Genomic DNA, 55,982 nt, shown 5'->3' with positions numbered 1-55,982 from the left:
CTCGCACGACCATGTGATCGTCCACGATCAGAATCCGCAGCGCGGAACCGGGACTCTCGCTCATCGGGTGCCCACCGCAACGCGGTCCCCGGCCCGCAGAGCCGCGTGTACGCGGGTACCTCGTCCGGGCTCGCTGTCGATGCTGAGGGTGCCTCCGAACGGGGCCAGCCGGTCACGCGCCGCGGCCAGTCCGAATCCGCGACCGCTGCCGGTCAGCAGTGGGGCCGTCGTGTCGAATCCCACTCCGTCGTCCATGACCTCGACGGCGGCCGTCGCCCTGTCCCCGTAGGTGAGGGTGACGCGTACGTTCCGGGCTCGCGCGTGTTCGCAGGCGTTGGCCAGGGCTCCCTGAGTGACCCGCAGCAGGGCCACGGCCTGATCTGTGCGCAGCGAGCAGGGCTCGTGCTCCGTACGGAAAGTGATCCTGGGCGCCCCGGCGGAGCCGGTCCGGGCGCACAGGTCGCGCAGTGCCGCCTCCAGGCCGTCCCGCGCGAGCAGGGGTGGGGTGAGGTCGTCGATGATGCCGCGGGTCTGCGCGAGATGCTCGCCGAGAGCTCCGGTCACCGCCCGCACCTGCCGCCGGGCGGCGTCCGGTCGGCGGTCCCAGTCCCGTTCGGCGGCCTGGAGCAGCATGCGGCTGCCCGAGAGTTCCTGGGCGAGGGTGTCGTGCAGGTCCCGTGCGATGCGGGCGCGCTCGGCGAGTCGCCCGGCTTCTTGCTGTTGCCGGGCCAACTCGCCCCTCGTGGCGGCGAGTTCGCGGGTAAGTCGCTGCTGGGCGCGGTAGAGGAACACGGTCGCCCACAGAGCGGCGACCGGTGGTGCCAGCACATCGGGATCGAATCCGCCGGCGGGCCGCAGCAGGGACGCAACCAGCAGCGCCGTGAGGACACCGAGCGCTATGGCCCGTGCCGCGCGCGTGGGCATGCGCAGTGCGAGGACGGCGAGTGGCACGGCCAGCCATGCGTACCCGAAGGTGAGTTGGGCCGGGAGGTTCCAGGCCACCCAGGACCACAGCAGCAGGAGAAGGCCGAGCCAGGCGGGCCGGGCCCAGGAGCTCAGCCGGTCCCACCGGGCCAGTCCGGCCGCGTACAGCAGGGCCAGCGCGGCCGTGGGCGGCGCGATGCGCCAGCACAGCTCGTCATTCAGCTCGAAGAGCCGCACCAGGGTGCCGACGACGGCGACCAGGAACACCAGGTGCGGGAGATACCGTGCGGAGGCGGAGGGCCGGCGTACAGCGAGAGTGGCGGCGGGCACGGCTGCGGCTCCCTGGGGCGGGCCGGGCGGAGGCGACAACAGGGCCAGAAGTGTAAGCCGTGACCTGTTTGAACGCTGTAAACGTCCAGGTGGGGCCGTGCCCGCGCTGATGTCAGCTCCCCGGGTGCAGACCGAGCCAGCCCGGCGACGGATCGCCCTTGACCTCACCGAAGTAGAGGGAGAACGTCTGCCGCAACCGTTCGGCCGCGGCGCGGTCCTCCATGAACCGGGGGAATCCGTCGACGTGGGCGTTCGGGAACTCCCACACTGGCTTCAGGCCGGCGTTCGGCGTGACGTCCGTACGTACCGACCAGCCGTTGAAGCTGGCAATCTGGCGCTCCTCCGAGAGCACCCAGTTCAGGTACAGCTTCGCGGCGGCCGGGTGCGCCGCCTTCTTCAGGATCGCGGCTCGCTGCCCCCAGGCCATGAAGGGGTGGTCGCCGGCCGGTACGACCCACTTCACGGTGGTCGATGTGGAGACTGCGCTGCCCGAGCCGCCCACTCCGATGGTTTTCGCTCCGCCGTTGACCGCGGCACCCGGGGTGTTCGTACCCCGGGCGAACTGGGGCTGCTGTGCGGCGAACTTCGCCACCCAGTCCCAGCCGTACTTCTGCTGGTAGAGGGAGTAGAGGTACAGCACCGCGTCGTCGTCGTTCGGGTACGAGGAGGCGATGGCGCCCTTCCACCGTTCGTCGAGCAGGTCCAGCGGTGTCTTGGGGGCGTTCGTCCCGGCGGCCTGGATGTCGTACATGAAGCTGAAGGCGATGACGAACAGCGCCGTCCACGTGCCGTCCGGGTCCTTGAAGCCCTTGTGGACCTTGGAGAAGCCGGCGGGCTTGTAGCGCAGCAGCTTGCCCTCCTGCTTCCAGCGGATGAAGTCCTGGAGCGTCTGCAACTGGACGACGTCGGGGACCAGAGTGTCGGTCGCGAGCTGGTTGTCCACACGGACGTCGTGGTACTTGCTGTAGTCCACGGAGACCGTCAGCGGGACCTCAGGGAAGCGCGCCGCCCAGGCGGCGCGCACCCCCGCTGCCTGGCCGTCGACGTCCCCGCCCTGATAGAGGACGAGCTTGCCGCCTTCGGCCATGGCCGCCTCGTAGAGCTCGTCGATGGAGCGGGTCTCCTCGCGAACGCCGGTGAGCGAGGCACTGACGGGCGCGGTCGCCTGCGCATTGTTCGCTACGGCAGCGGCGCCGCCGAGGGCGACACCGGCTCCGGTGGTGAGCAGCCGGCGCCTGCTGAAGTTCCTGGGCATCGTGGGGGTCCTCCTGCTGGATCCACCGCCACGTTCTGTAGGCGGCGGCGCGCCCATCATGCCGATGAACTGCGTTGTTTCGCGTCGACCAAAGGCTGTCACCGGATTCAACCGTTCGGTTGAACGGTCGTCATCGGCACCGAGGGCGGAGGTACCTCGGAGGCGAGCAGGTCCTTTGGCCGACCTGCGTGTTCGATCGTGGTCACGCCGTGATCCAGGCAGACCGGATACCCCGCTGTCTCGGCGAGCCGTGGGCAGAACGAGCAAGCAAAGGGTTTGGTCAGGCGCGACACACGGTGAGGGTGGCGGATCACGAACCGGAACATTGGCCACTTCATTGCTCGTCAGCAACTGTGTGATCGGGAACGCGCTTAGAAGGCGCTTGCGCTGTCCGCCGCGTGGTGTGTCTGGGCAATGGCAGCCCGTATGCGGCGTGCTGCAGCTGCACGATGTGATACTGACTTTTGCTGACTTCGAGTGACTCGCACGGCCCTGACCTGCGGAAGCATCGCGTGATGCAAGGGCTCTGGAACTGGATCGGCCGCATCCGGGAAGAGATCGTGCAGGCTCGTGAGGACTGGATGACGGGGGCTACGGCGCGGTGGGAGGCTGCGGGGAACGGAGCACCAGCAGGGTGATCTCGCTCGGGGCGAAGACGCGGAACGGCGGGCCCCAGAAGCCGGTGCCTCGGCTGGTGTAGAGGAGGGTGCGGGCGCCGTGGCGGCTGAGGCCGGCCAGGGCGGGCTGGTCGAGGCGGACCAGGTGGTGGAAGGGCCAGATCTGGCCGCCGTGGGTGTGGCCGGAGAGCTGGAGGTCGATGCCCGCGGCTGCCGCCCGGTCGACGAACTTGGGCTGGTGGGCCAGGAGCAGGACGGGCAGGTCGGGGTCGGCGCCGTCCAGGGCTCCGGCGAGGTGGGCGCGGTGGCCCGGCAGGCCGGAGGACTCGGCGGTGACGTCGTCCACGCCGGCGACCACGAGGGTGTCGCCGCCGCGTTCCAGCAACAGATGGCGGTTGCGCAGCGGCTCCCAGCCCAGCTCGTCCATCAGGTCGACCCAGCCCTGGGCCTCGCTGTAGTACTCGTGGTTGCCGGTGACGTAGACCCGGGCCCGGGTGGCCTGCACGGTACCGAGCGGGACGGCCTGGGCGCGGCGGCGTTCGGCCGTGCCGTCCGCGATGTCGCCGGTGTGGCAGACCAGGTCGGCGTCCAGCGTGTTCACGGTCTCGCACACCCGCTCCGACCAGCGGGCGCGGTCGAGCGGGCCGTAGTGGGTGTCGGTGATGAGGGCGACGCGAGTACCGTCCAACCCGGCGCCCAGCCGGGGGAGTTGCACGTCGAGGCGGCGCACGCGTGGCACGCGGCGGGCTTCGGCATATCCCCAGGTGAGCAGTGCGGCGGTGGTGCCGAGGACGGCCCAGGTGACGATGCGGGCCCGGTCCTGGCTCTCGCCGACGCCGGCCACGGTCAGGGCGAGCCGCAGCAGGACGCCGAGCAGAACGGACCAGGTGAACAGAACCCAGCTGCCGCCCAGCAGGGTGTCACCGAGGATCGCCACCCGGTCCTGCTGGCGTCGGCCGTGGCCGCGCATCATCGCGAGCGGCATCCCGACCAGACCGAGGACGAACAGGGCCGTAGCGGCGAGCGTGACGGGCAGCGGCCAGTGCTGGCCGGTGTACAGGAGCACCCCGCAGGGCACGGCCCACAGCAGGACCGGTGCGATCAGGGGGAGGTAGCGCATCAGGCGGAGCAGTGGGCTCCGCCGTGGAGCGTGCGCCTCGCTGTCGACGGGGAGGGTGTCACTGGTGTCGGTCACGCGTCCCACTCTAGGTATGGCCGCCGCCACCGGACACGCCCAGGGTGATGTCGGCGGCGTTGTGGTCGCCCTGCGCGTACCAGCCGTGGACGTAGATCGTCGCGGTGGTCTGGGACAGGCCCGTGGAGAAGGGGACGGTCAGGGAGCTGTAGCCGGCGGGGGATGTCGTCCAGGTGGAGGTTCCGCCGCTCACGCCGAGGTAGACGTAGGAGCCGCGGACCCAGCCGCTCAGCGAGTAGGTGGTGTTCGGCCCTACCGCGACGGTCTGGTCGCACTGCGCGGTGTCGCTCGAACTCACCTCCTCCTCAAGGGCTTTGGAGCCCGAGTGAACGGGGGAGGTGACGATCGATCCCGTGCTGCCCGCGCAGCTCCACGGTGAGACGGCGCCCGACTCGAAGCCGGTGTTGGTCAGCACGTCGCGAGTCCCGACTGCGCTGGGGGCGGCGGACGTCGGGGCGGCCGACGCGCTCGCCGAGGGTGCGGCCGGGGTGGTGACCGCGGTGGTGGCCGCTGTGGGGCCGGGGATCAGGAGGGAGCAGCCGAAGCCGGCGACCGCCGCCGCGGCGACCTCGTTCAGCACGGCCGCCCGACGCTGTCCTGGGCCCAGGCGCGGGCGGACCGCGGGGAGTTGTTCCGTCCTGCGGCCGGGGACGGGCTGGAGTTCCTCTGTCTTGCCGTCGGGCGAGGTCTGCCGGGCGGGTGCGGTCTCGGTCGCGTGGCCGCGGTAGTGCTCGTCCTGGCATATGTCGTCGAGGAGTTGGGCCAACGCGGCGGTGCTGCGCGGGCGCAGCACGCGAATGGGCTCCAGCGCGGTGCGACATCGAGGATGTCCTCGGCGTCGCCGTCCGCGTCGAGCGGCTTGCGCGTACGGCTGGTGACCCGTCCGGCGGGCAGGTCGACGAGCACGGCGGTGACATGGGTGCCGCCGATCTCCAGGACCGGGATCAACGGACCAGCGCCTTCACGACACGCACCGGACCGCTGTCTGCCGCTCGCAGGGTGTACCGGCCGACCGCGGCCGGCACGGGCAGGGTCTCCGCGTAGGCCAGTTCGTGCCGGTCTCCGGCCGCCGTGTGCACGGTGACGCCTTCGCCCTCCACCACGTTCAGGATGTGGAACCGGCCCTGCGTGCCGTCGGCGGCCTCGGCCCCGGCGTCGAGTCGGTGCCGCCCCCGTCGGCAACCTCCGCAGTCCGATCGGCGACGGCCAGGCACGGGCCACCCTTGAGGCAGCCTGGGAGGTGGGCGTGCGCTACTACGACACCGCCCCGCACCACGGCCTCGGACTGTCCGAACGGCGGCTCGGCAACGCCCTCGCCCACCGTCCACGCACGGAGTTCACCGTCTCCACCAAGGTCGGCCGCCTGCTGGAACCCCACCCGCTACCCATCGGCTCCGACCTTGCGGCAGGAGGCTTCGCCGTACCCGACACGCTGGTCCGCCGCCCCGACTACTCACGGGACGGCGTACTGCGAAGCCTGGAAAGCAGCCTGGACCGCCTGCGGCTGGACCATGTGGACATCGTCTACGTCCATGATCCCGACGATCACCTGGACACCGCCCTCGGCCAAGCCCTGCCCGCGCTGGCGGCCCTGCGCGACCAAGGTGTCGTCGGTGCCGTCGGCGTCGGCATGAACACGGTCGCCCCGCTGCTGCGCATCGTCGAGGAGGCGGAGGTCGACGCCGTGATGGTGGCCGGGCGGTGGACCCTGCTCGACCGCACCGCCCGCTCCTTGCTGGACGCGTGCGCCGCACGCGGGTCGCGGTGGTGGCCGCCGCACCGTTCAACTCCGGCCTGCTCAGCCGCGCTTGCCCCACGGACGACGCCACGTTCGACTACGGCCCCGTCCCGCAATCGGCGCTGCGCCGCGCCCGCCTCCTCGCCGAGGTGTCCGCACGACACGGCACCGAACTTCCGCACGCCGCCCTGCGCTTTCCGCTGCGCGACCCCGGCGTGGCCTGTGTGGTCGCGGGCTTCCGCACCCCGGAGGAGGTCGTGTCCACTGCCCGCCGGACCGCCGCCGACCTGACCGCGGAATCATGGCGGGACCTCGATACGGCAGTGGCGAGCGGAACGGCGGAGTGGGCTTGAACAGCCGTTTGTTCAGCCGCAGTTGACGTACGAGTACGCTCGCGGAACCCACGGTGTCCGTGTGAAGGGGGCTGCGATGGACGACGAGGAAAGGGCCGTACCCACGCACGGAACCGTGGTGCTGTCACGGGAGTGGGGCGGCTATCGCGACATGCTCCGCGCCTACGACGTCTTCATCGGCGACACCCGAGTGGGCGGCGTCCGGCGAGGGAAGACGGTTCGCTTCGAAGTGCCGCCGGGAGAACACCGACTCCAGCTGAAGATCGCCCGGTGCAGCAGCCGGCCCCTCACCGTCTTCGTCGAAGAGGGCCGGACAGTGTGCTTCGTATGCGCTCCGGGCGGCGACGCGTCCGACGCGCTCGCCGCCGTCGGCAAGGACGACTACATCACCCTGCAGCCGACGCGGGAACCGATCGTCATGACCAAGACCCCGATGGATCGGGGCACGCGCCTGTCGCTGGCCACCGCCTTCGGTGTCCTTGGGGGAGGTATCGCGCTCACCGGAGCCTTGATCTGGCACTACACGGGCGTGGCGCCGAAGGCGGACAACGCGGTCGCCGGCGTGAGTCTGGTCGTCACGCTCGTTTCTGTGATCGCCTTCAGATTCCGGCGTTGGAAGGCCGGACGGCGTCCTCGCACGTGACCGCGGCCATGATGAGCAACGATTCTCTTTCCGGCCGTACTGTCCGGCTCGTCCCGCTGTCCGTCGATCATGCCGAAGCGCTGTTCACCTCCGCGTCGGATCCCGAGGTCTGGCGATGGATGCCCCGGCCTCGCCCCGACTCCCTGCCTGAGATGCGGGCGATGATCGGTCGGATGCTCGCGGATCAGGCCCGGCGGTGCTTCGCGGTCCAGCGCCTGACGGACGACACGGTGATCGGTTCGACCAGTCTGTATGAGCTGGACCTTGCCGAGGGGCGGGCCGAGGTCGGTGCGACCTGGTTCGATCGTTCTTGTCGGGGTGGCCCCTGCAACGCCGAGTCCAAGCTTCTGCTGTTCGGATACGCCTTCGACGCTCTGGGCCTTGTCCGCATCGCCCTGCGGACCGACAACCTCAACGAACGGTCCCAACGCGCAATGAAACGGCTGGGGTTGACCTATGAAGGGACGCTGCGCAGTCACATGGTGCGCCAGGACGGCACGCGCCGCGATTCGCTGTACTACAGCGTGCTCGCGGACGAATGGCCCTCGGTGCGCGACAAGTTGCTCACGCGCGTCGCGGCCAAGGGCACGGCCTGATGGGCGGGTGCGCCGGCACTCCCGGTCCGGCCGGCGCGACTGACGGACCGGGAACGTGAACCGGGACTTCGGCCGCGTCATCCGTCGGACGGGCCCTGGCGCAGTGCGGTGGCCATCCACTCGCGGACTGCCGCCGCCCGCTCCTGGTCCGGTTTGGGGGTGCCGTTGATCGTCGCCACCAGGGAGTGGTACCTGGTCAGCAGCTGCAGGCCGGTCGACTTGGCCAGTGTCTGCGCCGATCTGCCGTTCGGGTCGAAGCCGACGATGCCGCGCCGGGCCTTCTCGACGTCGTGGCTGCGGTCCCCGGTCATCGCCGTCGCGAGCCTTGCCGAGTCGGCGGCCACGCGCTCGGCGATGTCCCGGGCCTGCGGCGAGTCCGCGGGCACTCCCGCCTGCTGGTAGGCCCGCGCATCCAGGGCAAGCTGCCGATGCCTCTCGATGCGGGCCATCATTTCCGGCGAGGCGACCAGCCTGCCCTGCTCCGTGTCGAAGGTGCGGTGGAAGAAGTCCCGCAGTGCCGTGCGGAACTCCAAGTCCCGCACGATCTCGGCGAGTTCGATCCAGGCCTCCAACTGCTCGGTGGACGGCTCCTCGGGCAGGTGCGGTCGTTTGCTGTGCAACTGCTCGATGTAGGCGGGATGGACGTCCAGGCCCTCGGTCACGTAGTCCCAGAACTCGCCGATGAGCCGGTCGCGGTCGTCGTCGGACATCGACACCAACTTGTGCATCAGGCTCACCTGTTCCGTCGTGGTGTGCTGCCGCACGATGGTCCGCAGCACGGCCGAGCGTGCCCGGAACTGCCGTAACTGGTCCTCGACGAGCCGCAGATGAGTGAGCACCAGGTCGTGCAGGGTGGTCTCGGTGCCGAGTACCCGCCGGATGTCGTCCAGGCCGGCACCCAGGTCGCGCAGGGTCCGTACGAGTTCGAGCCGGGCGATGGCGTGCATGTCGTACTGCCGGAAGCCGCCCCCGGTGAGGTCGGTGGGTGTGACGACGCCCTCGTCGGCGTAGAACCGGATCGCGCTCACGCTCAGGCCGGTGCGGTGGGCGACGTCTCCGATGGAGTAGAGCTCATTCATGCCGATCACCATGGGGATCTCAAGCGACTTGAGGGTCAAGAGCGAACGGACGGAGCATGCGCGTGCGGGGGTGGATTCCGCGTATAGTGACTGGACTGGCTGTCTAAGTTCGAGAGGGGGAGCGGTGGACAGCGACCCTGCCCTGGACGCCCAACGGGACGCGATCATCGGTGCGTTGGGGTCCGTCGTCGAGGGGATCGCGGCGACCTTCGGGCCGGTGTGCGAGGTGGTGTTGCACGACTACCGGCACCCGGAGAAGTCCGTGGTCGCCGTCGCCGGAGCTGTCACCGGGCGCTCGGTGGGCGGTGCGATGAGTGAGATCGGGCTGCGGGTGCTGGCGCGCGGCGACGAGGCCGGCGACGAGTTGAACTACCTCACCCGGACCAAGGGCGGCCAACTGCTCAAGTCGTCCACGATGGTGCTGCGGGACTCGGCGGGCGTGGTGTTCGGCGCGCTGTGCGTCAACGTCGACGTCACCGCCGTACAGCAGGCGCAGGCCGTGCTCGCCGGGATCGGCGGGGGAGGCGGGACCGGGGCGGGTGAGGCGTCGGGTACGACCACCTTCGGCAACGACATCGACTCCGTGGTCGAGGCCATCGTCGACGCCCATCAGCTGCGGCAGAGCAGGACCTGGGTCCAACTCGGCCGCGCCCAGCGGCTGGAGCTGTTCCGCAGCCTCGACGAGCACGGGGTCTTCGCCGTGCGCCGGGCCGTCGAACAGGTCGCCGCCCGGCTGGGTATTTCCAGGGCTTCGGCCTACAACTACCTCTCGCAGGCCCGGGCGGCGACGGGCACACCGTCCGACCCCGGTTCCGCTTCCACTGGAGGAGACGAGTGACCACCACCCCGCCCATCATCCTCGACGACATCCGTGACGCTGCCGCGCAGATCAAGGGCGTCGCCCACCGCACACCGGTACTGCGCTCGCGCACCCTCGACGAACTCGTCGGCGCCGAGGTGTTCCTGAAGTGCGAGAACTTCCAGCGGATCGGCGCCTTCAAGTTCCGCGGCGCGTACAACGCGGCCTCCCGGCTGACCCCGGAGCAACTGGCCCGGGGCATCGCCGCCTACTCCTCGGGCAACCACGCCCAGGCCGTCGCCCTCGCCGCCCGCGAACTCGGCACCACCGCGGTGATCGTCATGCCCGAGGACACCCCGGCCTCGAAGTTGGCCGCCACCGCGGGGTACGGCGCCGAGATCGTCACCTACGACCGCTACACCGGCGACCGGGTGGCCATCGGGGAGGCCCTGGCGGCCGAGCGCGGACTCTCCCTCATCCCGCCCTACGAGCATCCGCACGTCATGGCGGGGCAGGGCACTGCGGCACTCGAACTCACCGAGGAAGTGGGGGAGTTGGACGCCGTGCTGGTGCCCGTGGGTGGCGGCGGGCTGATCGCTGGGACGGCCACAGCCGTCAAGGGGCTGCGCCCGGGCACCCGCGTGATCGGCGTCGAACCGGAGGCCGGGGACGACACCAAGCGGTCCCTGGAGGCGGGCCGGCGCGTGTCCATCCCGGTGCCGCGCACCATCGCGGACGGGCAGGCGGCCGAGACGCCCGGTGAGCTGACCTTCTCCGTGAACCGGCGGCTGGTCGACGAGATCGTGCTGGTGAGTGACGAGGAGATCAAGGATGCGATGCGGTTCGCCTTCGAGCGGCTGAAGATCGTCGTCGAGCCGAGCGGCGCCACCCCGCTGGCCGCGCTCCTCGCCGGGCACGCGGGCCGCGTCACCGGCCGGGTGGGGATGATCGTCTCGGGCGGCAACATCGGCACCGAGCGGTTCGCGCTGCTGTGCGGGAGCGGCTCGTCGTGACGGTGACCGTCTGTCGTTCCCCCGAATGGCGCTCCCGGGTGGACAGGAAGACGATGGAGTGGTGGGGCGCGGCCCCCGCCGGAGCGCCGGTGCCGTCCGAGGCCGCCGGGAGACGGGTACCGGCCCCGGCCGTGCTGTGCGGCCGGAATGGAGGCAGCCGTCATGCTGGAAGTGAAGACGGTCGAGAAGCCGGACGAGCGGCGTGACTTCCCCCGTGGGCACCTCGAAGCGGTCCACCTGACCGGACTCGACTTCGCGGTGGGCACGTTCGAGCCGGGCTGGCGCTGGTCCGAGTCCGTGGCCCCGATCGCGGGCACCAAGAGCTGCGAGATCCATCACAACGGTTATGTGGTCAAGGGGCGCATGCATCTCCTCATGGACGACGGCGGAGAGCGCGAAGTGGGCCCCGGTGACGTCTTCGTGTGTCCGCCGGGACATGACGCGTGGGTCGTCGGCGACGAGCAGGTGATCGTGTACGACTTCGCCGGCGCCATGGCCACGGACTACGCGAAGGCTCCGTAGCCCCTCCGGACGTACGCGCCCCGCGGCACCGCACCCGCCGGGCGCGTATGTCATGCCCGGTACTCGACTACCTGCCCCTCCGCGTACGAGACCCCCTCGCCGTGTCCGAACAGGCCGGGCAGCCCGCCCGTGTGCACGAACACGGTCCGCTCGCGCGGCCTGATGTCACCGTCCCGGACGGCCGCGATCAGACCGGCCATCGCCCGTCCCGTGTACGTGGGGTCGAGCACGAGCCCGGCGGTGCGGGCGGCCAGGGTGAGCGCTTCGGCGGTCGGCGCGGTGAGCGAGGCGTAGCCCTCGCCGACCTGGTCGCGTCGGATCCGCAGTTCCTCCGGCGCGGTCGAATCGGCGAACTCGCTTACGGCGGCGGCCGGTTCGGGCAGTGCGCCCACGTCGACCCCGAGCACCGCCGCCGCGCCGAGTGCCATCACCAGCCCCGCCATCGTGCCGCCGGAGCCGAGCGCGACCACGGCGGTACGGAGGTCGGGGAGCTGCCCGCGCAGCTCCTCGCCGCAGTGCGCGTAGCCGCGTGCGCCGAGCGCGCTGGAACCGCCGAACGGGATCAGCGCGGGCTGGGCGCCTCCCTTGCGCAGCTGCTCGCACACCTCGGCCGCCGCCCGGTCCAGTCCGGCCTGGTCCGCCTCGCCCGCCCAGGCGATCCGGGCGCCGAACAGCCCGTCGAGGGCGAGGTTCCCCGAGCGGGACACTCCCGGCGATCCGCGCAGCACCAGCACCACGGCAAGGCCCAGCCGGGCTCCGGCGGCGGCGGTCAGACGGGCGTGGTTGCTCTGCGGGGCGCCCGTGGTGACCAGGGTGTCCGCACCCTCGGCCAGTGCCGCGCCCACGGTCCACTCCAGCTTGCGGATCTTGTTGCCGCCGCCTCCGAGGCCGGTCAGGTCGTCGCGCTTGATCCACAGGTCGTCCGGGCCGAGCCCGATCGCGGTGGCCAGCCGGGGTGCCGGTTCGACGGGGGTGGGGAAGGTGGCCAGTTCCACGCGGGGGTCGCTCATGCCGTACATCATCGCGTGCCGCGGACGCACGCCCGCCGCGAGCCGGGAGCCCTGCCCTCTTGCCGTTGTAAACCGATCGGTTTACTGTGGTGGAGGCAGGTAAACCGATCGGTTTCCAAGTCGCGCTCCGCGCGGCTGCCCCCGGCTCCTGGAGATTTCCATGACAAGCATCGAAGGTTCCGTCGTCCTCGTCACCGGCGGCAGCCGTGGCATCGGCCGCGCACTGGTGGAGGCCCTGTACGAGCGCGGCGCCAAGAAGGTGTACGCCACCGCCCGCGACCCGAAGACCGTCACCCACCCCGACGCCGTACCGCTGGCGCTGGAGGTCAGCGACCCCGCGTCCGTCGCGGCGGCGGCCGAGCAGGCGCAGGACGTCACCATCCTGATCAACAACGCGGGCGCGGCGGTGAGCGCGAACTTCCTGGACTCGCCCGTCGAGGACATCCGCCGCGAGTTCGAGACCAACTTCTACGGCCCGCTGCTCGTCACGCGCGCCTTCGTGCCGATCATCGAGCGCAACGGCGGCGGCCACATCCTGAACTTCCACTCGGTGCTGTCCTGGGTCGGCATCGCCGGCTCCTACAGCGCCTCCAAGGCCGCTTTCTGGTCGCAGACCAACTCCCTGCGCCTGGACCTGAAGCCGCGCGGCATCGAGGTCACGGGACTCCATGTCGGCTACGTCGACACCGACATGGCCGCGCATGTCGACGGGCCCAAGTCCACTCCCGAGAGCGTGGCCGCACAGGCCCTCGACGGCATCGAGTCCGGCGCCTTCGAGGTCCTGGCCGACGACCTGACCCGCCAGGTGAAGGCCGGGCTGTCCGCCGAAGGCGGCGCGCTCTACCCGCAGTTGGCGACCGCCTGAGGGGTGTCCCGCAACGACGGCGGCGATGGGACAGCCAGGCGGGCGCCGTCGGCACCAACTCGACGATGCGCCGGCCGGCTCCGCTGTTCGGCGTCTCGAAGTCCGCTGCCGACCGGGTGGCCAAGCGGTCAGGGGCACGGCTTGCTCTGCTGTCCCGTCGGCAGTTCGGCTTGTCAGAGCCGTGTGACAGGGTTCAGGGCTGTGGAAGCGGATGAATTCTGGAACATCATCGAGACTGCCCGCTCGAACACCTGTGGGCCGCTGCCTATCTCGTCGGGGCGGCTGCTCGGACGGCAGCTTCATGGACTTCCGTGCCGGTCCGCTCTCCCTGGGCCGCCACTGGTACGAGCGAGCGGCTGCCGCACCGGACAGCCTGGCCGAGCACCCCACGGTCATCGCCGCTGTCGCCAATGGCGACTATGTCCTCTTCTGCGAGAAGGTCAACTACGCCGGGAGTGACTGCCGCAGGAGTTCAGCCTTCGAGTCCGGGATGACGTGCCGGCGCCGACTGCGGGACTGGCCCCGGGCGGTGATCGACGGCTCCCACCAGCAGGCCCGTCGGAGCGGCCCAAAACCGGGCCGGGCCCCGTCGAACGTGCCCCGCCCGGCTCGAAGCACCACGTCATCACCGACGCGGGTGGCGCCCTCCTCACCGGCCGCGGCAGTTGTTCGTCGACCGGGGCTACGACTTCGACAAGTACTGTCGGCTCCTGCGGAAGTGCGGCATCGAGCCGGTCATCGCGCGACGCGGAGTTCCGCACGGCTCCGGCCTGGGCTCGGTCCGCTGGGTGGTCCAGCGGACGAACGCGTGGATCCACGGCCTCCGACGGCTACGGATCCGCCGGGAGGTCCGCGACTACGTCCACGAGGCGTTCCTGAAGCTCGCCCGCTGTGTGATCACCTATAGGCGAGTCCAGGCATTGTGTTCGCTCCTCACACTCAGATCGGCAGCAACCGGCCCACCAGCACGCTGAGTTGCTTCGCGTTCCGGCACTCGTGCATCTCGACCAGTCCCGCGTAGTCCGGCGCGGCCGAGTCGCCGGTGCCCCACTGGGTGCGCTGCTCGGGGTTCAACCAGTAGACGCGGCGGGCCCGTTGGGCGATGTGCCGGACGGCCGGGAGATTCGGGTCGCTCATGTTGGTGCGGGCGTCGCCGAGGACGAACACGGTCGTGCGCGGGCCGACCGCGTCGCCGTAGCGCTCGGCGAACTCGCCCAGGGCCACGCCGTAGTCGCTGCTTCCGTGCCAGCCGGTGAGGGTGGCCTCGGCGCGGATGCGGGCGCCCAGACCCTCCGGGTCGGCCGTGCCGTGCGCGAGCAGCGGGGTCACCTCGTCGAGGCGGTTGACGAAGGCGAACACGCGGACCTTGCTGAACTGGTCGTGCAGCGCCTGCACCAGCAGCATCGTGAAGTCGGAGAAGCCCGACACCGAGCCCGACACATCGCACAGCAGCACCAGTTCGGGCCGGACCGGCCGACGCCTGCGCAGCACCGGCCGCATCGGCACCCCGCCCGTGGACAGCGAGCCGCGCAGGGTGCGGCGCAGGTCGATGGTGCCCCGGGAGGCGCGGCGCCGGCGGGCGGCGAGGCGGGTGGCCAGCTTCCGGGCCAGCGGCTGAACAGCCCTGCGCAGTTCGGCCAGTTGGGCCCGGCCGGCGAACAGGAAGTCGACGCGGTCGGCCGTCGGTGCCACCGCCCGCCGGGCGATCTCGTCCCGCCCGCGCCGCTCGGCGACCCGGCGCCGCGCCTCCCCGGCGACCTGCCGCCGGAATCCCTCGATGCGCTGCCGGATCTCGTCGTCGAGCAGCCGGTCGGTGAAGCCGGTGTCCCCGCCCTGCGCCCGGATGCTCGTGCGCACCCGGGCCAGCAGGGTCTGCGGGCGCAGCCATTCCAGGGTCTGGTGCGACGACCAGCCGTCCGTCGTGGGGGAGTTGCCGTAGCCGCCGAAACCGTCGACCGCCTCCGCCGCCAACTGCCCCATCAGAGCCCGGTCGTTGGCGGCCAGCGCCGCCGCGAGCCGGTCGCGGAGATCGTCGCGGCCGGTGGGCTCGCCCTGCGGTGCTCCGATACCGCGCGGGAAGTACAGGTCGAAGACCGGATCGAACACCGGGCGTTGGGACGTGCCGTGCAGCAGTGTCGCGGCCAGTCCCTCGCGCAGCAGCTCACGGTCCGTGAACCCGAGCGCCTCCATCGCCAGCGCCGCGTCCACGGTCTCGCCGGTCCCGATCCGCAGACCGTGCGCGCGCAGCGCCGCGACGAGGCCCGTCAGCCGTTCGGCGACAACGGCGGCACTCACACCGCGTCCAGGTCGAGCTTCGCCGCCGCCCTGAGGATGTCGTCCTGGTGCTTGAGGAGCACGCCGAGGGTGTCCCGTACGAGCGTCTCGTCGAGCGCGTCGGCGCCGAGGGCCAGGAGGGTGCGGGCCCAGTCGATGGTCTCGGCCACCGACGGCACCTTCCGCAGCTCCATCTCCCGCAGCGCCCCGACCACCCGGACCACCGACGCGGCCAGCGTCTCACCGAGCCCGGGCACCTTCAGCCGTACGATCCGGCGCTCCAACTCCTCGTCGGGGAAGCCGATATGGAGGAACAGGCAGCGGCGGCGCAGGGCCTCGGAGAGTTCGCGGCTCGCGTTGGAGGTGAGGACCACGAAGGGGCGGCGGGTCGCGGTGATGGTTCCCAGCTCCGGGACGGTGACCTGGAAGTCACTGAGCACCTCCAGCAGCAGGCCCTCCACCTCGACGTCCGCCTTGTCGGTCTCGTCGATCAGCAGGACCTTCGGGTCGTCGCCGCGGATCGCCGTGAGCAGTGGGCGGGGGAGCAGGAACTCCTCGCTGAAGATGTCGGTGCGGGTCTCGTCCCAGCTCTCGTCACGGCCCGCGCTGATGCGCAGCAGCTGCTTGGCGTGGTTCCACTCGTACAGCGCGCGGGACTCGTCGACGCCCTCGTAGCACTGGAGCCGGACCAGCTCCGCCCCGGCGACCTCGGCGACGGCCTTCGCCAGCTCCGTCTTGCCGACACCGGCGGGGCCCTCGACGAGAAGCGGCTTGCCGAGGCGGTCGGCGAGAAAGACGGTCGTGGCGACCGCGGGCGAGGCCAGGTAGCCGGTCTCGGCGAGGCGCGCGGCGACTTCGTCGACGGAACGGAACAACGGGGCCTCCGGCGGATCGAGGGCGGTGCGTCAAGGGCGGTGCATCGGCATCCAGCTACATATCTAAGCGCTTGTTCACCTTTACTGTCACCCGCGATCGGGTCGCCGCGCAAGCCTGTATACCGATCGGTTTCCTCTTGGCTTCCGGCGCGGTAGCCTCGGGGTATGGCCACGACAGACAAGGCGACCCCCCGAGACCGGCTGCTCGACGCGGCGGCCGAGCTCTTCTACCGCGACGGCGTCTCCATCGGCGTGGAGGCGCTGTGCCGGTCCGCCGGAGTCTCGAAGCGGTCGATGTACCAGCTCTTCGACAGCAAGGACGAGGTCCTGGCCGCGAGCCTGGAGCGGCGCGCCCCGGGCTACGCGGCGCGGCTCATGCCGGGCCCGGCCGACGCCGGTACGCCACGCGAACGTATCCTGTACGTCTTCGAGCAGGCGGAGAAGGCCTCGACCCGGCCCGAGTACATGGGCTGCCCCTTTCTCGCCGCGCTGGTCGAACTGAAGGACCCCGAGCACCCGGCGAGCGTCGTCGCCCGCTCCGCCAAGGAGACCTTGCAGGACGCCTTCCGCGCCCAGGCCGAGCTGGGCGGCGCACACGATCCCGCCCTGCTGGCCCGCCAGTTGATGCTGGTCTTCGACGGCGCGAGCGCCCGCGCCGGAGCGAAGTTGGAGACGCTGGACGGGCTCACCCTGGAGACGGTGACGACACTGCTGGACGCGGCCGGCGTCGCCTGAACGCCGGGTCGGGCTGTCGATGCGGCGCCGTCGTGGCTGGTCGCGCCCGCGCGGCGGAGCCGCAGGTCGACACCGCCCCGTGCCCCCTGCAGGGCGCGGCCGGACGCGGAAGGGGGGCAGCCGCCGAAGCGACTGCCCCCGACCCCTCCGGCAGGACTCACGCGGTCAGCGCCACCGACTCCACCGCCGGTGTGCGCAACACCCGCCGTGCCGTCAGCAGGCTCGTCCCCAGTGTCACCGTCGCCGCCACCGCGACGACCGCCACCCAGATCCCGAGGCCCTGGTGGGGCAGCACCGAGTCCGTGCGGACCATGGTGAACGGGAGGATCCCCGCCAGCGCGGCCACCGTGCCGGACAGCACTCCGGTGACGGTGAGGATGGCGGTCTCGGTGCCCACCGTGCGCAGCACCTGTCCCGGAGTCGCGCCCGCCAGTCGCTGCCCGCCGAACTCCCGGGCGCGGTAAGTCGTCGCCGCGTACAGGGAGTTGACCAGCATCACGCAGACGAAGACCACGATGATGCCGACGACCGTGAAGTTGAGTGTCTCCAGGTTCTTCGCGTCCACGGCCTTCGTCAGCCCCGAAGCCTTCACCGCGTCGCTCTCCACCGCCTGCATGTAGAGCGTCGCCGTGGACACCGCCGTGAACAGGATCAGCGACATCAGGATGCCGGCGAGCTGGTCGGCTCGCTCACGCAGATTGCGTACGGCCAACCAGCCGCTCGCGCCCACCGGTTGGAGCCGGTCGAGCAGGCCCTTCAGCAGGCGCGGGGCCAGCAGTGCCAGTCCCACCGAGAGCGAAATCGCCCCGTACGCCGGTGCCGCCATCAGCGCGGCGTCCGTCGCGGAGAACGCGAAGGTCGCCGACACCGACACCACACCCGCGACCAGCGCGCCGTACGCGAGCAACGTCCGTGCCCGGCCCCGCTGTTGACGCCCGCGCGTCGCCCGCCGCACGGCCAGGAAGGCGGCGCCCGCCGAGGCGAGCAGGGTGATGCCGAGGCCGGACTGGAGGGCGTAGGGCCCGAAGGAGTAGTCGACGGACCGCGCCACCTGGCCGCTGTCCTGGAACACTCCGAGCAGCGCCCGTCCGCCGAGCATCGCCGGGCCGACGGCGAGGAGCGCGCCCAGCAGGGCGACGGCCACCGCCTCACCCACGACCATCCGCTTGAGCTGCGCCGGGGTCGCTCCCGAGCAGCGCAGTGTCTCCAACTCCCTTGTCCGCTGCCGTACGTTGACGGTCAGCGTCGAGGCGACGGCGAAGAACACCAGCAGGGTGCCGTAGCCGCCGACGACACTCGCCGACGTGGACAGCGTCCCGGAACTCACCGAATCGATGCCGTGCTGTGCCGCCGTGTCGTGCAGCGAGTCGAACGTCATGATGATCGCCGCGCCCAGGAACGCGGCCAGCAGTGTCGCCAGGAACCGCCCCGGCCGCTGCCGGATCGAACGCATCGCCAGTACGAACATCGCTCACACCCCCACCGTCATGTCGTCGCCCAGGTGCGCAAGCCGCTCGGCGACCGCGTCGACGGTCGGCGCGTGCATCCGCCCGGCGAGCCTGCCGTCCGCGAGGAAGACGACCGAGTCGGCGTACGAGGCGGCGACCGGATCGTGCGTCACCATGACCACCGTGCGGCCGTGCACCCGCACCGCCTCCCGCAACAGCAGCAGCACGTCCCGCGCGCTGCGCGTGTCCAGAGCGCCGGTCGGCTCGTCCGCGAAGATCACCCGGGGTTCGGTGACCAGTGCGCGGGCGATCGCGACCCGCTGCCGCTGACCGCCGGAGAGCTGGTCGGGGCGGTGGCCGAGCCGGTCCCCGAGACCGACCGCGGTCAGGACCTCCCGGGCCCGCTCACGGTCGACACGCCGGCCGGCCAGCTTCAGCGGCAGCACGGTGTTCTGCGCCACGGTGAGTGTGTCGAGCAGGTTGTACTGCTGGAACACGAACCCGATCCGCCCGCGCCGGAACCTCGTCAGCTCCGCCTCGCTCCCGCCCGTCAGCTCCGCGCCGTCGACCATCACGATCCCGCTGTCCGGCCGGTCGAGCCCCGCCGCGCACTGCAACAGCGTCGACTTGCCGGACCCCGAAGGCCCCATCACCGCTGTGAAAGTGCCGCGCTCCAGACTCAGCGTGACCCCGTCCAGCGCGGTCACGGCACTGTCGTCATGACCGTAGGTCCTGCTGACCTTGACCAGCCGCAGCGCCTCGGCGGCGGATCCCTTGTCGTGTGTCCGTCGTGCGGTGCGAAACATCGCCATCACCCTCCGTGCGGCACGCCCTGTGCCTCGCCGACGACGCTACGGAGAGGGCGGGCGGCGCACATTGGGCGCAGAACCCGTATCGGGGGGTGTACTCAGCGACACCCCGTACGGGTCACCAGAACGAGCCGCCCCACGGCCCACCCGATGCAATGGTCATGTGACCGCGCCCCCGGACGACTGCCTCGCCCGCAACGAGTGGATCTGCGGCGAGTATCTGAGCACCCGCCGCCACATCCTCCTCGACGCGGTCGGCCAGCACCTCCAGCTGACCGCGATCTCGGTGCTCGTCGGTCTGGCCCTCGCCCTGCCGCTCGCGGTGCTGGCCCGCCGCTGGGGCTGGGCAGCGGGACCGGTCCTCGCCGTGACGACGATCCTCTACACGATCCCGTCCCTGGCGATGTTCTCCCTGCTCCTGCCCGTCTACGGTCTCTCGGCCACCCTCGTCGTAGCCGGCCTGGTCCTCTACTCCCTCACCCTGCTCGTCCGCAACATCCTCGCGGGCCTGCGCGCCGTACCCGAGGAGACCCGGCAGGCCGCACGCGGCATGGGCTACGGCCCGATCCGCCTCCTCCTCACCGTGGAACTGCCCCTCGCGCTCCCCGCCTCGATGGCCGGCCTGCGCATCGCCACCGTCTCGGCGGTCTCGCTGGTGACGGTCGGCGCGATCGTGGGCTTCGGAGGACTCGGCAACCTCATCTACGCGGGCATGAACACCTACTTCAAGGCACAGGTGCTCACCGCGTCCGTGCTGTGCGTGGTGATCGCGATCGTCGCCGACCTGCTCCTCCTGCTCGTCCAGCGGCTGATCACCCCATGGACCAGAGCGGTGCGCGGATGAGCACCCTCACCGACGCCTGGCACTGGCTCACCGACCCCGCGCACTGGTCGGGCGACGACGGCATCTGGCACCGGCTCGCGCAGCACCTCGTCCTCACGGTCGTCTGTCTGGTCATCAGCTGTCTGATCGCGCTGCCGGTCGCCCTTGTCCTCGGCCACCTCGGCAAGGGTGGCGCGCTCGCCGTCAACATCTCCAACATCGGCCGCGCGGTACCCACCTTCGCCGTACTGGTCCTGCTGCTCCTGACCCCGATCGGCAAGTGGGGCGAGGGACCCACGGTCGTCGCCCTCGTCCTGTTCGCCGTACCGCCCCTCCTCACCAACGCGTACGTCGGCATGCGCGAGGTCGACCGCGATGTGGTGCGCGCTGCGCGCGGCATGGGAATGACAGGCCGTCAGATGCTGTTCCGCGTCGAACTGCCGCTCTCCCTCCCGCTGTTGATGAACGGCGTACGCATCGCGGCCGTCCAACTCGTCGCGACCGCCACGATCGCCGCACTGGCGGGCGGCGGCGGACTCGGCCGCATCATCACGGCCGGCTTCAACCTCGCCAACACGGCACAGGTGGTGGCCGGAGCCGTCCTCGTCGCGGTGTTCGCGCTGCTCGTCGAGGGCGTCTTCGAGGTCGCCGAACGGCTGGCGCCCCGCTGGGCGAGGGGAGCGCGATGAGGCGGCCCGTCGTCGCGGCGGCACTGCTCCTGGCGGCCACCGGCTGTTCGACCGGCCCCTCCCTGGAGAACAAGGGCGCCGTCACCGCACCACCCGGCGACAGCCACCACCTCACCATCGGCTCCGCCGGATTCACCGAGAGCGACCTGCTTGCCCAGATGTACGCGCTGCTGCTGAAGCAGGCCGGCTACAAGACCTCCCTGCTCACCGTCGCCAACCGCGAACTCTACGAACCCGCCCTGGAATCCGGGCAGATCGACGTCGTACCCGAGTACGCGGCCACGTTCGCCGACTGGCTCAACGCCAAGACCGACGGCCCCGACGCACCGGCCGTCGGCTCACCCGACCTCGCCACCACCATGAAGGCGCTGCGCCAACTCGCCACACCTCGGGGCCTCACAGTCCTCGACCCGGGGAAGGCCGTCGACCAGAACGCCTTCGCCGTGGCCCGCTCGTACGCCCGCGAGCACCACCTCAGGACCCTCAGCGACCTCGGCGCCTCGGGACTGGAGGTGCGGCTCGCGGCGGGCGACGAGTGCGTGCAACGGCCGTACTGCGAACCGGGGTTGAAGAAGACCTACGGCATCGACGTCACCGCCGTCGACCCGAAGGGCGTCGGCACGACCCAGGCCAGGAGCGCGGTGCAGAGCGGTCAGGACCAGATGGTGCTGACCACGACCACCGACGCCACCCTCGACGAGTTCGGCCTGGTCCTACTCGCCGACGACAAGCATCTCCAGAACGCCGACTACGTCGTCCCGGTCGTCGACCGCTCCCGTGCGGGGAGCCCCGGCGTGACCAAGGCGCTGGGGAAACTCAACGACGTCCTCACCACGGCCGACCTGGCATCGATGAATCAACAGGTCGACAGCTGGCGGCGGTTGGCGCAGGACGTGGCGCGGACGTATCTGAAGGACAAGGGTCTGTTGACGTGAGGTCCGGGCCGTTGTCAGTGGTGGCTTGTACCGTTCGGGCATGGGTGTCTATCTGATCGATGTCGGTGCCGGAGAGTGGCTGCGTGAGGACACGGGGGAAGGTGGGATGGGTGGGATCGCCAAGGGGCTCGACGCGGAGTTGGCCCGGCGCGGGCTGCCGTCGTACGTACCCGCACCGGAGCGGGACGGGGCCCTGGGCTTCGAGGAGAAACTGAGCCCGTCCATGAAGGGTTTCGACGCGCTGTGCCGTGCTCGACTGACCCCTGAGGAACGTGAGTTGATCGGCGACTGGTCGGTGCTGGTGCCGGTCTCGCTCGACGCGGAGATACGGCTGCCGATCGGCTCCGCGTACACGGACGAGACGGTGATTGCGGGCGCACCCCAGGTGCTGGTCCTCGCCGAACGCCTGGCGGCGGCCCTGGAACTGCCCGCCGAGATACCGGAGGCGACCGAGAACCTGGCGCTCACCTTCTGGTTCCTGGAGGGCGAGGCGGAGGAACTGGCCGCCACCCGCCCCGGCCGCTGGAGCGAGGACCTGGACACGGCCTTCTACGTGGCCCTGTACCTGCGCGCCGCCCAGCACTCACTGCGACAGGGCTGCCCCATCACCTACTCCTGAGCCGCGAAGCGACCCTCACGCGTCCGCCACCGAGTCGAAGTCCACCTGCCCGCGCGGCACTCCGAGGGCGTCCGCGTCCACGGACCGTCGCAAGGCCTCGTGCAGCTTCGCCGGAGTCAGCACACCGAGGAAGCGCGCCCCGTCCAGTACGGCGACCCACCCGGCGTCGTGCTGGAGCATCACACCGAAGGCCTGCTTCAGCGGGGCGCCCACCGGCACCCACGCGTTCATCCGGTGCGCGAGTTCGCCGACCGTGCCGCCCGCGGTGAGTTCGTCGGCCTTGACCCACCCCTGCAGTTCACCCTGCTCGTCGAGGACCACGGCCCACCGCGCGCCCTCGACCCGCAGGCGTTCGGCGGCCCGCCGCGCCGGTTCGTCGGCCCGGGCGACCGGCGGCTGCTCCAGGTCGTCGGGCTCGATCGCGGTGACGGACAGCCGTTTCAGACCCCGGTCCGCGCCCACGAACGACGCGACATACGGCGTCGCCGGCTTGCCGAGCACCGCGCCGGGGGTGTCGTACTGCTCGATCCGCCCCTGCCCGTACACGGCGATACGGTCACCGAGCCGTACCGCCTCCTCGATGTCGTGCGTGACCAGCAGCACCGTCTTGCGCACAGTGGCCTGCATCCGCAGGAACTCGTCCTGCAACTGCTCACGCACCACGGGGTCGACGGCGCCGAACGGTTCGTCCATCAGCAGCACCGGCGGATCGGCGGCCAGCGCCCGGGCCACACCGACCCGCTGCCGCTGACCGCCCGACAACTGCTCCGGGTAGCGCGGCCCGTACGTCTTCGGGTCCAGGCCCACCAGATCGAGCAGTTCTGCGGCCCGCGCCCGCGCCTTCGCCCGATTCCAGCCGACCAGGGACGGCACGGTCGCCGTGTTGTCGAGCACCGTGCGGTGCGGGAAGAGGCCCACCTGCTGGATGACATATCCGATACGGCGGCGCAGCCGCACCGGGTCGACGGAGGCGATGTCCTCGCCGTTCACGAGGATCCGGCCGGAGGTGGGCTCGATGAGCCGGTTGACCATCATCATGGTCGTCGTCTTGCCGCAGCCGGACGGGCCCACGAGCGTGACGAGTTCACCCTCGGACACCTCGAAGGACAGCCCGTCCACGGCCGTCGTACCGTCCGGATACCGCTTGCCGACCTGCTCGAACCGGATCATGACCTCACGCTAACGGCGCCGGTCCGACCCCGCCCATCAACGGGGGCCTACTGGCTGGTGAGGTGGTGGTTCCGGTTTTGAAATGTTTCAAATCCCGTGGTGTCCAGGCGGTGGACACCTGCCCTTCACCCCACTAGCTTCAACCATCGAGCGCACTGAACCGATACAACTCCACCTCTCGGCGGGCCGAAGGGACAGGGCATGAACGACGGAGTCGCCGTTTCCGGCACCACGGTGTCGGGCCTCACGGTGGAGCACCGTACCGACCCGCTCGGCGTGGACGCGGAACACCCGAGGTTAGGGTGGCGCATGGCGTCCGTCGGGCGCGGCAGGCGTCAGACGGCGTACCGCGTCCAGGTCGCCTCCTCACCCGGGCACCTGGCCGACGACCGGGCCGACGTATGGGACAGCGGTCGCGTCGACTCGGCGGACTCGGTCGCGGTCCGCTACGCGGGCCCCGGACTCCGCGCCTCGACCCGCTACCACTGGACGGTGACGGTGTGGGACGAACACGGCCGAGCCACCTCCGCCGCCCCCACCGCCCACTTCGAGACCGGCCTGCTGAGCACCGACGGAGTCACCGGCTGGGACGGCGCGCGGTGGATCGGCATGGCCGGCAAGCGGCCGAACAGTGCGGGCGCGCCTCTCCTGCGCCGCCAGACCGCACTGACCGGCGAGCGGGTGGGCGAAGCCCGGCTGTACGTGTCGGCACTCGGCGTGTACGAGGCCCACGTCAACGGCCGACGGGTCGCGGTGCCGCACGGCGACGGCACGACCCACGAACTCCTGACCCCCGGCTGGACCAACTACGAGACCACCGTCGACTACTTCACCTACGACGTCACCGACCTGCTGACGGACCCCTCACACGTCACCCTCGCGGCCGTGCTGGGCAACGGCTGGTACAACAGCCGCATCTCCGAGAACAGCCCCTACTACTCGCCCGACGGCAACCCCCTCGCCCTCAAGGCCAAACTCCTCGTCCGCTACACGGACGGCTCCACCCAGACGATCGTCACCGCGCCCGACGAGGACTGGCGAGCCACCGACACCGGCCCCTACCGCGCCGACGACATCTACGACGGCCAGACCTACGACGCCCGCCAGGAACTCCCGGGCTGGACGGCGAACGGCTTCGACACCACCGCCTGGGCCGCCGTCGAGGAGCACGACCACCCTTTCCCCGACGCCCGGTTGGTCGCCCATTCCGGTGAGAGCGCCCGCCTGGTGCCGAGTTGGGACCGCAAGCCGTGCTCGGTCACCGTCTGCACCGGTGCGAGCGACGAGGAGGGCAGCGCGAACGGCAGGGGCCGGATCGTCGTCGACCCCACCCGTACCGTCACGGACCCCGGCCCGGCGGCCACCGCCTCCGTCACCCTGCACCCCGGCGACACCGCCGTCATCGACCTCGGCCAGAACCTCGTCGGCGTGCCCCGCTACACCGTGCGCGGCCCGGCGGGTGCCCAAGTCGTCTGCGAGCCGGGGGAGATGCTCAACGACGACAGCGCGGGCGCCGACGGACCCGTCGGCTCGGTCTACCGCGCCAACCTGCGCTCCGCCCGAGCCACCAGCACCTACATCCTCAAGGGCGACCCGGACGGAGAGACCCACCAGGACTCCCTGACCTTCTACGGCTTCCGCTACCTCTCCGTCACCACGACCGACACCGTCACCCTCACCGGACTCACGGGCAGAGTCGCCACCTCCGCACTCCACGACATCGGCACCGTCACCACCGACGCCCCCGACGTCAACCAGCTGATCAGCAACGTCCGTTGGGGACAGCGCGGCAACTACCTCTGGATCCCCACCGACTGTCCCCAGCGCGACGAACGCCTGGGCTGGACCGGTGACACCCAGCTCTTCGCCAACACAGGCCTCTACAACGCCGATTCGGTCACCTTCCTCAGCCACTTCCAGGACACCCTGATCGACTCACAGCGTGTCTACGGCGCGGACGGCGCCCAGTTCCCCTGGGTCGCCCCCGGCCACCGCTACAGCCAGCCGCTCCCGGCGAGCGGCTGGGCGGACTGCGGAGTGGTCGTGCCCTGGACGGTGTGGCAGATGACCGGCGACACCACGATCATCGACCGCAGTTGGGCGGCGATGACCAAGTACGTCGACTGGATCCGGGACCACACCGGCGACACCTACGCCGGCCGGGGTGCGGTCTTCGGCGACTGGCTCGCCTTCCAGATCACCAGCACCCAGCTCATCAGCGACGCCTACTACGGCTACAGCGCCCGCCTGATGGCCGACATGGCCCACGCGACCGGCCGCACCGCCGAAGCCGCCGCCCACGAGGAGCTCTTCACCCGCATCAAGCGGGCCTTCATCACCAAGTACCTTGCCACCGACCCCGGTTCGGGCCGGCTCACCGTCCGCTCCAGCCTCGGCGACCCACCGCCGTACACACCAGGCAACAGCGCGGGCAAGACCGAGGACGACACCCAGACCGCCCTGCTCTGGATCCTCAAACTCGGCTTCTACGACACGGAGGACCAGCACCGTCAACTGGTCACCCTGCTCGCCGACAACATCGGCAACAGCGAAACCTACAAGGCGGCCCACCCCGACAGCACCCGCGTGCAGTACGCGGAGAACACCCTCTCCGTCGGCTTCCTCGGCGTGAACGTCATCGCGCCCGTCCTCACCGACGAGGGCCGCGTCGACCTGGCGTACCGGCTTCTCCACCAGAACGCGATGCCGTCCTGGCTCTACTCGGTGGTCAACGGCGCCACCACCGTCTGGGAGCGCTGGAACTCGTACTCCAGGGAGGACGGTTTCGGCCCGGTCGACATGAACTCCTTCAACCACTACTCCTACGGCGCGATCATGGAGTGGATGTACGAGAGCGTGGCCGGCATCGCCAAGGACCCGGCCCACCCGGGATTCCGCCACTTCTTTCTCCGGCCGCACCTCGACCCCACCGGCAGGATCACCCGGGTGACCGGATCGCATCTCTCGCCCTACGGCGAGATCGTCAGCGAATGGACCGCGAGGGAAGGGCAGTTGAGGTACCGGGCGGTCGTCCCCGCCAACAGCACGGCGACCCTGCGCATCCCCGCCGTCGACCCGTCCACCGTCCGCGACCACGGGACACCCCTCGCCGAGGCAGAGGGCGTTCAGTTCCTCGGCTTCGCGGACGGCACCGCCTCCTTCGAACTCCCCTCGGGCAGCTACGAGTTGACCTCCGCACTCGGCTGATCGCTCACCAGAACCACCTCCAGGGTGCGCGGACCGTGCACCCCCTCGACCCGGTCCAGCTCGATGTCACTGGTCGCCGACGGACCGGAGATCCAGGTCAACGGGCGGGTGGGGTCGAGGCGTTGGAGTGCCTGGGGTACCGAGGAGACCACCTGGTCCGGCACCCGTACGACACAGATGTGGTGGTCGGGGATGAGCGTGATCCGACGGCGGCCCTGGTCGGGGCTGCCGTCCAGGACGATGGTGCCGGTCTCGGCGGCGGCCACCGCGCACGCCGTGACCACACTGTCGACCCGGTCCAGTTCGTGCGGAGTGCTCTCGGCCCGGTCCGTGATCTGCTCGGCGTCGGCGTCCGTGAGCCAGGACGGCTCCAACCCCGGCGGCACGACGACCGACCCGGCACCACGCTCGGTGAGCAACCGCCCGATGACGGCGGCGAGTTCGGCCTCCGCGCACCGGTGCACGATCGCCCGATAGTCCGCCAGATTCTCGGCCAGCAGATCGACCGTCTGCTCGACGCTCCGGTCCCCGTGCTCGCGCAGATAGTCCCGGCGAACCGCCTGCTCGTACGGCGTGTCGTCCTCGCGCACATCCGCGACCGCGCGCTGCACGCGGCCCAGAATCCGTTCCCTGCTGCTCACTTGGCACCGTCCTTTCCGCCGTGCGTGCGCTGCCACCAGTCGCGGAACGGCTCCGCCGGCACGGCCGGCAGGTCCCGGGTACCGCTCCATGCCTTGCCGGGGCCTGGCAGCGTCCGGGGATGGAAACGGCGGGTGCGGGAGGCGAGCCGCTGGCCGGTGCGCAGGGCGCCCGGGCGGGCGAACGTCCAGCGTGCCGCCCGCATGGCCGCCCGCTCGGCGGCATGCCCCTTTGCGGGCCGCAGCACGACCCTGTTCCCCTCACGGGTCACCGGCCCGCCCTCCACGACCCGCTCCCGCAGATGCACCAGCACCTCGGGGATGTCGATGGCGACCGGGCACACCTCGTAGCAGGCACCGCACAGCGACGAGGCGTACGGCAGTGAGGCATCGATCTCGCTTGCCGTGCCCCGGAGTTGGGGGCTGAGGATCGCGCCGATCGGGCCCGGGTAGACCGAGCCGTAGGCGTGGCCGCCGGCCCGCTCGTACACCGGGCAGACGTTCAGGCAGGCGGAGCAGCGGATGCAGCGCAGGGCCTGGCGGCCGACCTCGTCGGCGAGGGTGTCGCTGCGGCCGTTGTCGAGCAGCACCAGGTGGAAGACGCGCGGTCCGTCACCTTCGGTCGTACCCGTCCACATGCTGGTGTACGGGTTCATGCGCTCGGCCGTCGAGGAGCGGGGGAGGGTCTGCAGGAACACCTCCAGGTCCTGCCAGGTGGGCACGATCTTCTCGATGCCGACGACCGAGATCAGCGTCTCGGGGAGGGTGAGGCACATCCGGCCGTTGCCCTCGGACTCGACAACAACGAGTGTGCCGGTGTCGGCGACCATGAAGTTGGCGCCGGAGACGCCGACCTTGGCGCGCAGGAACTTCTCGCGCAGGTGCAGACGGGCGGCCTCGGCGAGTTCGGCCGGTGTGTCCGTCAGACCCTCCGGCGCCGGGCGGCCCCACTCGCTCATCTCGCGGGCGAAGATCTCCCGGATCTCACCGCGGTTGCGGTGGATCGCGGGGACCAGGATGTGCGAGGGCCGGTCCTTGCCCAACTGCACGATCAGCTCGGCGAGATCGGTCTCGTAGGCGCGGATGCCCTCGGCCTCCAGGGCCTCGTTGAGCCCGATCTCCTGGGTGGCCATCGACTTGACCTTGACGACCTCCGACTCGCCCGTCTCCTGGACGAGTCGGACGACGATCCGGTTGGCCTCGTCCGCGTCGGCTGCCCAGTGGACGACACCGCCGGCCGCCGTCACCGACTCCTCCAACTGGACCAGATAGCGGTCGAGATGACGGAGCGTGTGGTCCTTGATCTGCTTGCCGGCCTCGCGCAGGGCGGCCCAGTCGGACACCTCGGCGACGGCCTTGGCGCGTTTGGCGCGGATCGTGTGGGTGGCGTGCCGCAGATTTCCGCGCAGGGTCTGGTTGTTGACGGCCTCGTGCGCGGCCACGGGAAAGGCCGGGAACGCGGGCATACCGACGAACGTGCCGCTCATGCGCTCGGCTCCCTTTCGCTGGAGGCTTCCGTGGCGGCCAGGATCTCCGCGATGTGCACCGGCCGCATGTCGGTGTGGAGCCGGGCCATCGTGCCGCCGATGTGCATCAGACAGGAGTTGTCCGCCGCGCACAGCACCTCCGCCCCCGTCGACTCGGCGTTGCGCACCTTGTCGGCGCTCATCGCCGCCGAGACATCGGCGTTCTTCACGGCGAACGTCCCGCCGAAGCCGCAGCACTCGTCTGCACCCGGCAGCTCGACCAACTCCAGCCCCTTGACGGCCCGGAGGAGCCTGAGGGGCCGGTCGCCGAGTCCCAGGCTGCGCAGCCCGTGGCAGGTGGGGTGATAGGTCACCTTGTGCGGATAGTAGGCACCCACGTCCGTCACCCCGAGCACGTCCACGAGGAACTCGGTCAGCTCGTACGTCTTCGGCACCACCGGCGCCAGCGTGGCCGCGAGGGTGTCCCCGCGTCCCTCTGCCCGGGCCCTTTCCCCCATGCGGGGATACAGTTCCCGCACCATCGCCCCGCACGACCCGGACGGCGTGACGATCGCCTCGTACTCCCCGAAGACATCGGAGAAATGCCGGGCGAGCGGCTCGGCCTCATGGCGGTAGCCGGTGTTGTAGTGCGCCTGTCCGCAGCAGGTCTGCGCCATCGGGAAGTCGACCTCGACGCCCAGTCTGGTCAGCAGTTTCACCACGGCGCGCCCGGTGTCCGGATACAGCGTGTCGTTGACGCAAGTCAGGAACAGGGCGACACGCATCGCGGCTCCTTAGTGGTCGATCATCGGATGGATGCAGCGTAGTCGGAGGTCACGGTCTGGGGGAGCCCCCGATTCACCGCGCGGCGAGCCGGGCCTCCGCCGCCCGCCAGCGGGCGGTGTCGCCCTGCGGCTCGTACCGGGTCGACGGCTGGGTACGGGCGAGCAGCCCCCGCATCCCGGCCAGGTCACCGACAAGCCCGTGGGCCCGCGCCTGGACGAGCACATTGCCGAGGGCCGCCGCCTCGGTGGGACCCGCCACCACCGGCAACCCACAGGCGTCGGCGGTCAGTTGGCACAGCAGCGCGTTGCGGGTACCGCCCCCGACGATGTGCACGACGTCGACGGGATGCCCGGCGAGTTCCTGGGCGTCGCCGACCGCCCGCCGATGGGCGAGCGCCAGCGAGTCGAGGATGCAGCGCGTGATCTCGGCCCGCGACTCCGGCACGGGCTGGCCCGAGCCACGGCAGGCATCCGCGATCCGCTCCGGCATCCGCCCCGGCGCCAGAAACGCCGCGTCCCCCGCGTCCACCACCGACCGCAGCGCCGGCACCCTGGCCGCCCTGCGCAGCAACTCGCCCAACTCCGGCTCGCCCCAGGCCCGTACACACTCCTGAAGCAGCCACAGCCCCATGATGTTGCGCAGATAGCGGACCGTGCCGTCGAGGCCCAGCTCGTTGGTGAAGTTGGCGGCCCGGCTCGCCTCGGTCAGCACGGGCGCGTCGAGCTCCAGACCGGCCAGGGACCAGGTGCCGGTGCAGATGTAGGCGAACCGCTCCGCCACGGCCGGGACGGCGGCGACCGCGGACGCCGTGTCGTGCGACCCGACCACCGTCACCGGCACGGGCCCGCTCAGCCCCGTCTCCTCCAGCACCTCGCCCCGCAGCGCACCCGCCGGATCCCCCGGCTGCCGCAGGGGCGCGAACAACCCGAGGTCGATGCCGAGCCGCGAGGCGATGTCGTACGACCAGCCGCGGGTGCGGGGATCGACGAGCTGGGTCGTGGAGGCGTTGGTCAGCTCGGTGCCCTGCTCTCCGGTGAGCCAGTAGGAGAGCAGGTCGGGGATGAGCAACAGCCGCTCGGCGTGGGCCAGTTGGGCCGAGTCGCGGGCCGCCGTCAGCTGGTACAGGGTGTTGAAGGGCGCGTACTGCAACCCGGTCGACGCGTACAACTCGTCCGCCGGTACGGTCGCCCACACCTTCTCGGCGACCCCCTCCGTGCGGGTGTCCCGATAGTGCACGGGGTTGCCCAGCAACGCCCCGTCCGTGTCGAGCAGTCCGTAGTCCACGGCCCAGCTGTCGATACCGGCGGAGTCGAGACGACCGCCGGTGGCCGTGCCCGCCGCCCGGAGCCCGTCGAGGACTCCGGCGTACAGCGCGAGGATGTCCCAGCGCAGCCCTTCCGGAGTGCGGACGGGCCGGTTGGGGAATCGGTGGGCCTCCGTCAGCTCCAGGGAGTCCGGCCCGACACGGCCGACCATGACCCGCCCGCTGGACGCTCCGAGATCGACCGCTGCGTACGCCTTCATGTCGGCGCTCACCGAAGGAAGGCTGCCGCAACACCGGCGTCGACCGGGACGTGCAGCCCGGTGGTGTGGGTCAAGTCCCCACCCGTGAGGGCGAAGACGGCGTTGGCGACATGCTCCGGCAGCACCTCCCGCTTGAGGATGGTGCGCTGGGCGTAGAACTCGCCGAGCTTCTCCTCCTCGATCCCGTAGGTCGCCGCCCGCTGCGCACCCCAGCCGCCCGCGAAGATGCCCGAGCCGCGCACGACACCGTCCGGGTTGATCCCGTTGACCCGGATTCCGTGCTCGCCCAACTCGGCGGCCAGCAACCGTACTTGATGGGCCTGGTCGGCCTTGGTCGCCGAGTAGGCGATGTTGTTGGGACCGGCGAACACGGCGTTCTTCGACGCGATGTAGAGGATGTCGCCGCCGAGCCCCTGCGCGATCATCGCCCGGGCCGCCTCACGCGAGACGAGGAAGGAACCGCGGGCCATGATGTCGTGCTGCAGATCCCAGTCCCGCGCCGAAGTCTCCAGCAGGGGCTTGGAGATGGAGATCCCCGCGTTGTTGACGACGAGATCGACCCCGCCGAAGGCGAGCAGCGCGGCCTTGAAGGCCTCGGCGATCTGCTCCTCGTCCGTCACGTCGACGGTGACGGCGACGGCCTTGTCGGGCCCACCGAGTTCCTGGGCGACGGAGGCCGCGTTCCCGGCGTTGAGATCGGCGATCACGACGCACGCGCCCTCGTCGACCAGCCGTCGTGCGATCGCCTTGCCGATCCCACTGCCCGCACCGGTGACGAGCGCGACCCGCGTGGCCAGCGGCTTCGGCTTCGGCATCCGCTGCAACTTGGCCTCTTCCAGGGCCCAGTACTCGATGCGGAACTTCTCCGACTCCTCGATCGGCGCGTACGACGACACGGCCTCGGCGCCGCGCATCACGTTGATGGCGTTGACGTAGAACTCGCCGGCCACCCGCGCCGTCTGCTTGTCCTTGCCGAAGGAGAACATGCCCACACCCGGGATCAGCACGATCGCCGGGTCGGCGCCGCGCATCGCGGGGGAGTCGGGCACGGCATGCCGCTGGTAGTAGGCGGCGTACTCCTCGCGATAGTCGGCGTGCAGCTCCTTCAGCCGTGCGATCGCCTCGTCCAGCGGAGCGGTGGGCGGCAGATCGAGAACGAGCGGCCTGACCTTGGTCCGCAGGAAGTGGTCGGGGCACGAGGTCCCGAGCGCCGCGAGCCGGGGATGCTCGGCCCGCGCCAGAAAATCGAGCACGACATCGGAATCGGTGAAGTGCCCCACCTGCGGCTTGTCCTGGGACGCGACGGCACGGACGTACGGCGCGAGGGCGGCTGCCCGCTCCCGTCGCTCACCGTCGCCGAGCGGACCGTACCCCTCGACGACGGGCCCGAAGGGCTCCGCCTTCCCCCGCTCGACGAGGAACGCCTCGGCGGTACGGATGATGTGCAGCGAATTCCGCTCGCACTCCTCGGACGTGGCACCCCATGCGGTGATGCCATGCCCCCCGAGCACACACCCGACGGCCTGCGGGTTGGCCTCCTTGACGGCGGCGATGTCCAGCCCCAGCTGGAACCCGGGCCGCCGCCACGGCACCCACACCACGGTGTCCCCGAAACACTCCGCGGTCAGCTTCTCCCCGTCGGCGGCGCAAGCGAGCGCGATCCCCGAGTCGGGATGCAGATGATCGACATGAGCCGCCTCCACGAGCCCGTGCATGGCGGTGTCGATGGAGGGCGCCGCACCCCCCTTCCCGTGCAGGCAGTAGTCGAACGCGGCGACCATCTCGTCCTCGCGCTCGACCCCCGGATACACGTCGGCCAGTGCCCGCATCCGGTCCAGCCGCAACACGGCCAGCCCGCCCTCGGTGAGCGTCCCGAGGTCACCCCCGGACCCCTTCACCCACATCAGCTCGACATCACCCCCGGTCACGGGATCGGTGTCGACGCCCTTGGCGGACGCGTTCCCGCCGGCGTAGTTGGTGTTGCGGGGATCAGCGCCGAGTCGGTGCGATCGAGCGAGGAGAGCAGCGGCTTCGGGGTGCGGTGCCATGAACGTCCAGTCCTTTTCGAGAGAGAGCGAGTGCGAATCTTTTCGGGGGCGCGGGGCTGTATCGACAAGCGGCTCCGCCGCGTGGGCGCGACCAGCCACACCGGACCCGCACCCGCAAACGAGGGATTCCCGGCAGACGCTCAGGCGCCCCACCCGGCCTGCTGTCCCCCAACCCGCTCAGCGACAATCCGCTCCTGCCACCCACTGGCCCGATACGCGGCGATCGGATCGGGAGCAAGCCCCTGCTCCTCCCGCAACTCCCGCAGCAGCGGCCGTACGTCCGTGTTGTACGCGTCCATCAACACGGCGTTCGCCTCCAGGACATCCCCACTCCGCTGCGCCGCACCCAGCGCGTCCCGGTCCACGAGCAGCGCCTTCGCCGTGGCCTCCTGCACATTCATCACCGACCGGATGATCGCCGGAATCTTCGCCTCGATGTTGTGGCACTGATCGAGCATGAACGCGACATCGGCGGTGAACCCGCCACCCCGAATCACCTCGTACATGATCCGGAACAACTGGAAGGGATCCGCCGCCCCCACCATCAGATCGTCGTCCGCGTAGAACCGCGAGTTGAAGTCGAACGCCCCGAGCTTCCCCTCCCGCAGCAGCGTCGCCACGATGAACTCGATGTTCGTGCCGGGCGCGTGATGCCCCGTGTCGACCACGACCTGCGCCTTCGGCCCGAGCTTCAGGCAGTGCGCGTAGGCCGTCCCCCAGTCCGGCACGTCCGTCGCATAGAACGCCGGCTCGAAGAACTTGTACTCCAGCAGCATCCGCTGCCCGTCCCCGAGCCGCTCGTACACCGCCGCGAGGGCCTCCGCCAGCCGGTCCTGGCGGGCGGAGAGGTCGTCCTGACCGGGATAGTTCGTTCCGTCCGCGAACCACAGCTTCAGGTCGGCGGAGCCCGTCGCGTCCATGATGTCGACGCACTCCAGGAGATGGTCGAGCGCCTTGCGCCGCACCGCCGCGTCCGGATGGCAGACGCTGCCGAGCCGGTAGTCGTCGTCCTGGAAGGTGTTGGAGTTGATCGCGCCGAGCTTCAGCCCGTGGTCGTCCGCGAACTTGGCCAGCGCCCCGAAGTCGTCGACCCGGTCCCAGGGAATGTGCAGGGCCACGGTCGGCGCCACGCCCGTGAACTCGTGGACCTTCGCCGCATCCTCCAGCTTTTCCTGCGGGGTCCGCGGCACACCCTCCTGGGCGAACACCTTGAACCGGGTCCCCGAGTTTCCGTACGCCCACGACGGCGTCTCGACTGCCTGGGTCCTGAGTGCGGCCTTCACCGCGGCGAGATCGGTCACTTGTGGGCTCCTGTGACATGCGACGAAACGATGTATGTATGAAACGATTCAGAGAGCGAAGTTATGAGCCTCCCGAAGGGGTGTCAAGCCCTTCGGCGAAGCCTGTGCTCCGTGACTCCAATGTGACCTTTGGCTATCGAAAATTTTTCGATGCGGACCCATTGACGTGACAAGGCTGGCGCGCCTAACGTCCCGGCAACCAAGTTGAAACCTTTCACGACGTTGTGACGGCTCCCCGCCGACGTCGTCGAGGAGCCCCTCATGACCCACCCGTCAGACGCGGGTCCGGCCCCGGTGCTCGCGCTCAAGGGCATCTCCAAGTCCTTCGGCGCGGTACGCGCCCTGCGGGACGTGTCCCTCGAACTGTTCCCCGGTGAGGTGCACGCACTCGCCGGTGAGAACGGCGCGGGCAAGTCCACTCTCATCAAGACCCTCGCCGGTGTGCACCGGCCCGACGCCGGCCAGGTGCTGCTCGACGGCGAACCCGTCGTCTTCCACGGCCCCGGTGACGCCCGCGACGCGGGAATCGCCGTGATCTACCAGGAACCGACCCTCTTTCCCGACCTGTCGATCGCCGAGAACATCTTCATGGGGCGCCAGCCCCGCCGCGCCCTCGGCCGGATCGACCACAAGGCCACGCACGCGGCGACCGCCGACCTGATGAAGCGGCTCGGTGTCGAGCTGGACCCGGAGCGGCCGGCACGCGGCCTGTCGATCGCGGACCAGCAGATCGTGGAGATCGCCAAGGCGCTCTCCTTCGACGCCCGCGTCCTGATCATGGACGAGCCGACGGCCGCCCTCACCGGCAGCGAGGTGGCCCGCCTCTTCGGTGTCGTCCGCACCCTGCGCGAACAGGGCGCCGCCGTCCTGTTCATCTCGCACCGTCTGGAGGAGATCTTCCAGATCTGCCGGCAGGTGACCACCCTCCGCGACGGCGCCTGGATCTCCAGCGAGCCGGTCGAGGGAATGACCGAGGACGATCTCGTACGGCGCATGGTGGGCCGCGATCTCGACGAGCTGTACCCCAAGCAGGACGTCGAACCCGGCGAAGTCGCCCTGAGCGTCAAGCGGTTGACCCGCGAGGGCGTCTTCACCGATGTCTCCTTCGACGTACGGCGCGGGGAGATCGTCGGTCTCGCCGGGCTCGTCGGCGCCGGCCGTACCGAGGTGGCGCGAGCCGTCTTCGGTATCGACCGGTGGGACGCCGGCGGGGTCGAGGTCGACGGCAAGTCGCTGACGAACGGCGCCCCTTCGACCGCGATGGCCGCGGGCCTCGCCCTGGTCCCGGAGGACCGGCGGGCCCAGGGCCTGGTGATGGACATGTCGATCGAGCGCAACATCGGCCTCACCGGCCTGCGTACGACCGTGAAGGCGGGCCTCGTCGACCGCGGCGCCGAGCGCAGCCGTTCCCTCGACTGGGCGGTGAAGCTGCACGTCAAGTACGCGCGGATCGCCGACACCGTCAACACGCTCTCCGGCGGCAACCAGCAGAAGGTCGTCCTCGCCAAGTGGCTCGCCACCGGGCCCAAGGTGCTGATCGTCGACGAGCCGACCCGTGGCATCGATGTCGGCACCAAGGCCGAAGTGCACCGGCTGCTCAGCGAGTTGGCCGCCGACGGCGTCGCCGTCCTGATGATCTCCTCCGATCTGCCCGAGATCCTCGGCATGGCCGACCGCGTGCTGGTGATGCACGAGGGCCGGCTCACCGCAGAGATCCTCCGTTCCGAAGCCACCGAGGAATCCGTGATGGCCGCAGCCACCGGGAGGACCGCCGCATGAACAGGTCCTTCATGACGGCAACCCCGTCGAGCGCAGCTTCCGGGAGGGCCGCCGTATGACGGTCACCGCGCCGAACCCCGCGCCCGCCGCCGAGGTGCCCGAATCGAGCAGCACCCGGCTGGTCGACCGGGTCTTCAAGATGCGCGAACTCGCCATCCTGGTCGTCTTCTTGGTGATGATCGGCATCACCCAGGCGGGCAACAGCGAGTTCCTGTCCGAGCAGGGCATCAAGGACCTGCTGCTGAACGCGACCATCCTGGTCCTGGTCGCCACCGGACAGTCGCTGGTCGTCATCACCCGCAACGTCGACCTGTCGGTCGGCTCGACCCTCGGCATCACCGCCTTCGCCACCGGCGACTACCTCCACAGCGGCGGCAACGCGGTCGTCGCGATCCTCCTCGCCGTACTCCTCGGCGTCGGCCTCGGGCTGGTCAACGGCCTGCTCGTCAGCCTCGGTCAGGTGCCCGCACTGGTCGTCACGCTCGGCACGCTCTACATCATCCGGGGCGTCGACTCCATCTGGGTCGGCTCACGCCAGATCACGGCAGCCGATCTCCCGGGCGGATTCGTGGACTTCGGCTCCGGCGGCCTCTCGGCGGTGCCCTGGCTGGCACTGATCGCGCTCGCCGTACTGATCGCCACCGCCTACTACCTCAAACACTTCGGCAGCGGGCGGGAGCTGTACGCCCTCGGTTCCAACCCCGAGGCCGCCCGGCTGGCCGGCATCCCCGTCCGCAAGCGGATCCTCGCCGCGTACACCTTCTGCGGCGGACTCGCCGGACTCGCGGGCGCGATGTACCTGGCCCGCTTCGGCAACGTCGACTCCGGCACCGGCACCGGCTACGAACTCACCGTCGTCAGCGCGGTGGTCGTCGGCGGTGTGGTCTTCACCGGCGGCTCCGGCAGCGTCTACGGCGCGGCCCTCGGCGCACTCCTGCTGACCTCCATCAACAGTGTGCTGCCCGCCCTCGGCGTCAGCTCCGTCTGGGTGCTCGCCATCAACGGCATCCTGCTCATCCTCGCCATCGCCGTCGACCGGATCGTCGCCCTGCGCGTGGCCACCGCACTGAAGAAGAGGAACGCCCGCCATGCCTGAGTCGTTGACGCGCGCGATCCGCTGGGACACGGTCGTCGGCGCCCTCCTCGTCGTCCTGCTGCTGTTCTCCTTCACCTCCGTCGACGGCTTCGGCAACGCGCTGAACCTGTCGTTCCTGATCGGCAACACCCTTCCCATCGCACTGATCGCGCTCCCGATGACCCTGTTGGTCGTCGCCGGCGAGATCGATCTGTCGGTCGCCTCCACCGCCGGACTGTCCGGCGCGGTGATGGGCAAACTGTGGAACGACGGCATGGCGATCGAGACGATCATCCCGATCTGCCTGCTGCTGGGCCTGGTCTGCGGACTGGTCAACGGCCTTCTCGTCACCCGCCTCGGACTGCCGTCCCTCGCCGTCACCATCGGCACGCTCGCCGCGTACCGGGGCATCGCGCAGATCGTGCTGGGTGCCAACGCGGTGACCGATTTCCCCACGCAGTATCTGGACTTCGCAGCCGGACGACTCGGGGGCACCTTCCTGCCGCGGGCCTTCCTGCCCTTCCTCGTGCTGCTGGCGATCGCCGTGGTCGTGCTGCACGCCACGCCGTTCGGGCGGTCGTTGTTCGCGATCGGGGCGAACGAGGAGGCGGCGCGGTTCGCCGGCATCCGCGTCAAGCGGCAGAAGCTGATCCTGTTCACCGTGACCGGGTTGATGGCTTCCCTGACCGGGATCTTCTGGGCGCTGCACTACGCCAGCGCCCGCTACGACAACGCGACCGGGCTCGAACTGTCCGTTGTGGCCGCGGTGTTGCTCGGCGGGATCGACTTCGACGGCGGAAAGGGGACGTTGGGAGGTGCGATCGCCGGGGTGTTTCTGCTCGGTGCGCTGCAGAACGTGATGAGTCTGCTGAATGTCTCCGCGCAGTCGCAGATCGTCGTCACCGGTGTGTTGCTCGTTGTTTCGGTGCTCGGCCCTCGGGTCGCACGCCAGATCGCCGTCGCGAGGGCCGCTGCGCGCGCCGTCGGATAGGTCGTTCGAAAGCTGCTCGCCGGCTGTGGCCGGTCGCGCAGTTCTCCGCGCCCCTTCAGGGCGCTTCCGCTCACCTTCGTATCAAAGGACCCCATGCCATGCGCAAAGCATCCCTCCGTCGTGCCTGTGCGGCCGTCGTCGCCGTCACTTCTCTCACTCTCGCCGCCACCGCCTGCGGCGGTACCACCAAGAAGGATGTGAAGGACGAGAACACCGGGTCGGCCGTCACCGGTGGCAAGGCGGATCCGAACGCCGCACTCAAGAAGGGGCTCACCGTCGGGTTCCTGCCCAAGCAGGTCAACAACCCGTACTTCACCACGTCCGACAAGGGCGGCGAGAAGGCCCTCACCGAACTGGGCGAGAAGTACAAGGAGGTCGGCCCGAGCAGCGCCACCGACACTGCGGGACAGGTGAGTTACGTCAACACGCTCACCCAGCAGCAGGTGAACGCGATCGCCGTCTCCGCGCAGGACCCGGGCGCCCTTTGCACCGCGCTCAAGCAGGCGATGAGCAACAAGATCAAGGTCGTCACCTACGACTCCGACACCAACCCCGACTGCCGCAACGCCTTCGTCTCGCAGGCCAGCGCCGAGGACCTCGGCCGCACCCAGGTGCAACTGCTAGCCCAGCAGATCGGCTACAAGGGTGAGATCGCGATCCTGTCGGCCGCGCAGACCGCGACGAACCAGAACACCTGGATCGGCTTCATGAAGGAGGAGCTGAAGGACCCCAAGTACAAGAACATCAAGCTGGTCAAGGTCGCCTACGGCAACGACGACGCCCAGCAGTCCTTCCAGCAGACCCAGGGCCTGCTCCAGGAGCACCCGAACCTGAAGGGGATCATCTCCCCGACCACCGTCGGCATCAAGGCCGCCGCCCAGTACCTGTCCGGCTCCCAGTACAAGGGCAAGGTCAAGCTGACCGGCCTCGGCACCCCCAACGACATGCGCAAGTACGTCAAGAACGGCACCGTTGACGGCTTCGAGCTGTGGGACCCGGCGAAGCTCGGCGCCCTCGCCGCGCAGACGGCAGTGGCGCTGGTGTCCGGGCAGATCACCGGCAAGGAGGGCGAGACCTTCAAGGCCGGCGGGACCTCGTACACCATCGGCAAGGACGGTGTGATCAACCTCGGCAAGCCGACCGTCTTCGACAAGAAGAACATCGACCAGTTCAACTTCTAGTCCCGGAAGTCCCTTTGATCTAAGGGGTGTTGATGCAACGCGTGTGTTTCCTGCTGAAGGTCCGGGCGGACCGCCTCGACGAGTACCGCGAGCGGCACGCCGCCGTGTGGCCCGAGATGCTCGACGCACTCTCGGCCACCGGCTGGCACAACTACTCGCTCTTCCTGCGCGAAGACGGCCTGCTGGTCGGCTACTTGGAGACCGAGGACTTCGCCGCCGCCCGGGCCGGCATGGAAGCCACCGACATCAACGCCCGCTGGCAGGCGGAGATGGCGCCGTTCTTCGAGTCCCTGGACGGCGCCCGTCCCGACGAGGCCATGAAGCCGCTCACCGAAGTGTTCCACCTCGCCTGACGATGGAGTCTCCCGAGATGAGAAGACGTACCCTGCTCGCCGGCGCCGCCCTGCTGGGGGCCGCGGCCACCCCGGGCCTCGCCGCCGGCACCGCCCGGGCCGCGACCGGCCCCTCGGTCAGCAAGACCGGCAGCACCCAACTCGACGCGACCGCCGTCTACTTCGTCTCCTACGACGGCCTGGTCAACAACAACTCGTTCCAGAAGAACGGCCTGTTGACCTACAAGGGCTACCAGTACGCGGCCTGGTACACATCCACCAAGAACGCCGTCGTCGCCCGCCGCGTCCTCGGCGCCACCACCTGGTCGACGATCACCCTCTCCCACACCCTCAAGAGCGACGACTCCCACAACGTCATCTCCCTGGGCGTGTCCAAGGTCGACGGCCGTCTGCACCTCAACATGGACTCCCACAGCGACGGCTTCTTCTACGTCAAGTCGATCGCCGGCCTCCTCGACAACCCGGCGTCCACCGCGTGGACCTCGGCCGTCCTCGGCTCCGTACAGACCTCGCTGGACGGTGTGGCGCTCACCTCGCAGTTCACCTACCCCCAGTTCATCGCCACCCCCGAGGGCAAGCTGCAGCTCAGCTACCGCGTCGGGATCTCCGGCAACGGCCGCAACGCCCTCGCGGAGTACGACGGTTCGACCTGGACCGCCCTGGGGGAGTGGACCAGCTCGACCGGCACCTACACCAGCACGCACGGCTCCAGCACCGCCCGCAACATGTACCTCCACGGCATCGACTACGACGTCAACGGCCGCCTGCACGCCTTCTTCACCTGGCGCGAGCAGTCCGCCGCCGTGATGTGCAACAGCGGCGGCATCACCAACCACGACACCGGCTACGTCTACTCGACCGACCGGGGCCGCAGTTGGCGCAACGACGCCGGAACGGTCGTAGGGACGACGGGCAGTTCGGACACCGTGGCCGTCACGGACGGCGGACTCGTCGTCGACTCCCTCAACCCCGACCACTCCCTGATGAACCAGGAGAGCCAGTCCACCGACTCCACCGGCCTCCCGCACGCGATCATCAGCTACGTCCCCGGCCGCTTCGGCCAGTGCACCACCAACTACGTCAGCGACCGCACCGCCAACGGCCGGGCCTTCCACGTCCGCAAGAACTCGTCGGGCACCTGGCAGAAGACCGAGATCCCCATCGCTCTCAACTCCACCCAGCGCACCAAGCTGGTCCTGGACAAGTACGACAACGCCTACGCGGTCCTGCCCTACGGCCGAATCGCCGCCGCCTCGCAGTCCTCCGGGTACACCGACTGGACGCTGCTGTACGACGGGAGCGACCTGAACGCGTTCGGCGAGGTCGTCATCGACGAGCTGCGGGTGAAGGCGGACAACGTGCTGTCGTTCATGTACCAGGAGAAGTCGAGCGGAACGACCCCCTCGGCACTCCACGTCGTCGACTTCGCCCTGCCCGCGTGACCGGGACGGTCGCCGGAGTCGCGAGAGGTCATGACGGTAATGTGAAGGCCTTCCCGCCGCCCCATGTCACCCTGGAGGTCTCCGCCTGATGGCCCAGCCGGTGGGTATCAAGGACGTCGCCCGCGCCGCCGGAGTCTCCGTCGGCACGGTCTCGAACGTCATCAACCGCCCGGACACCGTCGCCACGGAGACCCGGGCCCGGGTGCTGTCCGCGATCGACCGGCTCGGCTACGTCCGCAGCGAGTCCGCGCGCCAGCTGCGCGCGGGCCGCAGCCGGATCATGGGGCTGCTCGTCCTCGACATGGGCAACCCGTTCTTCGTGGACGTGGCCCGGGGCGCCGAGCGCGCCGCGCGCGAGGCGGGGCTCGGTGTGATGGTCTGCAACAGCGCGCAGAGCCCCGGCGAGGAGGCCGAGTACCTGTCGCTCTTCGCCGAACAGCGGGTGCGGGGCGTGCTGTTGACCCCGGCCGACGCGACCGGACGGAACATAGAGTCGTTCCGCCGACACGGCATCCCCTTCGTGCTCGTCGACCGCGTAGCCGAGGGCACCACCGAGTGCTCGGTCTCCGTCGACGACGTCGCAGGCGGCGCGCTCGCCGTGCGGCACCTGGTCGACGCCGGGCACCGCTCCATCGCCTACGTCAGCGGCCCGCCCGGCTTCAACCAGGTGCGGGACCGCCGTACGGGTGCCAAGAACGCGCTCGCGGAGGCCGGTCTCGACCCCGGCACGCTGCGCGAGCTGCCCACCGACCGGCTGGACGTGGCGGCCGGGCGGGACGCCGGCGCCCGGCTGCTGGGCCTCGCCGACCGCCCCACGGCCGTCTTCTGCGCCAACGACCTCCTCGCCCTCGGCGTGCTCCAGGCCATGTTCGCGGCCGGGGTCGGCGTCCCGGACGACCTCGCGATCGTCGGCTACGACGACATCGAGTTCGCCGCGGCGGCGGCTGTCCCCCTCACCTCGGTCCGGCAGCCCGCCGTCACCATGGGCGCCCTCGCCGCCGAACTGCTCCTGGAGGAGACCGAGGCGGAGGCGGACACGGCGGCTCGCCCGCACGAGCACCGGCGGGTCGTGCTCCAGCCGGAACTGGTGGTGCGCCGCTCCAGCCTCGCCGCCCGCTGATCGGCCGGTCAGTAGGATTTCATGATCCAGGGGGTCGGATATCGGACGAGCATGTGCTGAACTGTGACGCGGCCCGTCACTCGTCCGTACCAGGAGTCCCGTTGTCCGTCAGCTACCGCCAGCCCGGCGTCGTCCTCACAGACCGCCGCTTCACCGTGCCCCTCGACCACGAGGACCCCGCGGGCGAGACCATCGAGCTCTACGCCCGTGAGGTCGTCGCGAGCGACAGGGCCGGCCGGGAGGACCTGCCGTGGCTGCTCTACCTGCAGGGCGGACCCGGTTTCGGGGCGAATCGTTTCGTCGGCAGACAGGCCTGGCTCGACCGCGCGCTCGACGAGTACCGCGTGCTCCTCCTCGACCAGCGCGGCACCGGCCACTCCACCCCGCTCAACCGCCAGACCCTCCCGCTGCGCGGCGGCCCCGCCGAGCAGGCCGAGCACCTCACGCACTTCCGCGCCGACTCGATCGTCCGCGACTGCGAGACCATCCGCCCGGCCCTCACCGGCGGCGCCCCCTGGACCGTCCTCGGCCAGAGCTTCGGCGGCTTCTGCACGGTGAACTACCTGTCCGCCGCCCCCGAAGGCCTGCGCACCGCCCTCCTCACCGGCGGCCTGCCGTCCCTCGACGCCCACGCCGACGACGTCTACCGGGCCGCCTACCCGCGCATCGAGCGCAAGGTCGCCGCCCACTACGACCGCTACCCGCAGGACGTGGAGCGGGCCCGCCGCATCGCCGAGCACCTGCTGCGGCACGAGCCGGTCCTGCCCAACGGCTACCGGCTCACCGTCGAGGCCTTCCAGTCCCTCGGCATCATGCTCGGCGGCAGCGAGGGCAGCCACCGCCTCCACTTCCTCCTGGAGAACGCCTTCGTCCGAACCCCGCAGGGCTTCGAGCTCTCCGACGCGTTCCAGGAAGAGGTCCAGAACTCCCTGTCGTACGCCGGGCACCCCCTCTACGCCCTCGTCCACGAGGCGGTCTACGCCCAGGACGCCCGCCCCACCGCCTGGTCGGCGGAGCGCGTCCGCGGCGAGTTCCCGCAGTTCGACGCTGCCAAGACCCTCGCTGGCGACGGCCCCCTCCTCTTCACCGGCGAGACGATCCACCCCTGGATGTTCGACTGCGACCCCGCGCTGCGCCCGCTCCGCGACACCGCCGAGCTCCTCGCCGCCCGCACCGGCTGGCAGCCGCTCTACGACTCGGCGCGCCTCGCCGCCAACGAGGTCCCGGTCGCCGCGGCCGTCTACCACGACGACATGTACGTCGACGCGACCCACTCGCTGCAGACGGCCCGCTCCATCCGGGGCCTGCGCACCTGGGTGACCGACGAGTTCGAGCACGACGGCGTTCGGGCCGGCGGCACGCGTGTCCTGGACCGGCTGCTGGCCCTCACGCGCGACGAGGTCTGAGTCCGCCCGCAAGAGGTGGGCCCGGTGACGAGATGTGACCTCGAACTTTCCGACATAAGGTTCATTTCGATGAATATCAAGTCACTCCGCCGGGCCCGCCCGGCCGCCCTGGTCCTCGCCGTCGTCGCGGCGAGCACGGTCGCGCTGGTCTCCTGCGGCGACAACAACAGCTCCGGCAGCAGCTCGCAGACCCCGACCCCGGACAAGGCCTCCTTCTCCGGCATGACACCGTCGGCCCTGAAGTCGGCCGCGTCCTCGGCGGTCGCGTCGGCCCGTGCCCGGGCCTCCGCCGCCGCGTCCTCGGCGTCGGCCGCCGCGTCCTCCTTCGAGGCCTCCGTGTCCGCCGAGGTGGCCCGCGCGAGCAAGGACGCCCAGAACGAGCTCAAGAACGTCACGGGCCAGGGCAACGCGATGTCCGAGGTCGCCATGACCGGTAAACCGCGCGCCCAGACCAGCGGGCTGCTGGCCGTCCTGGTGACCATCACCAACAAGACCGACAAGAAGGCGTCCTACGCCGTCCAGGTCGACTTCCTCGACTCCTCGGGGAAGGTGGCGGAGACGCGCTACGTCGGCGCCGAGAACCTCGCCCCCGGCGCGAAGGCCCAGCCCGTCGCCATCAGCACGAAGCCGCCGGAGCCGGTACTGACCCCCAAGTTGGCCAAGGCGCAACGCTATTGACCAACAGGCTCTTCAGCGCTCGGAGTTGAGCGCCGCCACCGCTCCGCCGGCGTCCCCGACCGTCGTGTAGTCCACGGCGACGAAGTTCACCGGCCGACCGCGTTCCCGCTCGCAGCGGTGGACGCGGTCGAGCACGAATCGGCGGCCGTTGACCTCGCCCGCGTCCAGACGGCTGCCGCCGTCGATGGTGATGAAGTGGTTGAGCAGGAACAGGCGTTTGTCGCTGCCACCGCGATGCGGTACGCAACTCATCGCATCCGGCGTGCGGAACGCGAACGGGGTCTCCATGCCGTAGTCGTAGAAGTTGCGGTACCAGGGCGCCGGACCGTCCGCCCGCTCGGCGAAGACGACGAGCGGGCGCCCGCTGTCGATCAGGTCGCCCAGCGTCGGCCAGGGCTTCCCGGGATCGGGGTCGGGGGTGTGCACCAGGCCGCTCAACCCGGCCTGCGCGAAGGCCTGTTCGGTGTCCTCGCCGCTGATCGCGTCCTGCACGATCAGGGTGATCACCTCCGTGGGATGGGCGCGCATCCAGTCACCGATCCCGCGCAGCGCGGGCACCAGGGCGATGGCGCCGGCCCGGCACACCGAGTGGCACAGCCAGAGCCCCTCGCGCGGCGGGTTGACCTTGTTGACGGCCGCGGCGACGAACTTCCGCTGTTCCGGGGTGAAGTCCGACTCGGCGAGCCGCGCGGTGATCTCGTCCGGGCGCTCCCACCGGTAGGTGTCGATCTGCAGGGCGCGCACCCCGTCGTCCAACTGGGCGGTGATTCCAGGGTCTTGGAGTGGACCGATGAACCGGTCGACGGTCGTCGACATCGCGTTGTGCGAGGTGAGGTAGGCGACCTCGTCGTAGGACCGGTCGCACAGCTCCACGCTGCCCTCGCAGGTGCGGGACGCGGTGGGCGTCACGGCGTACGGCACCAGCAGGACGCCGGCGACGGCGGCGGCGCCCGTGGCGAGGGCCAGCCACCGCGGACGGGGGAGGGCGGGGACGTGCGGCCGGACCTGGAGGGCCCAGCCCACGCCGGTCAGGAGGGCACCGGCCAGGACGGGGACCAGGGCAGTCGTCAGGGCGGTGGCCGTGAGCCGGTCCAGGGCGCTGCGCTGTACGTCGTCGACCAGCCGGGCCAGGCTCGGCGGCCAGGAACCCGGAGGATCGATCACCCGCCCGCCGCTGACCAGCCGGAAGAGGACGGCGACAAGCCCGGCCAGTACTCCACCGGCCGCGAGCGGCCACCCCAGGAGGAGGAGCCGGCGGCCCGGAGCCGCCGAGCCGCCGCCGATCCACAGCACCGCAAGCGCGACGACGAGGAGCGCCGAGGCGAGCGCCTCCGTGAGACCGAGGCCCACGGTGGTGTAGCTGCGGGCGCGGTGGAGCGGGGTCAGGTCGTTGCCGGACGCGGCGAGGGTGTCCGTGAGGTTCCAGGTGCCGCCGTCGACACTCGCCCGCAGCCGGTCGGCGGCCGTACGGGTGCGGTCCGACACGGCGGCGGGGGCCACGGTGGCGAGCGCGGTCGCGACGTCGCCGTCCCGCAGCGCGGTCTCGACCGCCGGGCGCAGGGCGTCCCGGTCGGCGGCGGGCAGTCCGCTCACCAGCGTCCCGGCCGCCTGCTCCGCCTGCGCCTCGGTCAGCGGGAGCGCGGGCAGCCCGTTCGGCACGTGCCCCGCGGTCACGGCCCCCAGGGCGGTGGACAGGTCGGTCGAGAAGCGTGCGAAGTCGGGCTCGGTCCGGTTCTGTACCGAGGCGACGAGATCGCCGAAGTAGGTCTGCGCGAGGTCGTTGAGGTTGGCCAGCACCGGCCGCACATCGACCTTGAGCTCCAGTGAGTCGCGCTCGCCGCCCAGATAGCCCACCACGGCGTCGATCTGCTGCTCGGTGAGATCCCGGACCGTCTCCGGTGGCAGCACCAGTTTGAGGTTGGAGGTGACCTGGGCCTCCGGCACGGGCAGCCGGGCCAGCAGCCCCCGGGTGACCGCGGCCGTCCGCGGATCCACCAGCACCTGGCTGTAGAGCCGGTCGTAGGCCCGCTGCTCGTCCAGCGCGGACCGGTAGAAACCCGGTGAGACCACGGTGGAGCGGGCCGTCGCCGCGAGGGTGAGGACCGCCGTCGCGAGGACGGCCGTCACCAGGGCCGCGACACGCGGCAACCTGCGGGACGCGATGCCGACCGGGTCCATGATTCCTCATCGTCGTCCCGGCCCGACCGCCCCGCAAACGGACACGGGACGCCGAAAATGGCATGCCCGTGGCGGGGCGGACGTGTTGGGTGGGCGGTATGAACGACACCGAACTCCTGGCGGACCGCTTCGAGGAACACCGCGGCCGGCTGCGCGCGGTGGCCTACCGCATGCTCGGCTCGCTGCCGGAGGCGGAGGACGCCGTCCAGGAGACCTGGCTGAAGCTGAGCCGCACCGACGCGGACCAGATCAGGAACCTCGGCGGCTGGCTCACCACCGTCGTCGGCCGGGTCTGCCTCGACCTGCTGCGCGCCCGCACCGCGCGCCGCGAGGACCCCATCGACGAGACATTCGTCCCGGACCCGCTGCTCAGACCCCTGACGGAGCTGGACCCCGAGGAGGAGGTGCTCCAGGCCGACTCGGTGGGCCTCGCCCTCCTCGTCGTCCTGGAGACCCTGGAGCCCGCCGAACGGCTCGCCTTCGTTCTGCACGACCTGTTCGCGGTGCCTTTCGACGACATCGCCCCGATCGTGGAACGCACCTCAGCCGCGACCCGCCAACTGGCCGGCAGAGCCCGCCGCCGAGTCCAGGGGGCCGCCCCTTCGACCGCCCCGGACCTGGGCCGGCAGCGCGAGATCGTCGAGGCGTTCCTCGCCGCCGCACGCGAGGGCGACTTCGACGCCCTCGTCGCACTTCTGCACCCGGACGTGGCACTGCGCGCCGACTCCGGCGCGCTGGTGCGGGGCGCGGCGGCCTCCAAGGCGCTGCGCGGAGCACGCGCGATCGCCGAACAGGCCCTGATGTTCGCCCCGTTCGCCCGCCTCGCCCAACTCGCCCTGGTCAACGGCTCGGTGGGTGTCGTCAACGCCCCCGAAGGACAGCTCCTCTCCGTCATGGGCGTCACGATCGCCGACGGCCGGATCACCGGGATGTACATCCTGTCCGACCCGGACCGGCTGGCCCGCCTCGATGCGAACGGGTCAGTACGCTGAACGGCATGGAAGATCACATAGCGGACCGGGTCGATCTGCGCGGTGACTGCGAGCGGTGTTTCGGCCTGTGCTGTGTCGCGCTGACCTTCGCCGCCGCGACGGACTTCGCGATCGACAAGGCCGCCGGGACGCCGTGCCCGAACCTCCAGGGCGATCACCGCTGCGGCATCCACGCGAAACTCCGGCAGACCGGTTTCACCGGTTGCACGGTATACGACTGCTTCGGCGCCGGGCAGAAGGTCTCGCAGGTCACCTTCGGCGGGCGGGACTGGCGTACGGTCCCGCAGGCGGAGTCCCGCCGGATGTTCGACGTGTTCCCCGTCGTGCGGCAGCTGCAGGAGCTGCTCCGGTATCTGAACGAGGCGCTCACCCTGGCGGCCGCGGCGCCGGTCCACCCCGCGTTGCGCGAGGCGCTGCGCAGGACCGACGCGCTCACACGCGGCACGCCCGAAGAGCTGGGCGCGCTCGATGTGGGCGCCCACCGGCAGGAGGTCAACGTGCTGCTGCTGCGCACCAGTGAGCTGATGCGGGCCGGGGCGAAGGGCAAGAAGAAGGACCGGCGCGGTGCCGATCTCATGGGTGGCCGGCTCAAGGGCGCCGATCTGAGCCGGGCCGATCTGCGCGGCGCCTATCTCATCGCCGCCGATCTCACCGGGGCCGACCTGCGCGGCGCGGATCTGATCGGCGCCGACCTGCGGGACGCCGATCTCACGGACGCCGACCTGACCGGCGCGTTCTTCCTCACCCAGCCTCAGGTCAACGCGGCCCGGGGCGGCGCGGGCACCAGGCTGCCGGGGTCAGTCGTCCGCCCGGTGCACTGGGCAGCGGGCCTCTGAGGTGCCGTGGTCCGGGACCGCGACCGGCGCGGTCACCGGCCCGGACGGCATGCGCCGGTCCAGGTGGAGCCGTAGACCCTCCGGCATCAGCGTCAGGCGCTCGGCCACGCGCAGCCGGTAGGCGGGGTCGGGGCGCAGCTCGTAGCGGCGCAGCAGCAGGCCCAGGACGAGAGTCGCCTCGTGCAGCGCGAACTGGCGGCCGATGCACGCCCGCGCCCCCGTCCCGAACGGCTTGAAGGTGTGCGGGGCGCGCGAGCGCACGGCCTTGGCGTCGAAGCGGTCCGGGTCGAACTCGTCGGCGTCCGCGCCCCACACCTCGGGGTCGCGGTGCAGCATCGGCGTGAGGATCAGCGCCCAAGCGCCCCGCCGCACCGGGTGGATCCCGGCGAGCTCGGTGTCACGGGTGGCCTCACGGGCGTAGGCGGGCGCCGTCGGCCACAGCCGCAGCGACTCGTCGAGCACCCGGCGGACGTAGCGCAGCTTGGCGACCTGCTCGTAGCCCGGCACCTCGGTGTCGCCCCAGACCTGGTCGATCTCGGCGCGGGCGCGGGCCGCGACGTCCGGGTGGCGGGCGAGGTAGTGCAGCGCGAAGGAGAGCGAACCCGAGGTCGTCTCGTGGCCGGCGACCAGGAAGGTGATGACCTGGCGACGGACGTTCTCGGCGGAGAGCCGCTCGCCGGTCTCCGGGCGGGTCGTCTCCAGCATCCGGTCGAGCAGGTCGCCGTCACCGCCGTTCGCCGTGCGGCGGGTGCGCACCATGTCGTCGACCGTGCGGTTGAGATGGGCGATGTCGGCCTCGTTGCGCCGGGTCGCGGTGCGCAGGAGGAGCGGGGCCAGCGGTCCGGGCACGGAGTTCAGGCGCTGTGCGTAGCTGAGGGTGCCGACCATCGAGGTGACGAAGGGGTGCGGGCGGTCGCGTTCGAAGGAGCCGAAGTCGTGGCCGAAGCCGGTGCGCGCGATCGTCTCCAGGGTCAGCTTGGTCATGTCGCCGGGCACGTCGACCGACCGCCCTGCGGTCAGTTCGCGGTCCCAGTGGTCCGTCAGGCGTTCGGCCACGGCCAGCATCATCGGGTGGTAGCCCGCCATCGCCTCGCGGCTGAAGCCGGGGGCCAGGACGTCGTGCGCCAGCTGCCAGTTCGGTTCGTGGTTGTACGCCGTGAACAGCCCGTCCCCGGCGACCGGCCGCAGATTGGCGATGCCGAGCCCGACGTGCTTGGCGAACCGCGACTCGTCCGCCATGTCGGCCACCAGGTCGGCGCCCCACACGAACACGAACTCCTTGCCGAAGGCCTTCCGGCGGAAGATCGGGCCCAGTTGGCGGGCGAAGCGCAGCGAGTCCTGGAGTGGAGTGCGCCGGTCGGCGCCGATGACGTCACCGAGGAACGGGAGCCGGCGCGGCGGATGAGGGATGCGGTCGAGTCGGGGCCAGCCCTGCTCTGCGCTCCGGAATCCCTTCGGCAGCGCGGTCGGCGTCACCGTCGTCGTCTCCGCCATGACGCGATCTCCCTTGATCCACAAGCGGGTTCAGTCTGTTGTACGTGGGTTCAATAGCGGGTTTCAGTGTGATCCCGTTGTTGAACCGACGTCAAGTAAAGTGCGGGAATGGCCGCGAACCAGGGAGAGCGCACACGCCGCCGGCTCAGCACCGGCGAGCGTCGGGAGCAACTCCTCACCGTGGGCGCGCGGTTGTTCTCGGAGAGCCCCTACGACGAGGTGTGGATCGAGCAGGTCGCCGAGATCGCCGGGGTCTCCCGAGGGCTGCTCTACCACTACTTCCCGACCAAGCGGGACTTCTTCGCGGCCGTCGTCGAGCGCGAGAGCGAGCGGATGCTGCGGATGACGGCGGCCGTACCGGGCGTACCGGCCCGCGAGCAGCTGGCCTCCGCCCTCGACACCTATCTGGAGTACGTCCACGCCCACGCGCACGGCTACCGGGCCTTCCATCGCGCCGACGCGGCCGGGGACCAGACCGTACGGCGCGTCTATCGGCGGGCGTTGGCGGCGCAGGAGCGGCAGATCCTGGCCGCGCTGGCCGCCGATCCCGAGTTCGGACCGGCCGTGGAGGAGCGGCCCGACACGAAGCTCGCGGTGCGCGGCTGGCTGGCCTTCACCACCGCCGTCTGTCTGGAGTGGCTGCGCGGACCGGAGTTGAGCCGCGAGCAGGTGCGCGATCTGTGCGCGCGGGCCCTGTTGGGTGTCATCTCGCCCTGAAAAGCCGTCGTGGAATTCGCGTCGCGTGGTTGGCGCGCGCCCCGATCTTCGATAAGTTAGGCAAGGCTTACCTAAGGAGGTTCAGGGATGGGTGACAGCCAGACGTGGACGGCCGTGCCTGCCGCGGCCGAGCGGGCCCGCTCGGTGCTCGCCGCCGCATGGTCCTGCGCGGTGACCGCGGAGGGCGGTCGCGAGGAGTTCGTCGGCGCGCACAGCGTGGCCGACGACGGCCGGGTGCTTCTTCAAGTACCCGAGGACAGCGCCCTGTTGGCCACCGCGATCTGCGCGCCGCGCGGCGAGCCGTCCGCGGTCCTAGAGTTCGCGGACGTCGCGCCCGTCCCCGTGCGCAACCGCATCCGGGCCCGGGTGTGGCTCGCCGGCTGGTTCGTCCCCGAGGACGGCGGACTGGCGTTCCGGCCCACGCGCGTGGTGCTGCGTCCGGCGACCGGCGCGGTCGTCATCGACCTCGACGAGTTCGCCGCCGCCGAACCCGACCCGCTGGCCCTGGCCGAGGCCCGGTTGCTGACCCACCTTGCCGACTGCCACTCCGACGCGGTCGAGCGGCTCACCCGCCTCGTCGAGCCCGACAGCCTGCACGGCGCCGTCCGTGTCCAGCCCCTCGCCGTCGACCGGCACGGACTGACCCTGCGCATCGAGCGCGTCCGCGCCCACGGCGACGTACGACTGCCGTTTCACGCGCCCGCCGACACGGTCGCGCACCTCACCGAACGGATGCACGTGCTGCTCACCCGGGCCAGCGCCGCGTCCTGCCCGCGTCCTCTACAGCGGCAGCGCGCAGACGGCGACCGGTGAGGCGAACGGCGCGCCCGCGAGCCGCAGTTCACCACTCTCCCCGTCCACCTGGAACACGCTCACCGTGCTCGACTTCTGGTTCGCGGCGAACAGCAGCGCCCCGTCCGGCGAGAAGGCGATCTGCCGGGGGAAGTCACCGCTCACGGACACGGTGTCGAGCAGTCGGAGCCGGGCGCCGTCCGCCTCGACGGCGTACCGCGCCAGGGTGTTGTCGCCCCGGTTGGCGAGATAGGCGTACGCGCCGTTAGGTGTCACCAGGATCTGCGCCGGGTAGTTTGTCGCGCTGCCCGTGCTCCCGCTGGACTGCGGGTCGCCGATCGACAGGGCGCCCGTGGCCGGGTCGTAGGCGCAGACGGCGATGGTGTCGTCCACCTCGTTGGCCAGGTAGGCGTACCGGCCGCCGGGGTGGAACGTGAGATGGCGCGGGCCCGCACCCGCGCGGGTGCGGGCCTGGGAGACCTCGGTGAGTGCGCCCTTCGTGGTGTCCAGGCGGTACGTGTAGACCGTGTCGGTGCCCAGGTCGACGGCTAGGACATGGCCGCCGTCGGGACTCGTGACGAACTGGTGCGCGTGCGGGCCGTCCTGGCCCGGGCCCGGCTGCGGAGTGGAGTGCTTGACCAGGGCGGTGCGTTCACCGAGCGCGCCCGCCGCGTCGATCGGGTGCACGGCCACACTGCCGGACGAGTAGTTGGCGCTGAGCAGCCAGCGCCCGGTGGGATGCACCGAGAGGTGGCAGGGGCCCGCGCCGCCGGTGCTCCGCGCGCCGAGGATCCTGCGGTCCGCCAGACGTACGGCGGTCACTGCGCCGGACGTCTGCTCGTCGACCGCGTACAGCGTGCTGCCGTCGGGGTGTACGGCGAGGTACGACGGGTCGGCGACTCCGGTGAGCGTTCCCGCGTCCGTGATCCGGCCGGTCGCCGGGTCGTAGGTGGCCAGGCCGATGCCCGTGCCGCCGCCGTCGACCGAGGTGTACGTGCCGAGGTAGAGGGGGCGTGGGCCGGCGGCCTGGCCGGCGCGGTGGGTGCCGGGGGCCGGTGCCCGGGTCGCCACGGGAGTGGACTCTGGGTCGGCCGGGGCCGAGGCCGGTGACGGAACCGCGACCACGGCCGCGGTTCCGCCCAGGGCTCCCAGGAAACGGCGTCGATTCCAACCGCCCTGTGACGCGTCCGCACCACTGCTCATTCCCACACCCTCAGGTCGTCGCTTGCCCCGGTCGTCACGGCCACCTTGGCGTGGACGGCCCGCCGAGCGCAAGAACGGCAACGCGCGTTGCGGAGAGTGCAATGGGTGGATGGCCTACCAGTCGCCGTCCTCCACCGGCTTGCCCTGGGCGTCCTTGAGGGGCTGCACCTGGCCGGGTGCGGGCTGCTGCCAGGGTTCGTGGTCGTCGCCGAGCCAGTCGCCCACCGGTTTCACCGCCTCCAGGGTGTCGGTGGGGGCGAGATCCTCGGCGTCCTGGTCGTAGTAGTCGAACCAGGGCAGCCCCGCCCGGGTGTACGCGGCCCGGTCCACCGGCGACGGCGGCGGCTCCTGGCCGGTGATGCGGCGCCACTCCGGAGGCGTCACGAGATGCACGAACACCCGACCGGCGGGCTCCCCGGCCCAGGCCGTCAGCGGGCGGTCGTCCTCGTAGACCTCCTGGCGCATCGAACCGCCGACACCGAGACCCATCCGGGGAGAGGCCGCCGGAGCACCGGGTGCGGGGGCGGCCTGTGCTGCCATCGGCATGGGGGGCGCGCCGTAACCCCCGGTCGGCATGGTGATCGCGCGCGCCCGCTCCGACCGCCGGCGCTCCGCCTCGCGCCACTTGGCCAACTCCCGTTCGGTGAGCGGGAAGGACTGGAGCTGGACGCCGCCCCACACCTCCTCGCCCGTGACCTGGGCCTCGACGGTCGCGCCCAGGCCCAGCGGTACGGCCACGAACTGGCGGACCGTGCCCTTGCCGGAGTTGATGCCGTCGAGCCAGGGCTGACGCGGAAGTACGACGTAGTTCTGCGGGTCGCGGGACAGCCGGTCGCTCCACGGCTTCCCGGAGACCGCGCACACCTTGCCCACGCCGACCTGGAGGGCGGCGGGCTCGGCCGTACCCGCGAAACTCAGCCACATCGCCTCACGCAGATAGACCGGCAGCATCACCCCGCCCCGCGCCTGCCACTCCGCAGGCACCGTGTCCGGGAAGTCCGCGACCCGGCGGACCGGGAACTCGCCGAGCCCCGGCGGCAGCGGATGGGTGCCCGTCTCGGGCAGGCGCAGGGTGCGGATGAACCGCACCGCCACCCCACCGGGCAGCCGCAAGGTGTTCCCGTCGATCCGTACGGTGCTGTCGGTCATACGCCCGCCCCCATCGCTGTGCTGCCGGAGGCGGCCCGCCCCCAGGTGACTCCGTCACCTAGAACGATCGGCGCCCGTGCCCCGGTTCCTGCGCAGCCGCTCCGGCACGCCCACCCGCTCCCGCAGCCAGGCCAGCCATGGCAGGCGTCTGCGCTGGTCACCGGCGCACCGGTCGAGTTCCTCCAGCAGCCGGCGCGAGCGGTGCTCGGTGTCCAGCTCGTCCAGCATGCGGTTGACCTCGGTCAGCACGGCACCCAGCAGCTGCCACTGGGCCGCGTCGCGCTGGACCTCCTCCAGGAGCAGCTGCGCCAGCTTGTCGCGGGTCGCGGCAGCCGTGTGCAGCTCGGCGGCGAGGCGCGACTCCGCGGACTCGGCGCTCACGCTCACATCGGTGGTCACCAGCACCGCGAAACTGACCACGGCGTCACCGATCTCGGACAGCAACTGTTCTACGGCGGCGCCCGTCGGCGGCGCGAACAGCGGCTCGGGGTCGCGCTGTTTCGCCAGGTCGGTGAAGGTGCGCGCGAGGACCCGGAGCACGACCGTGCAGATCTCCAGCGTGTCCAGACCGGTCCGCAGCACGACCCGGTGCAGCAGCCCCTCCCGGACGCGCGGATTGAGCCGCAGGCTGTCCTCGGCCTGCCGTAGGGCCGCGTCCACTTCGACGATGTCGTGGTCGAGGCGGCGCGCCTCGTGCAGCCGCGCGGTGGCGTGGTCGACGGGAGTGCGGCCCGCCGCCTCCTCGCCCATGCGCCGCATCAGCCGTCGTAGCCGACGGGCCAGGCCCTCGATCGACTCGCCGGCCTCGTCCACCCACACCGGGGGAGCCAGCAGCAGATTGCAGGCGAACCCCACGACCGCGCCGATCAGCGTCTCCACCACCCGCGCCCAGGCCGTGTTCCCGACCGTGGTGACCCCGAGGACCAGCATCGCGCTGATCGCCACCTCGGGCACGTACTCGTCGACCTTCACCAGCCGCCCGACGACCAGCGAGGCCACGATCAGCAGGGCCAGGCTCCACCAGGTCAGACCGACCAGCAGACTGAACGCGATGGCGACGAGGACGCCCGCGACCACGGCGTTCACGCGGCGGATGCCGTTGGTGAGAGTGGCGTAGAGGGTGACCTGGACGACCAGGAGAGCGGTCAGGGGAGCGGTCAGCGGCGCGGGCTCCGGGCTCAGCCGCAGCGCGACGACATACGCGATCGTCGCCGCGGTCGCCGACCGCAGCGTCTGGACGACCACCGGGTCCCGGTGCCGGCCCACGAACCGCACCAGTGGCGCGGTCCACTCCCGGACATCTCGCATCCTTGGCCTATTCCCTCCTCGCGAATGCGCTGAACGTACCCATTGCGGACCGTAACTGTCCGCATGGCCTCCTAGATTGTCATCACCGGACAGGACGAAGGGGAGGTCGACAGTCATGACGAACATCCAGGGCATCGAGGTGCTGACCCGCTCGCACGACTACCTGCGCGAGGTGATCGCAGCCGTACCCGGGAGCGCCTGGGCGGCACCCACACCGTGCAGCGAGTGGACGGTACGCCAGGTCCTCAACCACGCCCGCATCGACCAGCAGGCCTACGGCCTTGTCCTCACCGGCGACCGGCCCGACTCCGACCCCTTCCACCCCGCGGACGCCCTGGACGGGGACCCGGTCGCCGAACTCGACAAGGTGCTCCGAGCGGTGGCCGAAGCCTACGCCGCACTGCCCGCCGACGCCGACCGGGTGCCGACCCCGCTGGGCCCGATGCCCCTCCCGTTCGCCGCGGCGACGGCCGCCATGGACGCGGCCGTGCACGCCTGGGACATCGCGGTGGCCACCGGCCAGAACCGGCCACTGGAGGCGGACCTGGTGGAAGGCATCTGGCCGGCCGCGGACCGACTCGTCGACCAACTCCGGGACGCCTACCGGGTGTTCGCCCCCGCACGCGAGGTGACGGCCGAGTACGGCCGGGCCGAGACACTCCTCGCCTTCCTGGGCCGCGACCCGCACTGGACGGCCGCCGCGCCCTGAGGAAATCCCCACCCCGGCACGGAGGACGACGGCATGGTCCGCGTCCCCGGGGCGCGCGACCCTCGACGATGACACGGCATCGGACCGGACTGATCCTGACCCTGCTCATCGGCCTCGGCGCCGTGGCGGCCGGCACCCCGGACGCCACGGCAGCACCTCCGACCTCGTCGGCCTCGCCCGGGGTCGCCGCCCTCGACCGCTCCGCCCACCCCCTGCGGACCGTCGAACCGGGCGGCGACACCAGCGACCTGCGCCCGCTCGACCGCAGGATCGGCGGCGCCGAGGTCGTCGGT

49 protein-coding genes and 7 pseudogenes (2 of these 56 running past the window's edge) are annotated in these 55,982 nt (G+C 70.7%); 31 read left to right on the top strand and 25 right to left on the bottom strand.

Translation table 11 applies throughout. The annotated features are described in order from the left end of the window. From AB0I51_RS26940 to AB0I51_RS26910, 7 genes and pseudogenes are all read right to left on the bottom strand, one after another. Nucleotides 1-64 carry the 5' end (the start) of a response regulator transcription factor gene (locus AB0I51_RS26940; RefSeq protein ID WP_362979317.1) on the bottom strand. Its footprint begins 602 nt before the window's first position, so only the first 64 of its 666 coding nucleotides appear in the window; its start codon is at nt 62-64; its stop codon lies off the left edge, out of view. Continuing rightward, on the bottom strand, nt 61-1,254 hold the full coding sequence (locus AB0I51_RS26935) for a sensor histidine kinase (protein WP_362979315.1): 1,194 nt from the start codon (nt 1,252-1,254) through the stop codon (nt 61-63). The genes AB0I51_RS26940 and AB0I51_RS26935 overlap by 4 nt, the downstream gene beginning before the upstream one ends. 112 nt (nt 1,255-1,366) lie before the next feature. Beyond that, nucleotides 1,367-2,509, bottom strand: coding sequence for an ABC transporter substrate-binding protein (locus AB0I51_RS26930; protein ID WP_362979313.1), 1,143 nt, complete (start codon nt 2,507-2,509; stop codon nt 1,367-1,369). A 591-nt stretch (nt 2,510-3,100) separates the two neighbouring features. Further along, nucleotides 3,101-4,321, bottom strand: a complete 1,221-nt coding sequence (locus tag AB0I51_RS26925; protein WP_362979312.1) for a metallophosphoesterase — start codon at nt 4,319-4,321, stop codon at nt 3,101-3,103. A gap of 22 nt (nt 4,322-4,343) precedes the next feature. Beyond that, nucleotides 4,344-4,739, bottom strand: a pseudogene (locus AB0I51_RS26920) (carbohydrate binding domain-containing protein); the annotation flags it as partial. A 404-nt stretch (nt 4,740-5,143) separates the two neighbouring features. Then, a pseudogene (locus AB0I51_RS26915) lies at nt 5,144-5,269 on the bottom strand (ROK family protein); the annotation flags it as partial. Then, complete coding sequence (locus AB0I51_RS26910; RefSeq protein WP_362979310.1) at nt 5,266-5,535, bottom strand: hypothetical protein; 270 nt, start codon at nt 5,533-5,535, stop codon at nt 5,266-5,268. The gene AB0I51_RS26910 and the pseudogene AB0I51_RS26915, both read right to left, overlap by 4 nt. Here AB0I51_RS26910 and AB0I51_RS26905 point away from each other — a divergent pair. From AB0I51_RS26905 to AB0I51_RS26895, 3 genes and pseudogenes are all read left to right on the top strand, one after another. Next, a pseudogene (locus AB0I51_RS26905) lies at nt 5,517-6,412 on the top strand (aldo/keto reductase). The gene AB0I51_RS26910 and the pseudogene AB0I51_RS26905 sit on opposite strands and share 19 nt — an antisense overlap. A 76-nt stretch (nt 6,413-6,488) precedes the next feature. Then, entirely contained in the window at nt 6,489-7,055 is a 567-nt protein-coding gene (locus tag AB0I51_RS26900) for a hypothetical protein (RefSeq protein ID WP_362979308.1), read from the top strand. Further along, a complete protein-coding gene (locus tag AB0I51_RS26895; RefSeq protein WP_362979306.1) occupies nt 7,052-7,651 on the top strand; it encodes a GNAT family protein in 600 nt (199 codons plus the stop codon). Before AB0I51_RS26900 ends, AB0I51_RS26895 begins: the two co-directional genes overlap by 4 nt. 77 nt (nt 7,652-7,728) lie before the next feature. Here the strand turns inward: AB0I51_RS26895 and AB0I51_RS26890 are convergent, their stop codons facing one another. Further along, nucleotides 7,729-8,730 carry a MerR family transcriptional regulator gene (locus tag AB0I51_RS26890; protein ID WP_362979305.1) on the bottom strand — a complete coding sequence of 334 codons (1,002 nt, stop codon included), beginning with the start codon at nt 8,728-8,730 and terminating at the stop codon, nt 7,729-7,731. Between the two features lie 124 nt (nt 8,731-8,854). On the opposite strand from AB0I51_RS26890, the gene AB0I51_RS26885 reads away from it, so the two are divergent. The 3 genes from AB0I51_RS26885 (at nt 8,855) to AB0I51_RS26875 (ending at nt 11,064) form a co-directional block, all read left to right on the top strand. Further along, nucleotides 8,855-9,568 (top strand): helix-turn-helix transcriptional regulator, encoded by a 714-nt coding sequence (locus tag AB0I51_RS26885; protein ID WP_362979303.1) that lies wholly within the window; start codon nt 8,855-8,857, stop codon nt 9,566-9,568. Next, nucleotides 9,565-10,542, top strand: a complete 978-nt coding sequence (locus tag AB0I51_RS26880; protein WP_362979301.1) for a pyridoxal-phosphate dependent enzyme — start codon at nt 9,565-9,567, stop codon at nt 10,540-10,542. Before AB0I51_RS26885 ends, AB0I51_RS26880 begins: the two co-directional genes overlap by 4 nt. A gap of 162 nt (nt 10,543-10,704) precedes the next feature. Then, a complete protein-coding gene (locus AB0I51_RS26875) occupies nt 10,705-11,064 on the top strand; it encodes a cupin domain-containing protein (protein WP_362979299.1) in 360 nt (119 codons plus the stop codon). 50 nt (nt 11,065-11,114) lie between these two features. Here the strand turns inward: AB0I51_RS26875 and AB0I51_RS26870 are convergent, their stop codons facing one another. Further along, a complete protein-coding gene (locus AB0I51_RS26870; protein ID WP_362979297.1) occupies nt 11,115-12,074 on the bottom strand; it encodes a D-cysteine desulfhydrase family protein in 960 nt (319 codons plus the stop codon). Between the two features lie 160 nt (nt 12,075-12,234). Here AB0I51_RS26870 and AB0I51_RS26865 point away from each other — a divergent pair, with 160 nt between their 5' ends. The 4 genes and pseudogenes from AB0I51_RS26865 to AB0I51_RS26850 all read left to right on the top strand — a co-directional run. Next, nucleotides 12,235-12,939, top strand: coding sequence for an SDR family oxidoreductase (locus tag AB0I51_RS26865; protein ID WP_362979295.1), 705 nt, complete (start codon nt 12,235-12,237; stop codon nt 12,937-12,939). A 53-nt stretch (nt 12,940-12,992) separates the two neighbouring features. Further along, nucleotides 12,993-13,106, top strand: a pseudogene (locus AB0I51_RS26860) (IS5/IS1182 family transposase); the annotation flags it as partial. A gap of 44 nt (nt 13,107-13,150) precedes the next feature. Beyond that, nucleotides 13,151-13,339, top strand: a pseudogene (locus AB0I51_RS26855) (DUF4240 domain-containing protein); the annotation flags it as partial. A 78-nt stretch (nt 13,340-13,417) separates the two neighbouring features. Continuing rightward, a pseudogene (locus AB0I51_RS26850) lies at nt 13,418-13,913 on the top strand (hypothetical protein); the annotation flags it as partial. On the opposite strand, the gene AB0I51_RS26845 reads toward AB0I51_RS26850, so the two are convergent. Beyond that, nucleotides 13,879-15,234, bottom strand: coding sequence for a VWA domain-containing protein (locus AB0I51_RS26845; RefSeq protein WP_362979293.1), 1,356 nt, complete (start codon nt 15,232-15,234; stop codon nt 13,879-13,881). The pseudogene AB0I51_RS26850 and the gene AB0I51_RS26845 sit on opposite strands and share 35 nt — an antisense overlap. After that, a complete protein-coding gene (locus AB0I51_RS26840) occupies nt 15,231-16,088 on the bottom strand; it encodes a MoxR family ATPase (protein ID WP_362979291.1) in 858 nt (285 codons plus the stop codon). Before AB0I51_RS26840 ends, AB0I51_RS26845 begins: the two co-directional genes overlap by 4 nt. Nucleotides 16,089-16,253: 165 nt before the next feature. On the opposite strand from AB0I51_RS26840, the gene AB0I51_RS26835 reads away from it, so the two are divergent. Further along, the gene (locus AB0I51_RS26835) at nt 16,254-16,823 is read left to right on the top strand and encodes a TetR/AcrR family transcriptional regulator (RefSeq protein ID WP_362979289.1); all 570 of its coding nucleotides are present in this window, start codon (nt 16,254-16,256) and stop codon (nt 16,821-16,823) included. Nucleotides 16,824-16,980: 157 nt separating this feature from the next. Here the strand turns inward: AB0I51_RS26835 and AB0I51_RS26830 are convergent, their stop codons facing one another. Both AB0I51_RS26830 and AB0I51_RS26825 read right to left on the bottom strand, forming a co-directional pair. Then, nucleotides 16,981-18,291: an FtsX-like permease family protein gene (locus tag AB0I51_RS26830; RefSeq protein ID WP_362979287.1), complete on the bottom strand. Its 1,311-nt coding sequence runs from the start codon at nt 18,289-18,291 to the stop codon at nt 16,981-16,983. Nucleotides 18,292-18,294: 3 nt separating this feature from the next. Next, nucleotides 18,295-19,077 (bottom strand): ABC transporter ATP-binding protein, encoded by a 783-nt coding sequence (locus AB0I51_RS26825; RefSeq protein WP_362979285.1) that lies wholly within the window; start codon nt 19,075-19,077, stop codon nt 18,295-18,297. 166 nt (nt 19,078-19,243) lie between these two features. On the opposite strand from AB0I51_RS26825, the gene AB0I51_RS26820 reads away from it, so the two are divergent. Genes AB0I51_RS26820 through AB0I51_RS26805 form a run of 4 tightly spaced genes read left to right on the top strand, consistent with a single transcriptional unit; the run spans nt 19,244 to nt 22,146 of the window. Then, nucleotides 19,244-19,924, top strand: a complete 681-nt coding sequence (locus AB0I51_RS26820) for an ABC transporter permease (RefSeq protein WP_362979283.1) — start codon at nt 19,244-19,246, stop codon at nt 19,922-19,924. Beyond that, on the top strand, nt 19,921-20,592 hold the full coding sequence (locus tag AB0I51_RS26815; RefSeq protein ID WP_362979281.1) for an ABC transporter permease: 672 nt from the start codon (nt 19,921-19,923) through the stop codon (nt 20,590-20,592). Before AB0I51_RS26820 ends, AB0I51_RS26815 begins: the two co-directional genes overlap by 4 nt. Next, the gene (locus AB0I51_RS26810; protein WP_362979279.1) at nt 20,589-21,527 is read left to right on the top strand and encodes an ABC transporter substrate-binding protein; all 939 of its coding nucleotides are present in this window, start codon (nt 20,589-20,591) and stop codon (nt 21,525-21,527) included. Before AB0I51_RS26815 ends, AB0I51_RS26810 begins: the two co-directional genes overlap by 4 nt. A 40-nt stretch (nt 21,528-21,567) precedes the next feature. Further along, complete coding sequence (locus AB0I51_RS26805) at nt 21,568-22,146, top strand: hypothetical protein (RefSeq protein ID WP_362979277.1); 579 nt, start codon at nt 21,568-21,570, stop codon at nt 22,144-22,146. A 15-nt stretch (nt 22,147-22,161) separates the two neighbouring features. Here the strand turns inward: AB0I51_RS26805 and AB0I51_RS26800 are convergent, their stop codons facing one another. Next, nucleotides 22,162-23,316: a betaine/proline/choline family ABC transporter ATP-binding protein gene (locus AB0I51_RS26800; RefSeq protein ID WP_362979275.1), complete on the bottom strand. Its 1,155-nt coding sequence runs from the start codon at nt 23,314-23,316 to the stop codon at nt 22,162-22,164. A gap of 201 nt (nt 23,317-23,517) precedes the next feature. Here AB0I51_RS26800 and AB0I51_RS26795 point away from each other — a divergent pair, with 201 nt between their 5' ends. After that, on the top strand, nt 23,518-26,523 hold the full coding sequence (locus AB0I51_RS26795) for a family 78 glycoside hydrolase catalytic domain (RefSeq protein WP_362979273.1): 3,006 nt from the start codon (nt 23,518-23,520) through the stop codon (nt 26,521-26,523). Here the strand turns inward: AB0I51_RS26795 and AB0I51_RS26790 are convergent. The 6 genes from AB0I51_RS26790 to rhaI form a co-directional block, all read right to left on the bottom strand. Further along, a complete protein-coding gene (locus tag AB0I51_RS26790; RefSeq protein ID WP_362979271.1) occupies nt 26,496-27,164 on the bottom strand; it encodes an LUD domain-containing protein in 669 nt (222 codons plus the stop codon). The two genes, AB0I51_RS26795 and AB0I51_RS26790, sit on opposite strands and share 28 nt — an antisense overlap. Next, complete coding sequence (locus tag AB0I51_RS26785; RefSeq protein WP_362979269.1) at nt 27,161-28,648, bottom strand: LutB/LldF family L-lactate oxidation iron-sulfur protein; 1,488 nt, start codon at nt 28,646-28,648, stop codon at nt 27,161-27,163. Before AB0I51_RS26785 ends, AB0I51_RS26790 begins: the two co-directional genes overlap by 4 nt. Then, complete coding sequence (locus AB0I51_RS26780; protein WP_362979267.1) at nt 28,645-29,412, bottom strand: (Fe-S)-binding protein; 768 nt, start codon at nt 29,410-29,412, stop codon at nt 28,645-28,647. Before AB0I51_RS26780 ends, AB0I51_RS26785 begins: the two co-directional genes overlap by 4 nt. Nucleotides 29,413-29,485: 73 nt before the next feature. Then, a complete protein-coding gene (locus AB0I51_RS26775) occupies nt 29,486-30,937 on the bottom strand; it encodes a rhamnulokinase family protein (protein ID WP_362979364.1) in 1,452 nt (483 codons plus the stop codon). Between the two features lie 8 nt (nt 30,938-30,945). Continuing rightward, nucleotides 30,946-32,985, bottom strand: coding sequence for a bifunctional aldolase/short-chain dehydrogenase (locus AB0I51_RS26770; RefSeq protein WP_362979265.1), 2,040 nt, complete (start codon nt 32,983-32,985; stop codon nt 30,946-30,948). A gap of 140 nt (nt 32,986-33,125) precedes the next feature. Then, nucleotides 33,126-34,286 carry an L-rhamnose isomerase gene (gene rhaI / locus AB0I51_RS26765; protein ID WP_362979263.1) on the bottom strand — a complete coding sequence of 387 codons (1,161 nt, stop codon included), beginning with the start codon at nt 34,284-34,286 and terminating at the stop codon, nt 33,126-33,128. A gap of 261 nt (nt 34,287-34,547) precedes the next feature. Between rhaI and AB0I51_RS26760 the strand changes: the two genes are divergently transcribed. The 9 genes from AB0I51_RS26760 (at nt 34,548) to AB0I51_RS26720 (ending at nt 44,311) form a co-directional block, all read left to right on the top strand. After that, nucleotides 34,548-36,065, top strand: coding sequence for a sugar ABC transporter ATP-binding protein (locus tag AB0I51_RS26760; protein ID WP_362979261.1), 1,518 nt, complete (start codon nt 34,548-34,550; stop codon nt 36,063-36,065). A 55-nt stretch (nt 36,066-36,120) separates the two neighbouring features. After that, nucleotides 36,121-37,161 (top strand): ABC transporter permease, encoded by a 1,041-nt coding sequence (locus tag AB0I51_RS26755; protein WP_362979259.1) that lies wholly within the window; start codon nt 36,121-36,123, stop codon nt 37,159-37,161. Then, entirely contained in the window at nt 37,154-38,131 is a 978-nt protein-coding gene (locus tag AB0I51_RS26750) for an ABC transporter permease (protein WP_362979257.1), read from the top strand. Before AB0I51_RS26755 ends, AB0I51_RS26750 begins: the two co-directional genes overlap by 8 nt. Nucleotides 38,132-38,229: 98 nt before the next feature. Further along, entirely contained in the window at nt 38,230-39,312 is a 1,083-nt protein-coding gene (gene rhaS / locus AB0I51_RS26745; protein ID WP_362979255.1) for a rhamnose ABC transporter substrate-binding protein, read from the top strand. Nucleotides 39,313-39,344: 32 nt separating this feature from the next. After that, entirely contained in the window at nt 39,345-39,665 is a 321-nt protein-coding gene (locus AB0I51_RS26740) for an L-rhamnose mutarotase (protein WP_362979253.1), read from the top strand. Nucleotides 39,666-39,682: 17 nt separating this feature from the next. After that, nucleotides 39,683-41,107 (top strand): BNR repeat-containing protein, encoded by a 1,425-nt coding sequence (locus tag AB0I51_RS26735; RefSeq protein WP_362979251.1) that lies wholly within the window; start codon nt 39,683-39,685, stop codon nt 41,105-41,107. 88 nt (nt 41,108-41,195) lie between these two features. Continuing rightward, nucleotides 41,196-42,227 (top strand): LacI family DNA-binding transcriptional regulator, encoded by a 1,032-nt coding sequence (locus AB0I51_RS26730; protein WP_362979249.1) that lies wholly within the window; start codon nt 41,196-41,198, stop codon nt 42,225-42,227. A 101-nt stretch (nt 42,228-42,328) separates the two neighbouring features. After that, nucleotides 42,329-43,633, top strand: a complete 1,305-nt coding sequence (locus AB0I51_RS26725) for an alpha/beta fold hydrolase (RefSeq protein WP_362979247.1) — start codon at nt 42,329-42,331, stop codon at nt 43,631-43,633. Nucleotides 43,634-43,702: 69 nt separating this feature from the next. Next, complete coding sequence (locus AB0I51_RS26720) at nt 43,703-44,311, top strand: FxLYD domain-containing protein (protein WP_362979245.1); 609 nt, start codon at nt 43,703-43,705, stop codon at nt 44,309-44,311. 12 nt (nt 44,312-44,323) lie between these two features. Here AB0I51_RS26720 and AB0I51_RS26715 read toward each other — a convergent pair whose 3' ends face one another. Further along, nucleotides 44,324-46,489 (bottom strand): hypothetical protein, encoded by a 2,166-nt coding sequence (locus AB0I51_RS26715; protein ID WP_362979243.1) that lies wholly within the window; start codon nt 46,487-46,489, stop codon nt 44,324-44,326. 98 nt (nt 46,490-46,587) lie between these two features. On the opposite strand from AB0I51_RS26715, the gene sigJ reads away from it, so the two are divergent. Further along, a complete protein-coding gene (gene sigJ, locus AB0I51_RS26710) occupies nt 46,588-47,481 on the top strand; it encodes an RNA polymerase sigma factor SigJ (RefSeq protein WP_362979241.1) in 894 nt (297 codons plus the stop codon). Between the two features lie 5 nt (nt 47,482-47,486). After that, complete coding sequence (locus AB0I51_RS26705) at nt 47,487-48,317, top strand: pentapeptide repeat-containing protein (RefSeq protein WP_362979239.1); 831 nt, start codon at nt 47,487-47,489, stop codon at nt 48,315-48,317. On the opposite strand, the gene AB0I51_RS26700 is transcribed toward AB0I51_RS26705, so the two are convergent. Continuing rightward, entirely contained in the window at nt 48,279-49,811 is a 1,533-nt protein-coding gene (locus AB0I51_RS26700) for a cytochrome P450 (RefSeq protein WP_362979237.1), read from the bottom strand. The genes AB0I51_RS26705 and AB0I51_RS26700 overlap by 39 nt on opposite strands. 108 nt (nt 49,812-49,919) lie before the next feature. Between AB0I51_RS26700 and AB0I51_RS26695 the strand changes: the two genes are divergently transcribed. Together AB0I51_RS26695 and AB0I51_RS26690 are read left to right on the top strand one after the other, a co-directional pair. Further along, nucleotides 49,920-50,528, top strand: a complete 609-nt coding sequence (locus AB0I51_RS26695) for a TetR/AcrR family transcriptional regulator (RefSeq protein WP_362979235.1) — start codon at nt 49,920-49,922, stop codon at nt 50,526-50,528. A gap of 87 nt (nt 50,529-50,615) precedes the next feature. Then, complete coding sequence (locus AB0I51_RS26690) at nt 50,616-51,341, top strand: DUF2470 domain-containing protein (RefSeq protein ID WP_362979233.1); 726 nt, start codon at nt 50,616-50,618, stop codon at nt 51,339-51,341. Here AB0I51_RS26690 and AB0I51_RS26685 read toward each other — a convergent pair. From AB0I51_RS26685 to AB0I51_RS26675, 3 genes are all read right to left on the bottom strand, one after another. Further along, on the bottom strand, nt 51,309-52,523 hold the full coding sequence (locus tag AB0I51_RS26685; RefSeq protein WP_362979231.1) for a lactonase family protein: 1,215 nt from the start codon (nt 52,521-52,523) through the stop codon (nt 51,309-51,311). The two genes, AB0I51_RS26690 and AB0I51_RS26685, sit on opposite strands and share 33 nt — an antisense overlap. A gap of 114 nt (nt 52,524-52,637) precedes the next feature. Further along, entirely contained in the window at nt 52,638-53,672 is a 1,035-nt protein-coding gene (locus AB0I51_RS26680) for a hypothetical protein (protein WP_362979229.1), read from the bottom strand. A 54-nt stretch (nt 53,673-53,726) separates the two neighbouring features. After that, nucleotides 53,727-54,980 carry an FUSC family protein gene (locus AB0I51_RS26675; RefSeq protein WP_362979227.1) on the bottom strand — a complete coding sequence of 418 codons (1,254 nt, stop codon included), beginning with the start codon at nt 54,978-54,980 and terminating at the stop codon, nt 53,727-53,729. Between the two features lie 115 nt (nt 54,981-55,095). Here AB0I51_RS26675 and AB0I51_RS26670 point away from each other — a divergent pair, with 115 nt between their 5' ends. Continuing rightward, entirely contained in the window at nt 55,096-55,689 is a 594-nt protein-coding gene (locus AB0I51_RS26670) for a TIGR03086 family metal-binding protein (RefSeq protein WP_362979225.1), read from the top strand. Nucleotides 55,690-55,757: 68 nt separating this feature from the next. Beyond that, nucleotides 55,758-55,982, top strand: a pseudogene (locus AB0I51_RS26665) (erythromycin esterase family protein) (it continues 1,113 nt past the right edge of the window).

Source organism: Streptomyces sp. NPDC050549, assembly GCF_040655035.1.
Lineage (GTDB): Bacteria > Actinomycetota > Actinomycetes > Streptomycetales > Streptomycetaceae > Streptomyces.
The sequence above is the reverse complement of the archived record's forward strand: the minus strand, read 5'-3'. Positions and strand labels throughout refer to the sequence as shown.

Excerpts from the sequence above, each read along its gene's own strand:
- AB0I51_RS26835 (WP_362979289.1), top strand. The coding sequence starts at position 16,254 with ATGGCCACGACAGACAAGGCGACCCCCCGAGACCGGCTGCTCGACGCG.
- AB0I51_RS26695 (WP_362979235.1), top strand. The coding sequence starts at position 49,920 with ATGGCCGCGAACCAGGGAGAGCGCACACGCCGCCGGCTCAGCACCGGC.
- AB0I51_RS26760 (WP_362979261.1), top strand. The coding sequence starts at position 34,548 with ATGACCCACCCGTCAGACGCGGGTCCGGCCCCGGTGCTCGCGCTCAAG.
- AB0I51_RS26680 (WP_362979229.1), bottom strand. The coding sequence starts at position 53,672 with ATGACCGACAGCACCGTACGGATCGACGGGAACACCTTGCGGCTGCCC.
- AB0I51_RS26705 (WP_362979239.1), top strand. The coding sequence starts at position 47,487 with ATGGAAGATCACATAGCGGACCGGGTCGATCTGCGCGGTGACTGCGAG.
- AB0I51_RS26865 (WP_362979295.1), top strand. The coding sequence starts at position 12,235 with ATGACAAGCATCGAAGGTTCCGTCGTCCTCGTCACCGGCGGCAGCCGT.
- AB0I51_RS26810 (WP_362979279.1), top strand. The coding sequence starts at position 20,589 with ATGAGGCGGCCCGTCGTCGCGGCGGCACTGCTCCTGGCGGCCACCGGC.
- AB0I51_RS26900 (WP_362979308.1), top strand. The coding sequence starts at position 6,489 with ATGGACGACGAGGAAAGGGCCGTACCCACGCACGGAACCGTGGTGCTG.
- AB0I51_RS26930 (WP_362979313.1), bottom strand. The coding sequence starts at position 2,509 with ATGCCCAGGAACTTCAGCAGGCGCCGGCTGCTCACCACCGGAGCCGGT.
- AB0I51_RS26785 (WP_362979269.1), bottom strand. The coding sequence starts at position 28,648 with ATGAGCGGCACGTTCGTCGGTATGCCCGCGTTCCCGGCCTTTCCCGTG.
- AB0I51_RS26755 (WP_362979259.1), top strand. The coding sequence starts at position 36,121 with ATGACGGTCACCGCGCCGAACCCCGCGCCCGCCGCCGAGGTGCCCGAA.
- AB0I51_RS26825 (WP_362979285.1), bottom strand. The coding sequence starts at position 19,077 with ATGTTTCGCACCGCACGACGGACACACGACAAGGGATCCGCCGCCGAG.
- AB0I51_RS26675 (WP_362979227.1), bottom strand. The coding sequence starts at position 54,980 with ATGCGAGATGTCCGGGAGTGGACCGCGCCACTGGTGCGGTTCGTGGGC.
- AB0I51_RS26735 (WP_362979251.1), top strand. The coding sequence starts at position 39,683 with ATGAGAAGACGTACCCTGCTCGCCGGCGCCGCCCTGCTGGGGGCCGCG.
- AB0I51_RS26795 (WP_362979273.1), top strand. The coding sequence starts at position 23,518 with ATGAACGACGGAGTCGCCGTTTCCGGCACCACGGTGTCGGGCCTCACG.
- AB0I51_RS26740 (WP_362979253.1), top strand. The coding sequence starts at position 39,345 with ATGCAACGCGTGTGTTTCCTGCTGAAGGTCCGGGCGGACCGCCTCGAC.
- AB0I51_RS26720 (WP_362979245.1), top strand. The coding sequence starts at position 43,703 with ATGAATATCAAGTCACTCCGCCGGGCCCGCCCGGCCGCCCTGGTCCTC.
- AB0I51_RS26700 (WP_362979237.1), bottom strand. The coding sequence starts at position 49,811 with ATGGCGGAGACGACGACGGTGACGCCGACCGCGCTGCCGAAGGGATTC.
- rhaS (WP_362979255.1), top strand. The coding sequence starts at position 38,230 with ATGCGCAAAGCATCCCTCCGTCGTGCCTGTGCGGCCGTCGTCGCCGTC.
- AB0I51_RS26870 (WP_362979297.1), bottom strand. The coding sequence starts at position 12,074 with ATGAGCGACCCCCGCGTGGAACTGGCCACCTTCCCCACCCCCGTCGAA.
- AB0I51_RS26770 (WP_362979265.1), bottom strand. The coding sequence starts at position 32,985 with ATGGCACCGCACCCCGAAGCCGCTGCTCTCCTCGCTCGATCGCACCGA.
- AB0I51_RS26690 (WP_362979233.1), top strand. The coding sequence starts at position 50,616 with ATGGGTGACAGCCAGACGTGGACGGCCGTGCCTGCCGCGGCCGAGCGG.
- AB0I51_RS26890 (WP_362979305.1), bottom strand. The coding sequence starts at position 8,730 with ATGAATGAGCTCTACTCCATCGGAGACGTCGCCCACCGCACCGGCCTG.
- AB0I51_RS26685 (WP_362979231.1), bottom strand. The coding sequence starts at position 52,523 with ATGAGCAGTGGTGCGGACGCGTCACAGGGCGGTTGGAATCGACGCCGT.
- AB0I51_RS26670 (WP_362979225.1), top strand. The coding sequence starts at position 55,096 with ATGACGAACATCCAGGGCATCGAGGTGCTGACCCGCTCGCACGACTAC.
- AB0I51_RS26775 (WP_362979364.1), bottom strand. The coding sequence starts at position 30,937 with ATGAAGGCGTACGCAGCGGTCGATCTCGGAGCGTCCAGCGGGCGGGTC.
- AB0I51_RS26875 (WP_362979299.1), top strand. The coding sequence starts at position 10,705 with ATGCTGGAAGTGAAGACGGTCGAGAAGCCGGACGAGCGGCGTGACTTC.
- AB0I51_RS26815 (WP_362979281.1), top strand. The coding sequence starts at position 19,921 with ATGAGCACCCTCACCGACGCCTGGCACTGGCTCACCGACCCCGCGCAC.
- AB0I51_RS26730 (WP_362979249.1), top strand. The coding sequence starts at position 41,196 with ATGGCCCAGCCGGTGGGTATCAAGGACGTCGCCCGCGCCGCCGGAGTC.
- AB0I51_RS26715 (WP_362979243.1), bottom strand. The coding sequence starts at position 46,489 with ATGGACCCGGTCGGCATCGCGTCCCGCAGGTTGCCGCGTGTCGCGGCC.
- AB0I51_RS26780 (WP_362979267.1), bottom strand. The coding sequence starts at position 29,412 with ATGCGTGTCGCCCTGTTCCTGACTTGCGTCAACGACACGCTGTATCCG.
- AB0I51_RS26750 (WP_362979257.1), top strand. The coding sequence starts at position 37,154 with ATGCCTGAGTCGTTGACGCGCGCGATCCGCTGGGACACGGTCGTCGGC.
- AB0I51_RS26805 (WP_362979277.1), top strand. The coding sequence starts at position 21,568 with ATGGGTGTCTATCTGATCGATGTCGGTGCCGGAGAGTGGCTGCGTGAG.
- AB0I51_RS26830 (WP_362979287.1), bottom strand. The coding sequence starts at position 18,291 with ATGTTCGTACTGGCGATGCGTTCGATCCGGCAGCGGCCGGGGCGGTTC.
- sigJ (WP_362979241.1), top strand. The coding sequence starts at position 46,588 with ATGAACGACACCGAACTCCTGGCGGACCGCTTCGAGGAACACCGCGGC.
- AB0I51_RS26800 (WP_362979275.1), bottom strand. The coding sequence starts at position 23,316 with ATGATCCGGTTCGAGCAGGTCGGCAAGCGGTATCCGGACGGTACGACG.